General features: G+C 43.0%; 44 protein-coding genes, 7 tRNA genes and 2 pseudogenes (1 of these 53 running past the window's edge). 25 read left to right on the forward strand and 28 right to left on the reverse strand.

The genetic code is table 11. The features are described from left to right. The 13 genes and pseudogenes from APA_RS19900 to APA_RS19960 form a co-directional block, all read right to left on the reverse strand. Window positions 1-716: pseudogene (locus APA_RS19900) on the reverse strand (hypothetical protein); the annotation flags it as partial. Window positions 717-770: 54 nt separating this feature from the next. Next, window positions 771-1,181: a GPW/gp25 family protein gene (locus APA_RS19905; protein WP_201323983.1), complete on the reverse strand. Its 411-nt coding sequence runs from the start codon at window positions 1,179-1,181 to the stop codon at window positions 771-773. Window positions 1,182-1,213: 32 nt separating this feature from the next. Further along, window positions 1,214-2,908 carry a type VI secretion system tip protein VgrG gene (gene vgrG, locus APA_RS19910; protein ID WP_201323984.1) on the reverse strand — a complete coding sequence of 565 codons (1,695 nt, stop codon included), beginning with the start codon at window positions 2,906-2,908 and terminating at the stop codon, window positions 1,214-1,216. A gap of 2 nt (window positions 2,909-2,910) precedes the next feature. Then, window positions 2,911-3,549, reverse strand: coding sequence for a hypothetical protein (locus APA_RS19915; protein WP_236579910.1), 639 nt, complete (start codon window positions 3,547-3,549; stop codon window positions 2,911-2,913). Window positions 3,550-3,582: 33 nt separating this feature from the next. Beyond that, window positions 3,583-3,744 carry a DUF5908 family protein gene (locus tag APA_RS19920; RefSeq protein ID WP_201323986.1) on the reverse strand — a complete coding sequence of 54 codons (162 nt, stop codon included), beginning with the start codon at window positions 3,742-3,744 and terminating at the stop codon, window positions 3,583-3,585. Between the two features lie 64 nt (window positions 3,745-3,808). Beyond that, a complete protein-coding gene (locus APA_RS19925) occupies window positions 3,809-4,255 on the reverse strand; it encodes a phage tail protein (RefSeq protein ID WP_201323987.1) in 447 nt (148 codons plus the stop codon). After that, entirely contained in the window at window positions 4,255-4,695 is a 441-nt protein-coding gene (locus APA_RS19930; RefSeq protein ID WP_201323988.1) for a phage tail protein, read from the reverse strand. Before APA_RS19930 ends, APA_RS19925 begins: the two co-directional genes overlap by 1 nt. A 54-nt stretch (window positions 4,696-4,749) precedes the next feature. Beyond that, window positions 4,750-6,648, reverse strand: a complete 1,899-nt coding sequence (locus APA_RS25310) for a phage tail sheath C-terminal domain-containing protein (protein ID WP_236579911.1) — start codon at window positions 6,646-6,648, stop codon at window positions 4,750-4,752. A gap of 12 nt (window positions 6,649-6,660) precedes the next feature. Further along, on the reverse strand, window positions 6,661-7,707 hold the full coding sequence (locus tag APA_RS19940; protein ID WP_201323989.1) for a hypothetical protein: 1,047 nt from the start codon (window positions 7,705-7,707) through the stop codon (window positions 6,661-6,663). 84 nt (window positions 7,708-7,791) lie between these two features. Continuing rightward, the gene (locus APA_RS19945; protein ID WP_201323990.1) at window positions 7,792-8,370 is read right to left on the reverse strand and encodes a DUF4255 domain-containing protein; all 579 of its coding nucleotides are present in this window, start codon (window positions 8,368-8,370) and stop codon (window positions 7,792-7,794) included. A 63-nt stretch (window positions 8,371-8,433) separates the two neighbouring features. Continuing rightward, the gene (locus APA_RS19950) at window positions 8,434-9,357 is read right to left on the reverse strand and encodes an energy-coupling factor transporter transmembrane protein EcfT (protein WP_201323991.1); all 924 of its coding nucleotides are present in this window, start codon (window positions 9,355-9,357) and stop codon (window positions 8,434-8,436) included. Between the two features lie 102 nt (window positions 9,358-9,459). Continuing rightward, a complete protein-coding gene (locus APA_RS19955) occupies window positions 9,460-11,742 on the reverse strand; it encodes an FdhF/YdeP family oxidoreductase (RefSeq protein WP_201323992.1) in 2,283 nt (760 codons plus the stop codon). 191 nt (window positions 11,743-11,933) lie between these two features. Then, a complete protein-coding gene (locus APA_RS19960) occupies window positions 11,934-13,061 on the reverse strand; it encodes a cell wall metabolism sensor histidine kinase WalK (protein WP_201323993.1) in 1,128 nt (375 codons plus the stop codon). A 100-nt stretch (window positions 13,062-13,161) separates the two neighbouring features. Here APA_RS19960 and APA_RS19965 point away from each other — a divergent pair, with 100 nt between their 5' ends. Then, complete coding sequence (locus APA_RS19965) at window positions 13,162-13,509, forward strand: hypothetical protein (RefSeq protein WP_201323994.1); 348 nt, start codon at window positions 13,162-13,164, stop codon at window positions 13,507-13,509. Window positions 13,510-13,668: 159 nt separating this feature from the next. Then, on the forward strand, window positions 13,669-15,588 hold the full coding sequence (dxs, locus tag APA_RS19970) for a 1-deoxy-D-xylulose-5-phosphate synthase (RefSeq protein ID WP_201323995.1): 1,920 nt from the start codon (window positions 13,669-13,671) through the stop codon (window positions 15,586-15,588). Between the two features lie 187 nt (window positions 15,589-15,775). Here the strand turns inward: dxs and APA_RS19975 are convergent, their stop codons facing one another. Together APA_RS19975 and APA_RS19980 are read right to left on the reverse strand one after the other, a co-directional pair. Continuing rightward, entirely contained in the window at window positions 15,776-16,633 is an 858-nt protein-coding gene (locus APA_RS19975) for a class I SAM-dependent methyltransferase (protein ID WP_201323996.1), read from the reverse strand. Between the two features lie 159 nt (window positions 16,634-16,792). After that, on the reverse strand, window positions 16,793-18,004 hold the full coding sequence (locus APA_RS19980) for an FIST N-terminal domain-containing protein (RefSeq protein ID WP_201323997.1): 1,212 nt from the start codon (window positions 18,002-18,004) through the stop codon (window positions 16,793-16,795). A gap of 891 nt (window positions 18,005-18,895) precedes the next feature. Here APA_RS19980 and apcB point away from each other — a divergent pair. The 5 genes from apcB (at window position 18,896) to APA_RS20005 (ending at window position 22,885) form a co-directional block, all read left to right on the forward strand. Beyond that, on the forward strand, window positions 18,896-19,393 hold the full coding sequence (apcB, locus tag APA_RS19985; RefSeq protein ID WP_201323998.1) for an allophycocyanin subunit beta: 498 nt from the start codon (window positions 18,896-18,898) through the stop codon (window positions 19,391-19,393). A gap of 108 nt (window positions 19,394-19,501) precedes the next feature. Beyond that, window positions 19,502-20,581 carry a class II fructose-bisphosphate aldolase gene (gene fba, locus APA_RS19990; RefSeq protein WP_201323999.1) on the forward strand — a complete coding sequence of 360 codons (1,080 nt, stop codon included), beginning with the start codon at window positions 19,502-19,504 and terminating at the stop codon, window positions 20,579-20,581. A 124-nt stretch (window positions 20,582-20,705) separates the two neighbouring features. Next, window positions 20,706-21,617 carry a response regulator gene (locus APA_RS19995; protein WP_201324000.1) on the forward strand — a complete coding sequence of 304 codons (912 nt, stop codon included), beginning with the start codon at window positions 20,706-20,708 and terminating at the stop codon, window positions 21,615-21,617. Further along, complete coding sequence (locus APA_RS20000) at window positions 21,604-22,032, forward strand: HD domain-containing protein (RefSeq protein ID WP_201324001.1); 429 nt, start codon at window positions 21,604-21,606, stop codon at window positions 22,030-22,032. The genes APA_RS19995 and APA_RS20000 overlap by 14 nt, the downstream gene beginning before the upstream one ends. A 469-nt stretch (window positions 22,033-22,501) precedes the next feature. Next, window positions 22,502-22,885, forward strand: coding sequence for a hypothetical protein (locus APA_RS20005; RefSeq protein ID WP_236579913.1), 384 nt, complete (start codon window positions 22,502-22,504; stop codon window positions 22,883-22,885). 90 nt (window positions 22,886-22,975) lie between these two features. On the opposite strand, the gene APA_RS20010 is transcribed toward APA_RS20005, so the two are convergent. Beyond that, a complete protein-coding gene (locus APA_RS20010; protein ID WP_201324002.1) occupies window positions 22,976-23,311 on the reverse strand; it encodes a hypothetical protein in 336 nt (111 codons plus the stop codon). Between the two features lie 92 nt (window positions 23,312-23,403). On the opposite strand from APA_RS20010, the gene APA_RS20015 reads away from it, so the two are divergent. From APA_RS20015 to APA_RS20070, 12 genes are all read left to right on the forward strand, one after another. Further along, window positions 23,404-23,706: a hypothetical protein gene (locus tag APA_RS20015; RefSeq protein WP_201324003.1), complete on the forward strand. Its 303-nt coding sequence runs from the start codon at window positions 23,404-23,406 to the stop codon at window positions 23,704-23,706. Window positions 23,707-23,788: 82 nt separating this feature from the next. Further along, window positions 23,789-24,322, forward strand: coding sequence for an HNH endonuclease (locus APA_RS20020; RefSeq protein ID WP_201324004.1), 534 nt, complete (start codon window positions 23,789-23,791; stop codon window positions 24,320-24,322). Between the two features lie 88 nt (window positions 24,323-24,410). After that, entirely contained in the window at window positions 24,411-24,797 is a 387-nt protein-coding gene (locus tag APA_RS20025) for an alr0857 family protein (protein ID WP_201324005.1), read from the forward strand. Between the two features lie 286 nt (window positions 24,798-25,083). Next, window positions 25,084-25,157 (forward strand) — tRNA-Phe (locus APA_RS20030). 81 nt (window positions 25,158-25,238) lie between these two features. Then, a tRNA-Asn gene (locus APA_RS20035) sits at window positions 25,239-25,311 on the forward strand. Window positions 25,312-25,324: 13 nt separating this feature from the next. Continuing rightward, a tRNA-Leu gene (locus APA_RS20040) sits at window positions 25,325-25,397 on the forward strand. Window positions 25,398-25,438: 41 nt separating this feature from the next. Continuing rightward, a tRNA-Pro gene (locus APA_RS20045) sits at window positions 25,439-25,510 on the forward strand. A 72-nt stretch (window positions 25,511-25,582) separates the two neighbouring features. After that, window positions 25,583-25,654 (forward strand) — tRNA-Met (locus APA_RS20050). Window positions 25,655-25,771: 117 nt separating this feature from the next. Continuing rightward, window positions 25,772-25,844, forward strand: a tRNA-Lys gene (locus tag APA_RS20055). A gap of 148 nt (window positions 25,845-25,992) precedes the next feature. Beyond that, on the forward strand, window positions 25,993-26,463 hold the full coding sequence (locus APA_RS20060) for a hypothetical protein (protein ID WP_201324006.1): 471 nt from the start codon (window positions 25,993-25,995) through the stop codon (window positions 26,461-26,463). Window positions 26,464-26,502: 39 nt separating this feature from the next. After that, window positions 26,503-26,574 (forward strand) — tRNA-Arg (locus APA_RS20065). Window positions 26,575-26,734: 160 nt separating this feature from the next. Next, the gene (locus APA_RS20070) at window positions 26,735-27,955 is read left to right on the forward strand and encodes a DUF4336 domain-containing protein (protein ID WP_201324007.1); all 1,221 of its coding nucleotides are present in this window, start codon (window positions 26,735-26,737) and stop codon (window positions 27,953-27,955) included. A 99-nt stretch (window positions 27,956-28,054) separates the two neighbouring features. Here the strand turns inward: APA_RS20070 and APA_RS20075 are convergent, their stop codons facing one another. From APA_RS20075 to APA_RS25875, 9 genes and pseudogenes are all read right to left on the reverse strand, one after another. Continuing rightward, on the reverse strand, window positions 28,055-30,571 hold the full coding sequence (locus APA_RS20075; RefSeq protein WP_201324008.1) for a CHAT domain-containing protein: 2,517 nt from the start codon (window positions 30,569-30,571) through the stop codon (window positions 28,055-28,057). A 155-nt stretch (window positions 30,572-30,726) separates the two neighbouring features. Next, on the reverse strand, window positions 30,727-35,949 hold the full coding sequence (locus APA_RS20080; protein ID WP_201324009.1) for a filamentous hemagglutinin N-terminal domain-containing protein: 5,223 nt from the start codon (window positions 35,947-35,949) through the stop codon (window positions 30,727-30,729). A 93-nt stretch (window positions 35,950-36,042) separates the two neighbouring features. Continuing rightward, window positions 36,043-40,521, reverse strand: coding sequence for a filamentous hemagglutinin N-terminal domain-containing protein (locus APA_RS20085; RefSeq protein ID WP_201324010.1), 4,479 nt, complete (start codon window positions 40,519-40,521; stop codon window positions 36,043-36,045). Window positions 40,522-40,698: 177 nt separating this feature from the next. After that, entirely contained in the window at window positions 40,699-41,307 is a 609-nt protein-coding gene (locus APA_RS20090; protein ID WP_201324011.1) for a Uma2 family endonuclease, read from the reverse strand. Window positions 41,308-41,350: 43 nt separating this feature from the next. Further along, a complete protein-coding gene (locus tag APA_RS20095) occupies window positions 41,351-43,096 on the reverse strand; it encodes a ShlB/FhaC/HecB family hemolysin secretion/activation protein (RefSeq protein ID WP_201324012.1) in 1,746 nt (581 codons plus the stop codon). Between the two features lie 137 nt (window positions 43,097-43,233). Further along, complete coding sequence (locus APA_RS20100) at window positions 43,234-43,755, reverse strand: hypothetical protein (RefSeq protein WP_201324013.1); 522 nt, start codon at window positions 43,753-43,755, stop codon at window positions 43,234-43,236. A gap of 147 nt (window positions 43,756-43,902) precedes the next feature. Continuing rightward, window positions 43,903-44,478 carry a LexA family transcriptional regulator gene (locus APA_RS20105; protein ID WP_201324014.1) on the reverse strand — a complete coding sequence of 192 codons (576 nt, stop codon included), beginning with the start codon at window positions 44,476-44,478 and terminating at the stop codon, window positions 43,903-43,905. Between the two features lie 205 nt (window positions 44,479-44,683). Then, a complete protein-coding gene (locus APA_RS20110; RefSeq protein WP_201324015.1) occupies window positions 44,684-47,254 on the reverse strand; it encodes a TIGR03960 family B12-binding radical SAM protein in 2,571 nt (856 codons plus the stop codon). Window positions 47,255-47,320: 66 nt separating this feature from the next. Continuing rightward, window positions 47,321-48,029 (reverse strand): annotated as a pseudogene (locus APA_RS25875) (Uma2 family endonuclease). Between the two features lie 121 nt (window positions 48,030-48,150). On the opposite strand from APA_RS25875, the gene coaBC reads away from it, so the two are divergent. Next, the gene (gene coaBC, locus APA_RS20120) at window positions 48,151-49,350 is read left to right on the forward strand and encodes a bifunctional phosphopantothenoylcysteine decarboxylase/phosphopantothenate--cysteine ligase CoaBC (RefSeq protein ID WP_201324016.1); all 1,200 of its coding nucleotides are present in this window, start codon (window positions 48,151-48,153) and stop codon (window positions 49,348-49,350) included. Between the two features lie 200 nt (window positions 49,351-49,550). Here the strand turns inward: coaBC and APA_RS20125 are convergent, their stop codons facing one another. Further along, entirely contained in the window at window positions 49,551-51,131 is a 1,581-nt protein-coding gene (locus tag APA_RS20125; protein WP_201324017.1) for a hypothetical protein, read from the reverse strand. Between the two features lie 137 nt (window positions 51,132-51,268). Here APA_RS20125 and corA point away from each other — a divergent pair, with 137 nt between their 5' ends. From corA to APA_RS20150, 5 genes are all read left to right on the forward strand, one after another. Beyond that, window positions 51,269-52,417, forward strand: a complete 1,149-nt coding sequence (gene corA, locus APA_RS20130; protein ID WP_201324018.1) for a magnesium/cobalt transporter CorA — start codon at window positions 51,269-51,271, stop codon at window positions 52,415-52,417. A 165-nt stretch (window positions 52,418-52,582) separates the two neighbouring features. After that, window positions 52,583-53,347: a 16S rRNA (uracil(1498)-N(3))-methyltransferase gene (locus tag APA_RS20135; RefSeq protein ID WP_201324019.1), complete on the forward strand. Its 765-nt coding sequence runs from the start codon at window positions 52,583-52,585 to the stop codon at window positions 53,345-53,347. A gap of 41 nt (window positions 53,348-53,388) precedes the next feature. Further along, window positions 53,389-53,802 (forward strand): secondary thiamine-phosphate synthase enzyme YjbQ, encoded by a 414-nt coding sequence (locus tag APA_RS20140; protein WP_201324073.1) that lies wholly within the window; start codon window positions 53,389-53,391, stop codon window positions 53,800-53,802. Then, window positions 53,803-55,146 carry a gluconeogenesis factor YvcK family protein gene (gene yvcK / locus APA_RS20145; protein WP_201324020.1) on the forward strand — a complete coding sequence of 448 codons (1,344 nt, stop codon included), beginning with the start codon at window positions 53,803-53,805 and terminating at the stop codon, window positions 55,144-55,146. It abuts the gene before it with no gap. Between the two features lie 66 nt (window positions 55,147-55,212). Continuing rightward, a complete protein-coding gene (locus APA_RS20150) occupies window positions 55,213-55,668 on the forward strand; it encodes an ATP-binding protein (protein ID WP_201324021.1) in 456 nt (151 codons plus the stop codon). A gap of 57 nt (window positions 55,669-55,725) precedes the next feature. Here the strand turns inward: APA_RS20150 and APA_RS20155 are convergent, their stop codons facing one another. Both APA_RS20155 and APA_RS20160 read right to left on the reverse strand, forming a co-directional pair. Continuing rightward, the gene (locus APA_RS20155) at window positions 55,726-55,920 is read right to left on the reverse strand and encodes a hypothetical protein (RefSeq protein ID WP_201324022.1); all 195 of its coding nucleotides are present in this window, start codon (window positions 55,918-55,920) and stop codon (window positions 55,726-55,728) included. A gap of 92 nt (window positions 55,921-56,012) precedes the next feature. Continuing rightward, window positions 56,013-57,671: the 3' portion of a transglycosylase domain-containing protein gene (locus tag APA_RS20160; RefSeq protein WP_201324023.1), read on the reverse strand. It continues 273 nt past the right edge of the window; the window shows 1,659 of its 1,932 coding nt (coding positions 274-1,932); its start codon lies beyond the right edge, outside the window; its stop codon occupies window positions 56,013-56,015.

Raw genomic sequence — 57,671 nt, forward strand, 5'->3', positions numbered from 1 at the left:
GCGATCGCAAATCCCGCTTTAGCTGGAGATAATTGCGGATTGCCAAACCCAAACCACTGTGGCGCATTTTCAGCGAGTTTACCGCCTAAGCCATCTGAAGAATTTGCGATCGCAGCCGAGAGAATCGTTTTTTTGTTGCGATCGTAAAATAGCGATCGCAAAGATTCCACTTTGGCGGCATTAATTACGGTTTTCCTTGTTGGTGCATAGATTAGTTCAATATTGGTCGCATCTTTTCCTGCGGAGAATAAATTTTCGGGCTGAATTTCAATCGGAGCCACATTTTTTTTGAGTTCGAGCAGCAGATGTACTTTGTCCGCGATCGCATCTTTTTTAGTGAGACGCAATACATCCCGATAATAAAAATCTAAATGCCGCGCCGTAATTTTATTGATAACACTCTGCGGCTGTTTGTAAAGCTCTAGAAAAGCTAAAAATAGCGCTAAATGCGGAGGAGTATCGCCACTCTCGCTTTTTAGCAATTTCTCAATTGTGGATTGGGCAGGAAAAAAATTGCTCCAATTTCCAGATGGTGTTGAAGAATTATTGTTATAAAAATTAACGAATTCGGCAAATGCTTTAGTGAACTCCAATAGATCGGCAGTTGTCCGCTCATCCACATCGACAAACGGAAATTGTAACTCTTGTGGCAAGCGATCGCCTTGGCTCTGCCCGAGTTGATAGATGAGATTCTGGATGATATCTTGTTCAGCCATGTTACATTGCCAAATTTTGGGAAAAGGTAAAGATTTGCGACGCTTTGCCAATCTTTATGGGTTGTTATTGATGTTAAACGGATAAACGAGGTTGTAGCGCGAGTTGGTCGCCCGCACTCTATACTCCATCACGATGCTGATTTTGCCTTCATTTTCAGCCGTTGTATCCAATTCTAGTGACAACAGTTCGATTCTAGGCTCGTAGATCAAAATCGCAATTTTCACGCGATCGGTCAAATCTGTTTTGAGCGTGGTACTCAAAGGCTCAAACAGTATTTCTTGCATATTTAGCCCATATTTGGGATTGAAAATCCGTTCGCCGATCGCAGTCCCGAACAAGATTTTCAGACTAGATTGAATATCTTCCTCATCTGCGGTCATGACCACCTCACCCGTCGTCGGCAAAAATTCGGGCGGAAAGCTCCAGCCAGTTCCTAAAAAAGACGTATAAGCCAGTGTTGACATGACGGTTGATACTCCCTGTATATAAGATTTATCTAGTTGATTTGGACTACACTGCTTTCTAGTTTCATGCTGGCTCCACCTTTGGCACTTAGCGATGTACCCGATTCGAGTGTTAACTCAGTCGCCGCTTTTATAGCGATCGCTTTACTACTTTCGATTTTGATTCCATCTGAGTTCATCGTGATTTTGTTACCATTTTGGTCTTCAAGTTTGATTGCTTTATCCTCCTCACTTAACGTAAACTTATTGCCTGCTGGGGTTTCCAACTGGATTACTTTCTTCTCATCATCGAAAGAAAGTTTCATTTTCGAGCGGCTTTGATACACTTTTTGATGGTTGTCATCTGAACCTTGTAGTGGCGCAGCATTGGCACTGCTGTGAAGCATTCCTAGAATCACCGCCTGACGAGGATCGTCATTTAAGAATCCCAAAACTACTTCATCGCCAATTTCGGGGCGAAAAAAAAAGCCGCGCTCATCACCTGCATCAACAGCCGCTACCCTTGCCCAAGTTCCATCTTCCGCTGGATCAACTAAGGGCATTTTTACGCGCACCCGATGTTCGCTATCTGGGTCTTCATTACTAACCACCACGCCGATCTGTAAGCCATTCACGCTAGGTAGCAGCGCCGATGCTGATGGCGCAGAAATATGCTGTTCTTCCGCTAGCCATTTCTCGACATTGCCAAACTGAATGTGGGTTTTCCAACCTTGTACTAGGTCAAAGTCGTGACGAACCCCCGTCACAAATACCTTGCCATTGTAGCGATCGCCCACTCCGCTCAAAGTGACGATATCGCCCAGATTAACCGTGGCAAGACCTTCGCATTTGATCCGACCACTCACCTTGCTCATTTGGGATTTTAGCCATTGGGCATCTGCCCAAGCCTGTGCTTCTTCTTCACTAACAGCAATATGTTGCAGCCGATAGTAGTCCAATCCCACCACCGCTGCCAGATCGTCACTACTCAAGTTGCTAGGTGCAGCGAGATTAGGATTTGTTGCCTCTTTTTCCAGCACACTTTGTTGAGCGGCATCCCAAGTCAAACTTTTAACGGCAGTATATTGCAGACGGGCATCGATTTCTGCATCTAGTTCTAGAATCGTCGCCCCGAACTGGAGCGTACAGACTGGGGTGCTAGTGAATACAGGTGCTTTTACTTTTACGCGATCGCCATTAGTAAACACTAGCTTGCCGTTAGCCTCAGCTCGTGCCAATAGAAAATCCCAATCAGTGCTGTTATATTGCACCTGCTGCTTGTGGTTTACCGAGGTACTATCTACATCCGCACTAACTCCTGCCTTATCCAACAATGCGCTGATGATATCGCTGTCAGTTTGATCAAAGAAATAGGCATTCTTACGACCTACGGTTAGTTTTACGGCTTTATGGCGACACTCCACGATCAACTGAGGAGCAGTGTGATTTCGCACTTTCAACTGTTGACGAATGACAATACCTTTAAACAAGGAGACTGGATCGTTGCCAGTACCAGCTAAGATTTCAACTGCTTTACCAGGAATAAGCAGATCTGTATTACTCAAAGGAAAATCACTTGCCGCCGCAGATCCATCTAAATATATTAGGCGTGCAGCCGCAATCTTATTTACTGTTTTAACAAGATAAACTCCTAACAACTGATGCTCGCGTGACAAAACTGTGCCACCGACCTTAATGGTGAACTCTCGATGTTCGGCTGGAATGGGCAAAGTTCTGGTTTCTGGCATCACTACTTCTCCAAGGGGGGAAAGAAGAGTTTGCTGCCAGTGGTGAGGCAGCGGAAATTGTCAATCTGGTTAACACGGGCAACTTCCAGATAGTAATTGGGATCGCCATAAATGCGATCGCACAAACTAGGTAAAGTATCGCCCGCTTTGACTAGATGTAAGTGAGCGAGATCGGGCGATTGATTTTGGGCGATCGCCTGACTAGTTTTATCATCAGAGTTATCGGTAAAATTTGCCGTAATCACGGCGCGTAATGGAATGCCATCGGGCTTAAATAGCTTATAAGCGATCGAGGCACTTTTCAGGACACAGCGCTTAACTTGCAGTTTGCCCCATGTCACCTTCAGATAATTTGGTCTGTGAATGTTACCGTTGTAACCCGTGATTTTCTGAAACTCCTCTATCTTTTTCTGAACATCAATCAGGTTTCCATTCGCACCAGTGCCGTCAATAAAGAAGATGAGCGACAGATCCCCAGGTTTCAATTTCTTGAAGTTCATCCGACTGTTGGTCGTCCCAGAGCCTTGGGCGCTATCGTACTCCATTTCATAGGATAAAGTAATTTCATTTGGATTGACATAAGCCGAGAACTCGCCGATATGTGGCTCAGCATAATCAGGCTTATCAAAAGCCTTGATCATTAGTTTCTCCAATGTTCCCTTATTGCCCATGGTTTAACGCTCTTCCTTTTGTTTCAAAATGTCGAGTACCCTTTCCACACATTCATTGATAATGGTCTGCTTGTCCTCAGTAGCGTCAGGTGCAGATGCTGCACCACCTGACGCTTGGTTGGTGACTTCTACAGAAATGACAACTTCATCGACAACTATTGGCATGGTTTTATGCTTTGGTAGTACTGAACTGAATGAGTAGGCGATGCTTTTTGCGCCGTCAACTTTTTTACTTAACTAGAGTGAAATATTGGTAAAACAACTGTAAGCTTTCGATCACCACTGCATTATTGGAAGCATTGAGATCACTAATCGCCCATTTGGTGGGATAAGCTTTGACCACGTTCCATGTCAGCAAGGGTTGATGATTTTCATTTAAGAGCTTGATGAAGATGTCCTTGGGCTTGATCTCGTAATCTTCCAGACATTTGCGAATCCAATCGAGAATCTCGGAATTCACTAGCAATCCGCGTTTCAAAACTAACTCTGGGTATTTAGTGCGCGTGGGGTATTTCTGGATAAATCGATTTTCGCCACCTTCAGCGATTTCTTCAGTACCCATTTCTACCGATAGCCCGCTAACTTCAGTAAAGCAAACGTCATCAGCATTGACTTTTAGATCTTGCACCTCAACTTTAAAATGAAAGCCGACTGGTGGATAGTAGTTTTTCGCCATCAGAGATTCTCTACTACTAATCCTTCATGGGCAATTTCAATCGATTCGATCGCGACTTCGTTACCCATCGCTTTCAACTGTGGCCCTTCCAATTTTACGGGAAAAGCCCTGCTAACTTTCCAACTCATGACAGGTTCATGCTTTTCGTTCAACAAGCTGATCGTGAGATCTTTTCTGTCTACTAGGCTCAGCTTCATGCTGCTATTCAGCCATACAAAGAATTTGTTATCACTTTTCATGATGCCGCGCTTGAGGGTGATGTTGTTAAACTTCCGCAAACCTGGCATCTTGATCGAAGAATACTCAGGAAAATCACCTGACCGATATTCGATCATCTGATTCTCTTGGGTCAGTCCCGCCACTTCGGTGAAGCCAAGCTTTTCTCCACCGAAGTCAACACTAAAATGAAAAACTGGTAAAGGATATAGTTTATCTGCCATGATGCTTATCTCTTTTGAATTTGAGTTAGTTATGGATTAGTTGACAGGCGATCGTCAAGATGTCTGTAATTTGTGAGAGAACTTCAAGATGATGAACTCGGCAGGACGCACCACTGCCATACCAATTTCCACATTCATTCTCCCTTCGAGAATATCGATCGCAGTCATTGTAATCCCAAGTCCGCATTTGACAAAAAATGCTTCTTTGGGAGTTGCACCTGCTAGCGCACCTTCGCGCCATTTTTGGGTGAGATAGTTCTCGATCATGCCGCGCACTTTGACCCAAGTGTTGGCATCATTTGGCTCAAACACCGCCCAGTAAGTTGATTTCTTCACGGATTCTTCGACCACGCTAAAGAACCGCCGCACAGGAACATAGCGCCATTCATTATCGTTACCCGCCAATGTCCGCGCTCCCCATACCAGCGTTCCCTTACCCATAAAGGCACGAATCGCATTGATCGATTTACCCGTTGTCGCATCGACATTAAGACCATCCTGTTTGTCGTTGTCGAGTTTGATCACTGGCTCAATCACATTGGCAAGACTGACGTTGGCAGGAGCTTTCCACACGCCACGATTGCTGTCAGTTGCGGCATAAATTCCTGCTACAGCACCACTTGGAGGCAAGATCACGAAGTGTTCCTTTAAGATGCTTTTAACAAAATTGTAAAGTGCAGTATTCGATGTTCTAAAACTAGCAAGATTGGCAGCAGCAGGAGTAGCGGGAATGAAAGAGACAGATGGAGGAGAGGTATAGCCTGAACCGCCTGCGGTAATATTGATCGCATTAACTACACCACTAGCTAAAGTTACTGTCGCCGTCGCTTGCACTCCACCAGCAGGAGGAGCGGCAATATTCACAGATGGACTAGATGTATAGCCTGAGCCACTTGCGGTAATATTGATCGCATTAACTACACCACTAGCTAAAGTTACTGTCGCCGTCGCTTGCACTCCACCAGCAGGAGGAGCGGCAATATTCACAGATGGACTAGATGTATAGCCTGAGCCACCTGCGGTAATATTGATCGCATTAACTACACCACTAGCTAAAGTTGCTGTCGCTGTCGCTTGCACTCCACCAGCAGGAGGAGCGGCAATATTCACAGATGGACTAGATGTATAGCCTGAGCCACCTGCGGTAATATTGATCGCATTAACTACACCACTAGCTAAAGTTGCTGTCGCCGTAGAACCTGAACCTAGTGGCGGTGGAGTAACCATCACAGTAGTTTCATCATCATTTACATAAAAATTGAGAGTGGTTTTGAGAAACGGATAGTAAACTGCTCCGTACTTTAGGTAATTGCTACCAAAATAATCTCGGTTGCTCACAAGATAATTACTACTAGCGCCAGCAGTAGTTTCATCTAGATTTTTGTCGCCATTATAGAGATCAAAGATGGCAAAGCGATCGCGCAGATCATTGCATTGCTTCAGTACTGCCTGCACCAAAGTTGTGTACTCGGCTGTAGAGAGTTTCACCGCTTCGGGAATGATGATTAGGGTTGGTTCATCTTCCAGTCTCAACTCATTTAAACCTTTTGTTAACTCAGAGCTTTGAGGTTTGGTGGTGCTGTCTGACGGATAGTTTCCTACTGAAATGATGTAGCATTGACCTCCTCCATTATCGAAGAACATTTTAAGGCTGTAATACATTAAATAGTTCAGAGTTGGATCTGTAAATGGTGGATCAACTTTTAATCCACTTGAACCATCGTTGACAACCGTAATCGTCAGCGGATCTTCTTTTGGGTAGCCATAATAGGTCTCATACTCTTTCAAAGAATAGATCTTTGTGGGTTTGAGATTGAGATCGTTAGGCGCATTCCTGATTGCTTTTTGGGTATAGCCAATAAAAGCGGGGATCGCTGTTTCTACTTCTGCTACTGAAGGGGGAAAGACCGAAATTTCTTCGATGTAAACGTCTGGAGTTTTGTATGTTGGCATCGATTTGAACCTCTATGGTTTGGGTTTAGAAAGTTGAACGATCAGATTGGCGGTTGGGCGATCGGGACGAGGTTGTGGTAAATGGGAAATTAATGTAGTCCCATTTTTGCGTAACTCAATTTTCTGTCGAGCCTTTTCTTGGCGTTTTACAGCGTCAATCGGCGAACTAAATAGGACAATATTTGCATCACTATCACCTAGCTGACTGGATGGGATATCGTTTGCAGTAAAGGCATTGGGCAGAAATTTGGTAAAGCTAATCGGCGATTCTCCTTTATCGACAATAGATAATTGCGCGATGTCTCCATCGGAGTAATTTTGACCGATTACATAGTATTTCAGCGTCTCTTGCTTGGCGGTAAAGGCGATCGCAAATTCAGGAGGCTTAAATTCAGGAGGTCGAACAGCAGATGGAATTACAGGAGGAGGAGGGGGATAAAAACTATCTGCGATCGCAATTTCGATCACACCAAAAAGGTTTTGCTGCTGCAATTCGGGATCGAAGTAACAATCAGTCGTTTCTACATTGCCAGAACCAGACTCTTCAATGCGATAGAGACCTACAGCTTGATTTGTCCGTTTAAAGTCATAAGAAGCAGTCGTGCGATCGTTATCAACAGTATCCGTTTGCAGAACCTGACCATTGCGATCCTTGAGTGTAACGGTTACAGGTCGCGTGGCTTTCTTCAGTTCGTAGCTGAATAGATTCCCTACAAAAGTAATTGCTTGAGCCGCATCTAGTGTGTCAGGATTAGCAATATTTTTGTAGAGCGCGTGAGGCAACTTGAAATTGCTCAAGTCGGTAAAATTGCTGAAGAAAGGATTTAGCAGTTTTAGACCAAATCGAAGCGTCTTTCCAGCGAGAGAAACAACATTCTGACCAGTTTCATCTTGTTGAAACAAAACATACAATTTATCTTCGTATATTTTGGCTATCAGTTTACCGTTCTTGAGTAATTGGTTACTGTCAGCAGGAATAACAAAACTGAAATCTTTACAGATCTGACCTGTATAGTATTCATGAACTATATTGATCGTGAACAATGGATGGAACTGCATGGTCGTTTAGAGTCTTATAGACTCGACGATATTAACCAGACAATCGACTGAACTTATTATGAATCATAATACTCAATCATTGGGTTATTGGCTGTGAAGATTTGTGTATATTTCCATGATAGGAGGCTGAATAACTGCGGGAACCATACTCTGAAGAGATACCATGCGTACTTTATAGATAACGCATGGCAGTTGTTTTGCACCGATAAAAGCCCATACTTGGTTCAATTGCTCGTAACTGAGCGATTGTAGCTCCATTGTCAGCTTTTCAATACTTGGATCGAGGGCGGGATATTCTGCCGAGGTGAAAGCAGGATGGGATTGAAAAAACATCAGCACGTGAGAAATACGTTTTAGAGCCTCACCATACATCTCATTACTGTCATTGGCTGCGAAGATCACATGTATGTTGAGTTTGAGTTCAGGCTCCAGTACAACATGTTGTCCATTTTTATAAGTGTGATCGGGAGTTTGAGCCTTGAAAATGCGATCCTCTTCTATATTGATGATAGAAGAGGCGATTTTATTTATAAGAATATATTTACCATCGTCACCGACTAATTTACTCATCTTCACAAATTCTCCATCATCAGGTGGAGTCATCTGAGTAGATAAGTAAGTATTCAATTCAGAGGTGAGAAACTTCAGCGCAATATCCAACATATGGGTATGCCGATTTTAGCTTTACATCAAGATAATATCATAAGTAATTTATCTTCAAAATTTTTAGAATTCATTCCCATACCAAATCCTTAATCCCCACACGGCAACTAAGAGAACTAATAAAATAATATCGCGCGGTAAAAATTTGAGCGGATTCCAAACGACAATGTGAGTATTGGGAGTGGTAAAACCACGTACTTGCATGGCACTTGCAGTTTGTTCGGCGCGGATAAACAGATTATCGATTAATCTCTCTGCAAGGATTAGCCAAATTTGGGTGGTGCGTTTAAAACCCAGTCTTTTCCAATTAATCGAACGTGTTCGCATCGCCCTGCCGAGATTCTGTACTTCTTCTAAGACCAAAGGCACAAAACGGAGCGCAAGGGTTAGAGTGAGGACAATTTCGACAACAGGAACTTTGAGTAATTTTAATGGAGACAAAATGGATGCGAGTGCAGCGGTAATTTCTTCAGGAGCGGTAACTAACAAAAATAGAGTTGGCGCATATAAATAAGTGAAAATCAATGTGCAGACCCGTACGCCTAAGTCTAGAGATCTGCGAGTAATTGTGATACTGCCAGCTTTCCAAACCACATAACTATAGGGGGTTGGTTGAGGCAGTTTGAGCGTTAGCGGTGAGGCGCTCAGAGCTTTTTCGGGTGTGACATTTACTTCAGGGATCGGGCGACGAGGCTGGATATTTGCATTAAACCCATCTGGGGAAAAAGTGGCGATCGCTAAAGTCATAAAGGCAAGCAGTAGCAAAATCCCCATTTGCTGTTTCCAAACCCGCATCGGAATTTGTGAAGCTAGGGTCAGAATGATTAGTAAAACCGCGATCGCAATCCGCCAAGGCTCATTAGCTTGAATCGGCGACAATAAAAAGGTGAGTAGTCCAAACAGTTTGATGCGTGGATCGAGTCGATGGAGCCATGTAATCGGCTGTTCGAGGTAAAGTCCGATAGGAAGCGATCGCAGTATATCCACTATGTTCTGATATTTTTCGGGAATTTCATTCTAGCAATTTACAATATAGCAAAGATTAAACCCAGAAAAGAGAGGCGGCGCTTCGCGCCGCCTCTCTTTTCTTTAGATCGGAGCGCTGTCAGCAGAATAAACAGCAACGGGAACGCGCTTAAATGCGGGTGTGCCACAACGCTCATCAATGGGAGCACTGAAAATAGCGTTGACTTCAGGATAAAACATCAGTGCTGAGCCTTCACGAATTTGTCCATAGATGATTTCCACCTCTTCCATTTTGCCAGCATTTCCTTTTACCGTAACAGTTTGATGCTCTCGAAAACCTGCGCGATCGCCATCGGTACGATTCATCAAAATGCAATTGCGGTGTGGCATCCCACGATAATAATCACCATCCTTATAAACGACAGTGTTATGTTGGGAATAGCTGCGACCAGTGCCAAGGACAAGTACGATCGCCTTGGTATGCTCAGGTATATCAAAACTGGAGAGCGTTGGTAAATCTAGTTTTGGCAAGGGTGTGACAAACATATGTGCTTTACCCGATGTGGTCGGAAATTTGGGCGTATGGAAGATGCGGTTGGCGATCGTAAATTCTTGATTGCTATGATCAATTTCGCCAATTTTCTCGTAACTGGGGATGGTCTTGGCGATTAGTTGACGGATATATTTTGTGTCTTGGAGCGATCGCCAATTGACGACATCATCACCATGCAAGCGATCGGCAAGTTCTGTTAGAAATTCAACTTCTGAGATTAATTCTGTGCCTTCCCGTTGACTGAGATGGGATGTCCCCTCATCATTTAGGCGAACAAAATTATTGCCAGATTCAGTTGTGGTTTTGTGCGGATTTTCAAAACGGGTAAAGACAGGCAGAATTAAGGTGTTCTCTTTAGCCAGTCCATGAAAATGTCCGAGATTAGGCTTTGTAGAAATATAAATAACGGTTTCGATATTACCTAGAGCGCGTTTAGATTGAGTTGAATCAGGATTTGCGGCGTAGATATTGCCCCCAAGACAAAGTAGCGTATCAATCTGATGGCGATCGCTTGCTTCGATCAGGGCGCGAGTATCATAGCCTTGAACTCGACTGAGAGGTCGTTGCAATAGTTTCTCTAAAGCTTGCATAATCTCTTCTTTGAGAATAATTGTCACCCCCATCGAGCCGAATCCTTGCACATTAGAATGGCCACGAATCGGCATTGTCCCTGCACCTTCTTTACCCGCATTACCCGTCAAGAGTGCAGTATTGGCAATACTAAACACATTATCCACAGCATTTGAATGCTGCGTAATGCCCATCGCCCAAGCGAAGATCACCCGTTGCGAAGTCCCAATCATCTTTGCCGCAATTTCGATTTCCTCGCGTGAGACTCCACAAGTATTCAGAATCTCTAACCAATCTAGCGATCGCACCTGTTCGATTACTGCTTCCCAATCTTCCGTATATTGCTTAAGAAAGTCATAATTAACGAGATTATTCTCAATTAGTGCCTTTTGAATCCCTAAAAAGACTGCCGTATCACTACCTGAAATGGGCTGAATATAATGAGAGGAAATATCTGAGCCTTTGAGAAAAGATTTAATCGGATAAGCAGGAGAAGCGAATTTAACTAAGCCAACTTCGATCAGAGGATTGATAATAATCACTTTACCGCCGCGATCGCGCAGTTTAATCAATTCATTCATCAATCGCGGGTGGTTTGCAGGCGTATTGGAGCCAATCATTACGATACAATCGCTTTGCTTTAGATCGGCTAGGCTGACCATCGATGTCCCCGATCCAAACATTTGCTTTAAACCAACTGTTGAAGGTGCATGACAAAGATCGGAGCAGTCAGCAAGATTATTCGAGCCAAGCGATCGCATCAGCAATTGCAACAGATAAGCGGCTTCATTTGATGATCGTCCCGAGCTATAGGATGCGAGGCATTCTGGCGATTTCTGAAAAGCTTTAGTGACAATTTCATATACTTCTGTCCATGTGATCCGTTCGTAGCGATCGCTATTAGCCCGTTTAATGACTGGGAAACTCAAACGCCCTAAGCGATCGGCTTCCAATGAGCTTAATTTTTGCAATTCCAAAATTGGGTAACGCTCAAAAAAATGATTAGGAATCGGTTCCATTAACTCCGATGCGATCGCTTCCACGCTTTTAGCACAGCGCTGCAAATTCTCTTCATCTTCATTCTGAAATCCGCCTTTTTGTCCACCCGTTCCCCATGCACAGGACAGACAAGCACTTTTATGCAATAGTGTTTTCCAAAGTAATCCACCCTTCAGATCCAGTGTCTTTTCTGCCCAATAACCAATTACGGGAAAGCCTCCGCCCATCTGTGGTTGATTACCTGAAGATGCGCTCGTTGTTTCTAAAGGTGTTAATTCAGCCATGTTTTTGTGAAAAAGCTGTAGCTCAGACAAATATCTTGACAAAAATCTTACACGATATCTTAAGGGTTCATAGGTATTAGGAGATTTAGAGCATCTTTATTCTATATTCGCGAATTGAGAATATGGCAACTCTAGCACAAACCACATCTCCAGATAAGTATCAGTCCCTTGCGTGTTCTCAGAAACACAGCTTATCCTGATCGCTTGAGCGTCACGGCAAAAGTGCTACCCTTGCCGACTTGACTAATTACGTGAATGCTACCTTCCATCTTCTGGACTAATTCATTGGCGATCGCCAGCCCTAGTCCCGTCCCAGAAATATCGCCATCCGCTTGCCTACCGCGAAAACTGCGTTCAAATAGCCTTGGTAAATCGGCATCAGGAATTCCTACACCTGTATCTTGAACATAGATATAAACTGTGTCAGGCTTCACATCCGCACCTAGTAACACATAGCCACGTTCAGGGGTGTACTTAAGTGCATTCTCAACCAAATTACCGATCGCTTCTCTTAGTCCTGATTCATTACCTAATACTTTAGGTAAATGAGATGGAATATTGGATAGAAATTGAATATTGCGATCTTGAGCGATCGCACTGGCAAAATTAGCGATCGCATCCAAAATTCCGTTTAAATTTACAGGGGCAAGATCTATAGTTGCCGCAGGTAATAGGGCTTTTTCATGTTCAGCTTGCGGTAGTAGCAATGGTTCAGGGCGATCTGCTTCATTAAGCAGATCTTGAATATGCTGAGTCTCGCGCAAAATCCCCGTTACAAATTTTTGATTAGGATCTGACTCAACGATACGCCGTGATAAAAGTTGAGCAAAAGTGCGAATTGCTGTTAGGGGATTGCGAAGTTGATGTAATAAAGAAGCAAAAAAATTGCTTTGCTCTTCATAATGGCGCTGTTGGTTAGCGACTAACCATTGATTGCGACGATCTAAAGCACAGGCGATCGCTAAAGTATTAGCAATTTGTTGAATTTGCAATTGTTCATATTCCTGCCAGTCGCGATCGTCTCGTCCCGTCATCAAAAAGCCTAAAATCGCTTCTTCATACATCAATGGCAATATAAAGCGGCGTTGTCTTACTAGACCACTACTTCCCATAGCCAACGGTAAAGTCTCAGAAAAAGCTTCTGGCAAAGCCATCACCCCATCTTCAGGAAACACGGCAACCTCAATTAGATTTGGCGGCATCCCATCAGCAATATTTTCGGTGATATAGATAGCACTAGCGACTGCACCCAAACTTTGGGTCAGTAATATAATTTGCGATCGGGCTAGGGCTACTAAGTCAGGGCTGGCGGCAAGCATGAAAGGAAATTGATGATTTTTAAGGAGTAAATCTTAGTATATAGCGATCTCTAACTTTGAAAAGCGAAGGCAAGCTTTACATGACTTTGCTTTTCTAGAAATGCTAATATCTTCAGCAATTAATGGATATGATCCGACATTCTCGGTACTTATGAAAAAATCATCATTAGCCCTTCTCAGTAGCCCTGCATTATTGGCATCTTTTTTGCTGTCAGTCTATCCTGCACAAGCCAATACCAACCAAAGCCTTGACATCAAAGATAGCGATCTTTATATGTCATCGGTTGTAATTACAAAGCCAGCCCCAACTCCCGATTCAAACAGCCAATCTCAAGACGATCGCACCAATATCCTAACCAGCGATCGTATTGGCGATCTCGCCATTAGCCAGAGAGGCTGTGATTGTATGGGATGTCGTCGATCAGTCGTAGATGTTTTCTTGCAATAACAAAAGGTCTGCTTTGCGTCACTTTAGCTTAACAAAAAGCAGAAATGTCATGAAATGTCATTTCTGCTTTTTGGGTTTTAAGAACTGCGATCGCAATGAACCTTTGTGGGGTGCGCTCAGTTAAGATAAAAGAAGTCATCTTAATGGAAATAAGCCAATATGCGCTTGAGTGAAGTTACGCATCCTAACCAATTGCATGGTCTAACGATCGCCCAATTGGAGTCTATAGCTCGTGAAATTCGGCAAAAACATCTAGAAACCATTGCCGCCACAGGAGGACATCTTGGTCCTGGGTTGGGCGTAGTTGAACTGACACTAGGTTTATATCAAACCCTAGATTTAGATCGCGATAAAGTTGTTTGGGACGTAGGGCATCAAGCATATCCACATAAGCTGATCACAGGACGTTACAACCGCTTTCATACATTGCGTCAAAAGGACGGTATTGCAGGTTATCTCAATCGTCGCGAAAGTGAATTTGACCATTTTGGCGCAGGGCACGCATCAACGAGTATTTCGGCGGCTCTTGGTATGGCGATCGCCCGTGATTTACAAGGCGACAATTTTAAGACTGTGGCGATCATCGGTGATGGCGCATTAACAGGCGGTATGGCTCTAGAAGCAATTAACCACGCTGGACATCTTCCCAAAACTAATTTATTAGTTGTCCTCAATGACAATGAAATGTCGATTTCGGCAAACGTTGGCGCAATTCCTCGTTATCTAAATAAGATGCGTCTCAGCCCACCGATGAAATTTCTCACCAATAACCTTGAGGAGCAGATTCGCAATATTCCTTTTGTTGGTGAACAAATCAGCCCTGAAATCGAGCGCATCAAGGACAATGTCAAGATTTTGACGATGGTGCAAAATAAGCTGGGAGCCGTATTTGAAGAACTTGGCTTCACTTATATTGGACCCGTCGATGGTCACAATCTGCGCGAATTGATCGATACCTTTAAAATGGCGCATACCCTAACTGGTCCCGTTATGGTTCACGTTGCGACTACTAAAGGTAAAGGCTATAGCTATGCTGAAGCCGATCGCGTTGGCTATCATGCTCAAAACTCATTTGATCTGACTACGGGTAAAGCTAAAACTTCAGCTTCGACCAAACCCAAGCCTCCTAGCTATTCCAAAGTATTTACCGATACGCTGATCAAACTTGCTGAGCATGATAAGCGTATCGTAGCAATTACGGCCGCAATGTCTACTGGTACTGGGTTGGACAAGTTCCAAGCTCAACTGCCCAATCAATTTGTCGATGTCGGTATTGCTGAGCAACATGCTCTTACAGTTGCAGCAGGTTTAGCCTGTGAGGGAATGCGCCCCGTCGCCGCGATTTATTCCACTTTCTTGCAACGAGCCTTTGACCAGATCATCCATGATGTCTGTATTCAAAACTTACCTGTATTCCTCTGTTTAGATCGTGCAGGTATCGTCGGTGCAGACGGTCCAACACACCAAGGCATGTATGACATTGCCTACCTGCGTTGCATTCCCAACATTGTGCTGATGGCTCCTAAAGATGAAGCTGAAATGCAAAACATGATCGTCACTGGCGTTACACATAAAGGTGCGATCGCTATGCGCTATCCTCGCGGCAATGGGATGGGCGTGCCATTGCAAGATGAAGATATCGAGCCATTACCAATCGGTAAAGCGGAGGTATTACGTGAAGGTAAAGATGTCTTACTACTTGCCTATGGCTCGATGGTCTATCCTTCGATGCAAGTTGCAGAACTGCTGAATGAGCATGGGATTAGTGCCACAGTCGTAAATGCTCGATTTGCTAAACCTTTGGATACAGAACTAATCGTACCGCTTGCAAAAAAAATCGGTAAAGTGGTTACCGTTGAAGAAGGTTGTCTGATGGGCGGATTTGGTAGCGCTGTTCTCGAAGCCTTGAACGATGAAAATATCCTCGTTCCTGTCTATCGGATTGGTGTTCCCGATCTTCTGGTCGAACATGCTTCACCAGAGCAGTCATTTAATTCCCTTGGTCTATCCAGTGGTCAAATCTGCGATCGCATTCTCAACCAATTTGCTTTTAATAAGCAACCTGCAATTAGTAGTTAACTGATGTTACGTAGAACAAAGATCGTCATAATGTTTCCATGTCATCTTAAGAGAGGATTTGGAGACCAAATCCCTACATATTTGTAAAGGTAGGGGCTTGGTCTCCAAGCCCCAATCTCAGTGTTCCACGTAACATCAGTAGTTAAATAAAAAAGGCGGCGCAATGCGCCGCCTTTTTATGTTGTGGTTAGCGAGTTGCTAAAAAGTATATCGAAGAGCGCTCTACAGGATTAAGACTGTAGTCTAGAAAAACTACGTCACTAAAACCAATGCGTGTTAGCAAAATTTTGATTTCTTCGGGTGTGTAATAGCGTATCCGCATCATGGTTAGCTCAGAATAAGGACGCTCCGACTGAATTTTCCAAGTCCCTTCCATCCATGCATCAAGTTCTTGTGAACGAGTCAAGTCCGGGAATTGAATCAGTGCCCTGCCATTTGGTTTGAGAATACGATAAAACTCATGAAAGAAAGTCACAGCATGAACCTTCTCAATATGTTGAATACATTCGATTGAATAAATGAAAGTTAATGACTGATCAGGAATAATCTTCAGATCTAATCCAGAACTTCTGACATAAGAAACATTCTTGACCTCACGATTGAGTTCCTCAGCAACTCTAACGATCGCTTGACTAACATCCACGCCGATCGCACGTTTACAAAAATGACCGACGGCTCCAACAATCAGCCCATGACCACAACCAAACTCTAGAACCTCGTCATCTGGTTTGATCACTTTAGCCAAAACATCGTTAGCGATCGCGGCACGAGAAATACGAAGTTGGGAAAGTAATTCTTCATATTCTCCAGGCAGAAAATAGAACTTGTTTTTAGGATAAAGATAGTGAGGCGAACTGCTGAGAAATTTTTTAGTTAAAAATGCACGGGTTGAACTCCCTCCCATTTTCCACATTAAGTCAATCAATCCATTCCATCTTAGATAATCATAATCTCCTTTTTCTGATTTTAATGGTTTGAACAGAAGATTATAGATATCAGTAATAAACTTAATTGAGCGTAATTTTTTGATATTGATTAGCTGCATACTTCTGATCCTTTATCCTAAAAACTATGAAGTAGTAGTGAGAATTTTAGTGTGATTGTACCAGAGTCAATCTCAATTTTGGTTTTAAGTACTTGTGCAAAATAAACAAAATTCCCAAAAAGTAAATGGGACACAAAGTGTCATATTTACTTTTTGGTTTTATGGATTTTTAGGTCTTACGATACCAAACACTGAAGTGTAACCATGTAGAAATGTCGTGCCACCGACAGGTCCAATTTCGCCAGAGCAGAAAAAGCCCCCAAACGGAATTAAGCCAAGATGTTTTTGCAAGATCTCAGAGTCAAAATTTGGCTTTCCATATAGCCTCTCGCCTCGTCCCATACAGGAAAACATTAAAGCTGCCGTTGCTGAGACATTGGGAGCCTCTAAGTTCAATTGATTGGAGTAATTGATCAGAGATTCTTCTAAGTCCTCCGCCGAGGCTTTGCCATCACGTAAATGTAGTTGAATTCTCTGCCCAGGTCGCATCCGATCGCCAACAGCGATCGCCCCCGATCTAGGATCAACGCCAATAATATTACGAATCAAGAAATCGCCCTGTGATGGATTTGCCTTAAACTCATTCATCACTACGCCTATAAATAGCGAGTGCTGAGCGAGTTCGCGATCGCTTGGGTTTAAATCGCCCACAGTATCTTGTAATAGACTCAGAGGCGGCTTTCCCTCCAGTCCCAAAATTAAATTACGTTCACATTCAGAAACCTGCAAAATTTTGCCAATGGGACGACAACCTTGAGAAACCACAGGATCAATGGTCACATCTCCCCATAGAGCCACACCTAAAAGCCCTGTGCGATACAGCTTATATTTGCCTTCTTCATGAAAACAAAACAGTGCATTTGCCCCCATGCCGCCACTACTAGCCAAGCCACCAACTTTTACTGCATTTGGGTAAGCAAAATCTAACCCTTGAATTAAGTCATTAATCGGAAATGAGAATGGATCGCCAACCAATACAAAACTAGGCGAAACTGCGGGGTCCACATCCGTTAGTTTTTCCCAGAGATCAGGAGGGCTATCGAGATCTGGTAACTGATTATCATCGAGGTGAAATACTTTTGCTTCCGCATTGGGTAAATGACCTACAAGTAATGCGATCGCAGGTTTATCTTCAAACTCCTGTCCATTACCAACAATCCCCCCACCAGAGCAACCAATTAATTTTTGGATCGGCAATTTCTCCGCTAGCAATGGTAATAAGCGCGGATAGTCGCTAGCAAATGCTGTAGAAACAAACAAAAAGCCTAAATCAAGCGATCGATCGCCCATCAAAGCAAATATTTGCTGTGACAGATCTTGCACCGCAGCTTCCAAAGATATTTTTGTCGAAAGACTAGTAACCCACTTCATAGACCTAGCCGTACACCAACTTTACTTCCAGACATTTCTTTATAAATTGCTCTAAAGGCTTTTAGGTAAGTACCTCGGCACAACTAAAAAATCAGAGTCAAAATACTTACCGCCCGCGCAGTGGGCGGCAAGTATTTTGGGATTTTATATTCAATTGTGCCTACCCACTTAAAACCCAAATATTTAATCTTTGTATCTAAGCTTTTTTGTGCTTAATATCTAAGCATAGTATCTTAGCTTACCTTGCAGCGACCTAATTCCGATATTTTCTACATCTGTGTAGGTAGCAATTCTCCTTATGAAGCTAATTTAGGGATTCGCTCGCGTCACACAAGTTAAAACATAAAACCCCACCAAATGTTTAGATGTAGTGCTTCTCGCCATATCTAACTAGTTAAGACATAAAACCCAAAAGAGAGTTGCTGCACAAAGCACAGCAACTCTCTTTTGGGTTTTATGATTACAGCAATATTTTTGGGCTTTCAACGCCTACGACGCTAGCAGCCTGTCGGGGACCCAAAAAGATTTCTTATAGGGTTCAGCACAGCGTAACGCACTCTCGAACTTTGACATTGCGTTACGCTATGGCTAACGCTCCCTACAGTAAAGCTTGATTTGGCATAGCTCTTGATTCTCCGACAGGCTGCTAGAAAGCCCAAAAATAGGTTTTAATGAAAGTCCGCCGTGGGCGGACTTTCATTAAAACCTATTTTTACAATGAGAATTGCTGTTTATCTAGCACAAGACTTGGTAAGGCGCTGAAATCACAGTAAAATAATTTCGGTCACTGTCCAAAAGACAAGTTGACAAGTTTAAGTTATATATAGTTTACAAACTTTACAAATACGTTACCGATACATTTATAAAAGACAAATTAACGGAGAAAACAACATGCAGGATGCAATTACCAGCCTGATCGGTGCTTATGATGCAACTGGTAAATATTTTGATCGCGATGCCATGGATACCCTCAAATCCTTTTTTGCAACTGGCAACGCCCGCTTAGCCGCTTCTTCGGCAATCACCGCTAATGCAGCATCGATTGTGCGCAAGGCTGGTTCACAATTATTTGAAGAAGTTCCCGATTTGATCCGCCCAGGTGGTAACGCATACACAACGCGTCGTTTTGCAGCTTGCCTGCGTGACATGGACTACTATTTGCGCTATGCCTCCTATGCTCTAGTTGCAGGTAACAATGATGTCCTCGACGAAAGAGTATTGCAAGGCTTGCGCGATACTTATAGCTCTCTGGGAGTGCCAATTGGTCCAACTGTGCAAGGTATTCAAATCATGAAACAGGTTGTTATGGACTTAGTGGGCGAAAACGCTGACTGGTTAGCAGCGCCTTTTGACTATATGAGTCGCGAACTTAGCGAAAAGAATATCTAATCAAAAACAAAGGAGCGCTTCGCGCTCCTTTGTTTTTGGTATTCAAAATGATTTAAGATTGTTACTAAATCGAACAAGCTCGATCTAGATCTAGGAGAGAATTTAAATATGGCTTTAGTACCAATGCGCCTGCTGCTCGATCATGCAGCTGAAAACGGATACGGCATCCCTGCATTTAACGTAAACAACATGGAGCAGATCCAGTCGATCATGCAGGCTGCTAATGAGACCAACAGCCCTGTGATCTTACAAGCTTCTCGTGGCGCACGCAATTATGCGGGCGAAAATTTTCTACGTCACTTGATTTTGGCTGCTGCCGAAACCTATCCTCATCTCCCCATCGTGATGCACCAAGATCACGGTAATGCGCCTGCAACTTGCTTCTCGGCAATTCAAAATGGCTTTACCAGTGTGATGATGGATGGCTCATTGGAAGCTGATGCTAAGACACCTGCTAGCTATGAGTACAACGTGGAAGTTACTTCTAAAGTTGTCGAAGTTGCCCATGCTTTCGGCGCAAGCGTTGAAGGTGAACTAGGTTGCTTAGGCTCTCTCGAAACTGGTAAGGGTGAAGCTGAAGACGGGCATGGTTTTGAAGGTGCTTTAGACCATTCCCAACTTTTGACCGATCCTGATGAAGCTGCTGACTTTGTTGAGCGTACTCAGGTTGATGCTCTCGCAGTAGCGATCGGTACTAGCCACGGTGCTTATAAGTTTACTCGCAAGCCTACTGGCGAAATCCTTGCCATCAGCCGTATTGAAGAAATTCATAATCGCTTGCCTAATACTCACCTTGTTATGCATGGTTCTTCTTCAGTTCCTGAAGATTTACTTGCCTTGATCAATGAGTTTGGTGGCGCTATTCCTGAAACCTACGGTGTACCTGTTGAAGAAATTCAAAAGGGCATCAAGTGTGGTGTGCGTAAGGTCAACATCGACACCGATTGCCGTCTTGCTATCACTGCTGCGGTACGTGAAGCTTTGTTCAAGAATCCTAAAGAGTTCGATCCTCGCCACTTCCTCAAGCCATCGATCAAGTACATGCAAAAAGTATGTGCCGATCGCTATATCCAGTTTGAAGCTGCTGGACAAGCTGGCAAGATCAAACAAGTTAGTATTTATGACTTTGTTCCTAAGTATGCCAAGGGCGAATTGAAGCAAGTTAGCCGCGAAGTTGTTAAGGCTTAGACTTTAAAAAGCCTCGCTAGCGAAGCTTTTTTACACAAAACACAAAAATAAGGGGCGCAATGCGCCTCTTATTTTTTTGATAGCATTGCTATAGTTGCAGTAAGTATCCAAACAAACCTTGCTCATGACTTCTTCTTCGTTTTCTGTTGCTGAGCCAAATAAAGTAAATCCATCCAAAAAGCCAAAACTTTTGGTAGTTGATGATGAGCAAGATAACCTTGATTTGCTATATCGTACCTTTCGCAAAGAATTTACGGTGTTTCGAGCTGATGGTGGGATTAAAGCACTAGAGATTTTGGAAAAAGAAGGGGAAATGGCGGCGATTATTTCCGATCAGCGAATGCCTGAGATGAATGGAACTGAGTTTCTCAGTCGTACTGTTTCGGATTTTCCTGATACGATGCGAATTGTCTTGACGGGATATACAGATATTACGGATCTGATCGATGCGATCAATTCAGGTCAGGTTCATAAATATATTACGAAGCCTTGGGAGCCTGACCAGCTTAAGTTGGTTGTGAAAGAGGCGACCCATAGCTATGATCTGCTTAAGCAACGTTCTGAGGAGTTAGTCCGATCACAAGCTCATAATGCTCTGTTGTCAGTAATTGTGGCGATCGCTCAGAAATCCAACCAGATCTCTGGATGTGTGCTGCCTTTAGCTGATGCATTTTGGCAAAATTTTGGTGCAGATGGAGCGATCTTGCAGTTGGTTGAGCATGGTACTTTGATCGATACTCAAGCTATATGTGGTGATTATCTTTGGAATTTGGCTACCGATCCTTTAGTGCAAACGGCGATCGCCTCGAAAAAGTCACAAATTTCTCTGTCTCCAAATCAACAAGATGATCCAGATCAACCATGCAAAACTAATTTGGCGATCGCAATTACTTTTCGCGAAGAGATTTTAGGCATATTGTCGATGCGTTGGCGCAAGGCAAATGCTCTGAGCCACGATGATGTTGTAGTAATTCAGCAATGTGCTGATGAAGTAGCACTTGCCCTAACCTGTATTCGTTATTATGAAAGACTTTGAAACTCTTCTGGCTTTAGCGATCTCGATCGCCAACCAAGCCCATGCAGGACAACTGGACAAAGCAGGAAAGCCTTACATTTTGCATCCGTTAACGGTGATGGCGCAGATGGATACGCGCGAAAGTAAGATTGTGGCGGTTTTGCATGATGCGATCGAGGATTCCGATCTAAAAATCGAGGATTTGGTCAAGCAAGGTTTTCCTGAATTTATTACTGAGGCGATCGCTGCGATTACCAAAGTTGAGGGTGAGCAATATGAAGATTATATTTTGCGGGTGAAATCGAATGCGATCGCCCGTAAAGTCAAGATTGCCGATGTGACTCACAACATGAATATCAGTCGGATTTCCAATCCTACAGAAAAAGATTTTCAGCGTTTAGAAAAATATAAAATAGTGCTCCAAAAATTGTTGTAAGTAAGTAAGCGAAATCAAATAGCGCAAATTCAAGATAGTTTAAAACTGGCTTTGAGAGAGGGTTTGCTACGCAAACCCTCTCTCAAAGCCAAAAAGGCAAAAGCCTTGCTTAGCAGGGCTTTTGCCTTTTTTGTTTATAAATTTTGTAAGTTTAACCCGAACTGACTTTAATACCAAATCACAAAATGGCTACGCCATTTTGTGATTTTAAATCCAGTAATGGATTTATTTTTTAATTCGCAAAAGTGTCGTCACATTTTTGTGGATTCGTATAACTAGAGTGAATACAGCTATAAATCCCTTACTGGATTTGGGTTTTAATTTCCGAAAATACCACTAAGTTTTCGCTTATTGGCGTCAATAAGAATCTGTGACGAAAATCACATGGTTACTTGACGAAGATCGCAAAAAGTTTCTTAAAATACATAGAAAATCAATATTGTTAATTTCAGTTAGCGCTTAGGAAATTATGAATATATCTATTAAGTCCGCGATCTCTACAATTGCGATCGCCACATTTCTATCGATGGCTTCCAGCGCGATCGCTGCTCCAGAAGCTTTTAAAACGAGCAAAGGTCACGTCATAGTGACAGGTTTAAAACCTACACAAAGATATCAAATCAGAACTCTGAGTGCTCAGGATAAACCAGGCACACGCCAAGACAAATCAGCCAATAGTTGTGGAGAAGTTGTAGTTGAGAAGGCTGCTAATTACAAAACTTTGGTTGTGGGTACGTTAACTATCGATCCTGCGACTTTACCCACTAAAACTTACGATAAATGTAAGCCCAAAAGTGGTAGCTCAACAATGCAGCCTACTGGTGTTGTGCGAGCAAATACGCCAGAGCCTTAGTAACCTCAGTTCAGTTTGAGGTTACTAAATTTACAAGGTAAAAAGCAAAAGCCTCGCACAGCAAGGCTTTTGCTTTTTACCTCAGCTTTTTTAAAAACTGCCCACACTGAGAGGAACCCAATCGCCATTGGTTGTTAAGCCCAAAAACATTGACTCTTGCGATCGGATCGATTTGCCTGTAAGGGCGCAAAACTCATTTCTCTGAGCTGTAGCTGTGACACTTGCCCGAATTTGTTCTGGTGAGATCAGCTTCTGCGTCGGTGATATTTGCCTCTGATCAATGTAATCCCACAAGACACCTCGGATTAGAGCCTGATAGCCTTGCCCTCCAGCCAATTCCTTGAGCTTTTCCTTTAACTCGCGCTCTAGGCGAATGCTGGTAACTTCCATCTCAGTAGTCGCAGGGCTTTGGTGTAGTGTCTGCATAAATATTTCTCCTAGTTAGTTTACAAACTTAGATATCTATGTTTATACTACAAGTGTAGTATGAGTATCTCAAAAATTCCAAGTACATTCCCATGAAATTCTATTTGTCCATCGGTCAGCATCAGATTAGATATCCCCAAGTTTGGCGGCGAGCCAATTCCTTGGCAATATCTGGCTTTGCGATGACCATTTTTGGCAGAGATGCGATTGGGATTTGTGGCGATATTTATGGTGATATTTCTGGCGATCTCGGAAATTTAGCATCTTCTGAACATTCAGCAAAACAAAGCTTGCAGATAGATAATCTCAGCAGTATTAGCAGCTTTAATGCATTTATTAATCCAGAAACATACCCACTAAGCGGAGGGTACAGGCGCATTGCTGTACCCATGTAACGAATAGACAATTCAGTCTTTCGCCCCCGCTTTCATAATCAAGAAAGCGGGGGTATTTTTTTTGAAACGTGAGGAGAGTCCAGTGCAATCTATAAACCAATATGAACCAGAAGTATTGAGGCAATCGGTAGTCGTGTTTTCGCAAAACTACCTGCCAGTGAGCCGTATCAATATCAAACGGGCGATCGCTTTGCTAGTCACAGGTCGCGCCGAACCCTTGGAACTAATGAGCCAACAAACTTGGCAAGTTGTTTCCCCCAGACTCGTCCTGCAAGTGCCAGAACATATCCGTCTGACGCTGACCAAATCAGAACGATTTTGGCGAGTTCCACCCGTCGCCCGTAGAGAAATTTTGCGTCGTGACAATCACACTTGCCAATATTGCAGCAGTACCAAAAAGCTGACGATCGATCACGTTATTCCACGCGCTAAGGGTGGATTGAACACTTGGGAAAACGTCGTCATTGCTTGTGAACCTTGCAATAACCGTAAGGGAAATCGCACACCTCACGAAGCCAATATGACTTTGCTGACTAAGCCTAAAGCCCCGATGCATCCTACCGTTGCCTTTGCAGAACAATTCTGGAGATCGCAACAAGAAATAAACAGTGGATAGCGATCCATATAGCGATTTTCAAGTTGCCTAAGGCAAGTTGAAAATCGCCCTCATATATAGAGTGGTATATTCTGGAGAATCAATCCCAATGTTGAAACTCACTTACACTGAAGCTGGATTGTACTTAGAGAGATTAGATATCTCCTTAGAGGAGTTTGTCATAAATCGGATGTTGCTCAGCTTGCGTTCTGGCTTGTCCATCCATATCGAATCCAGTCGAGCAGCATTTCTATTAACTGCGGATGTTGTGGATTTATTGCTACTAAAGTCCGTCATGTCCGATCGCCTCTCTAATAAGCTTAGTGTGGATAGAGTTGACGATCGCTATGTTGAGGTTTGCTTTAGCGGTACTTGGATTTCTAGCGATCTCTGTGCTGAGGAAGGAACTCTAGTGACTGCTTTAGGCGATCGCGTTGAGTTCTATTTGCACAAGCTCTGGAAGATCAGCGAGTCCACTTTGACATTCGCAAATTGACATAAGGAAAGATACTGAATTCCTTGCTCTTATAGCGCTTTGCGCTCAAACCCAAACCAAGAAAATTTTTAAAAGCGTTGCGAAGCAACGCTTTTAAAAATTTTCTTGTGGTTCGTTCGATCAAGAATTGCTGCAAGAACTTTTCAAAGAGAGTCAGAATTATTTTAAAAAACTACTTGACAACCGTGTAGCATACATACTACAAATATACTACGAGGCGATTGCAAAAGCCTCCGAACCTTGACAACTAAATAATCATCACAAGCTCAAAACTGTAAAAACATCACTCTTAGTAGCTCAGTTGGTAGTAGCGCCTGTTTGAAGAGCAGGAGGTCGTCAGTTCAATTCTGACCTAAGGGGCTTATTCCAAATCATGTGAAGTGTAACTACACTTCACATGATTAAAATCATTACCCAGTAGGGTTTTGAAACTGGGATTATTGCCTTGTAGCTCAGTGGTAGTAGCGATCGCCTGTTCAGCGAGAGGTCGTAGGTTCAATCCCTACCAAGGCAGTTGGTATTTTTTTGCTCCTGTAGCCCAATGGAAGAGGCGTTCGGCTTAGAACCGAAGCGTTGGAGGTTCAAATCCTCTCAGGAGTATTGAATAAATGCAGAGCAAAACACTGCATTTATTCTCTTTTCCAGGTGTGGCGCAGAGGTAGCGCGGCTGCTTTGGGAGCAGAAGGTCATAGGTTCAATCCCTATCACTTGGATACAGCGCTATGCGCTGAAATCAATGCAAGAAAAACTTGCTTCGCAAATTTTTCTTGCATTGGGAAAGCTATGCAGGGATGGAGCAAGGGAGGCTCTTGAGACTCATAACCTCAAAATCGGCAGGTTCAACTCCTGCCTCTGCAACTAATTTCTCAGCAATTACTGATCAAACGATCCACTAGAAATTTTTTGAAAGTGTTGCTTCGCAACACTTTCAAAAAATTTCTAGGTTTGAGCGCAAAGCGCTGTAAATCAATTTTGCTGATGTAGCTCAATTGGCAGAGCGTCTGTCTTTTAAACAGGGGGTTACGGGTTCAATTCCCGTCATCAGCATCAGATCTTTGATGGGTGTACTTGTTGACATATCCATTACCAATTAATTCAGGAGAACGATCATGTTGCATTTTTACTCGCCAGATTTCTTGAAAATTTTTTACTTCATTATCAACTTTCAAAATTCCGTTATTAGATATTTGAGATTATGAGCGAACATCGGCTAGAAGAAATTGTGATCGAACGCCCGCGTGGTGGTATGAGACAAAGCTCTCGCAGATTAAAAGGTGTGCAAAAGAAACTCGATCGCTTAACCCTTGAAGCTAGCGAGGATGGTTTACTCAGTCCCTACTTAATCAAAGTGAGACAGAAAACCAAATATTTCTCCGATCATCTGGCTCCATTACGGCGATTTTTGCGATCGCATGTTGGTCAACCTTGGGATTTGGTGTATAGCGAACTATGCGATCGCCTAGACCAAAGAACTGTGACTGGACAGCATGTGGTTACACATCTCTGGCAGTATGTGGAACGCTATGTCGAAATCGTCGATGGCAAGCCTTACCGTAAGCCATATCAACCTCGCTACCTTGATGACAGCTGTTTTGACAGAAGGTATGACAAATTTTATGTTCATCCTGAAACATGGCTGCTATGTGAAGCAAAGCTATCCAAGTAAACAGAGTGAGTGCTTTGCACTCACTCTGTTTACTATTTTGGGAATGTCGCCTAATGGAGGGGCATCGATCTTCTAAATCGATCTGTGTAGGTTCGAGTCCTACCATTCCTGTTTTTGCGATTTAATAAAGAACTGATTTTTTTAGCGTGGCAAAGCCACGCTAAAAAAATCAGTTCTTTATACATGATTATTTGATGAAAGTTTGATTGGTGATAGCGATCGCATTATGATATTCAAACTGCGATAAGTATGCATACCGAGATTGAGTTTGATGACTGCCCAAGAAATATATAGCAAGTCCGAGCATGAACCAAGCAACCCCAAAGACTGGGCTTGGAAATTTTGGCAAGTCGTACCGCTTTATCCGTATGGGCAAAGGCGAACAATTCGTAAGGAAGTCGTCAAAGACTCGATCTGGACATTTGATCAGATTCAGGGGATTTTTTATGTAGTTGTACCGATTAGGATGACGGTTGTAAAACTAGAAACAGGGGGACTACTCGTATATGCACCCGTCGCGCCGACTCTAGAATGTATTCGCCTTGTGAACGAGCTTGTAACAGAACATGGTGAAGTCAAGTACATTATCTTGCCGACAGTTTCAGGGATTGAGCATAAAGTTTTTGTGGGGCCATTTGCGCGATATTTCCACAATGCTCATGTTTATGTCTCACCGCACCAGTGGAGTTTCCCATTTAATTTACCTCTCAGTTGGTTAGGTATGCCTTGGGGACGCACATCGATTTTGCCAGAAGATATTTCGCAAACTCCCTTTGCTGCACAGTTTGACTATGCCGTTCTGGGTTCAATTGAATTGGGACTAGGCAAATTTGCAGAAGTTGCGCTATTTGATAAGCGATCGCAGACTTTGCTTGTTACCGATACGATTGTCTCAATTCCTGAAAAGCCGCCTGAGATATTACAACTCGATCCCTATCCATTACTATTTCATGCCAGAGATAGTGCTGCTGAAGCGATTACTGACACAGAAGCCAATCGCATTCGAGGATGGCAAAGAACGGCTCTATTTTTGTTCTATTTCCGTCCTCAAGTTTTGGCAACGGTTTCCTTTATGCAAGCCTTGCTTGATATTGCGAAAGCCCCAGAGCGATCGCGCAAGGCTTTTTTTGGGATATTCCCTTTTAGATGGAGAGAAGATTGGTATAAATCTTTTGAGATCCTGCGCGGTAATGGTCGCATTTTTGTTGCCCCAATTTTGCAAACTTTGATTCTCAATCGAGATCCTCAAGTTGTGATTGCATGGGCTAACAAGGTTGCTAATTGGGATTTTGTGCGAATTATTTCTTGTCATTTTGACAATGCGATTGCGGTCACACCTAGCGAGTTTCGTCAAGCCTTTAACTTTTTAGAAAAGAATCCGCAACCTTCAGCAACTGCGAACCTCTCTAAAGAAGATTTTGAAGTTCTCAATCAAATTAATAATATTTTGCAAGGATATCGCATTATTAGAGAAGCAAGGGACAAAATCTAATATCGTCAGTTACAGCGCTTTGCACTCAAACCCGAACCAATAAACTGTTTGGAAATGTTGCGAAGCAACATTTCCAAACAGTTTATTGGTTCGTTAGTCTTATAGCCAGTTACCTAGCAACACAAAAGGAGCCCAAAAATAAGGATGATTATGTTTTGGATCTTTAAGTAAAGCCTGTTGTGCAGTTCTTAAAGATGCTGCTCTGGTGACATTAGCTGAAGATAAACTTTGATAGAGCGCAATCATAAACTTTGAAGTAGCTTCGTCATCGACTGACCAGAGCGAAGCGATCGTACTTCTTGCGCCTGCTCGTACTGCCATTCCCGCCAAACCTAGGGCTGCCCGTTTGTCGCCTACAGCTGTTTGACAAGCACTCAAAATCAATAACTCTACAGGCTCCCGATTACTACGATCATTAGAGCGCAATAATTGATAGAGATTCTCAATCGTCAATTTGCCATCGTAAGTAAGTAGATAAGTATTTTCAGCTTCAGAACTGAAGTTACCATGTGTAGCAAGATGAATGATCGGGAAAGGGAGTGATATAAGTGTTTTTGCTAGATTTTGCTTAGTAAAGTTAGCATTAATAAAAATAGAACTTAAGGGAACTTGTTTGTTGATTTCTTGTAACTCGCCTTTTACATTGGGTAGAGCCGAAAACCCTTGTCTTGCCTCAGTCAAGCCTCCGATTAAAGCTGAAACTTTTTGCTTGGCGATCGGTTTTGGATCGATTAGCTGTAGGCTCGGAGTTAGAGCGATGTCGTAATTCTCTATTAAGAACTGCTTTCCATCATGTAAAACTGACATGGGAATATTTCTTAAAGAGCCATCTGAGACAAAGATGATAGTTTTGATCTGGCTTTGAGCGATCGCACTAGCCGCAGGACGAATTAACCAATCATAAATACGTTGAGCGCTGGAGAGATAATCTTCAGACAAAGGATCTCTAAGATTTAGGCGTAAATCGATTACCATGTCGTCCATCTCTGCTGATGTAACTTTACTAGCATAGTGACGAAGCGGTTGATTGGGCAGACTGAGAATCACTTCTAAACGGTCTTCGAGAATGATCGGATAAATGACAGCAGCAGTTTTGTCTACTTGGCCAATATCAACTTGAGCTGCATTAAGACAGTCTGAACGGAAAAAATTAACTAGTTCCGCAATTTGCAACGATTCGATCGCTTCTTGAGCTTTGACTAAGTTTTTTTGTTTATCACCTGATTCGCCTTGCAGTAATAAGCTCACAAGTTGCCGATAGACAGGCTCGACAGTTTCTCGAAATGAGAACTGCACATTGGGGTTTACAAATACCAGATCGCTGCGTAATTGCCGCAAACCATTGACAGCTTCTGTATAGGCAAGAATTGCGTTTTTAGTATCTCCTTTTGCGTTGAGCAATCTACCTAGTTGCCATTGCCAACGATAAGCAATATCGGTTGCGTTAATACTTTGGGCGATCGCTAAAGCTTGTTGGGTTAGATTTTGAGCTGATTCAATTTGTTTACTTTGTTCGTAAGCATTTCCTAGAGCGCCGAGCGCATGGGAGAGAGTGCGATTATCGTTAATGAATTTAGCTTGTTGTGCAGAAATAGCTAATATTTTTGCGGCTTCGGCTAATAGAGCATCAGTTATATTTTGGCGGGTAAACTTAGTTAGTCTCAGTAAGCTTTCGCCATAATTGATTCGTGCAAAGATTTCCTCTCGGCTGTTTTCCAGCTTTGACAATTCTGCCGCAATTTGCGATCGCATTTCTAAAGCCTCTGAGAAGTTCTCAGATTCAATTAACAAACTAAATAAGTTCAGTTGGGCTTGTATATTTGTCAGCGATCGCCCTGTTGCCTGTCCAGATTTTTTATAAAATTCTGCCGCAGTTTCCGTTTTACCTTCGAGACGGGCTAGATTACCCAGTCTTAACAGCGCAATACTTTTTTGTTCGTTATTAGTCCGATCTCTATTAGAAAGGTGATTGAGAATTTCCAAGCTCTTGTCTAAAGGTTGATGCGCCAGTTTGAGATCCCCAACAGTAGTCAACATATCGCCATAGTTATAGAGTGCGATCGCAATTAGGTTATCATCAGATATTTTTGGTAATAATGATTGAACTGATTCTAAAGTTTGTAGCGATCGCCGATAAAAGCCTTGAGTCTTGAGAGCTTGAGCTTGATTGAGAACATTGCGAATTTGCTGATCAAGATCGCCAAGTTTAGAGTGCAAAATGGCGGCTTCTTGCCAGACAGTAATCGCCTCCTCGATTTTGCCTAAACCTATATCCAAATTCCCTTGGGTATCTAGAGCCTGTGCGATCGCTCTTTGACTCGCGGTATTAACTTCTAGAGATCGCGAAATTTGTAAACTTTGGGTGATCGTGCGATCGGCTTCTTGCCATTGTCCTAATTTTTGATGAGCTAAGGATAGATTGCTTAAAGTTATGGCTAAATCTAAGGAATTATTTTGCTGTTGATAGATTTTTATAGCTTGCTCCCATACTTTAATTGCTTCTTGCCATTGTCCTAATTGATAAAAAGACTTACCGCGATTAAATAATGTATTTGGCTGCTCTGAATTTGCTTGGACTGCTTGAGAACTCAGTTGCGAAGTAATGGTAGATGCCAATATTGGTTGAACGAGTGTAGTCAGAAAAAACAACAGAAAAACCAAACCTAGATTTTTGATAAAAGCGACGCGACGCTTTGTTTTTATCAAAAATCTAGTGATTCGGGCTTTCGCAAAACTTTGTAATAATCGCTTCATAGATTTATTTCTACTAGTTAACGGCATTGTAATTGTTTCGCCCAAGTTGATGCAGGTATAGCTTTGGCAACTTCTGCGACAAGAGAAACTTCGCCATAGGGATTAACAGTCCATCCTTGCGCCTCAACAATGCGATCGGGTAATGCATCAGTAGTTTGATTCGATTGTAGCTGCTTAGCCCAAGATGGAGTTGGCACAATTTGTGAAGATCCAGTTACAAGTGCAACTTCACCATAGGGATTTATTGTCCTTCTGCGCGCCTCAGCTATACGCTCTGGATTAGTCGGCATACCCAGATTTTCCTGCAAGCTATTACCACTAATCACATCAGCAGGACTAGCAGGAATACCGCCTCGACCTGTGATCACAAATGCGCTACCTTGGCGATCGGCTAAACATTTCTGAGTGACAAGTTTGCTGGCATCACCAATATCTACAGGCAAATTAGTCAGTCCTTTACTGGGATCGACTCCTGGAGTATTGATATTTACAGTTCCATTTACACCAAATTGAGAACTAGCGGTAATGTCGCTTAAAGGAGTGAGGACAGGGCGGAATTCTAGTCCAAAGATACCGTTGGTTGTGAGATTGATATTACCGCCGTTACCTGTAAAAGCATTTGCGAAGATATCGCTATTTTCATTGGGTAGAGCAACAATGAAACCAGCAGTAATATTGATATTCCCCCCGTTACCACCTGCAAGGGAAGTGCCTGCGGTGGTGCTGATCTGACTACCATAGCGCAATAGCAAGATAGAGGGAATGTTAAGAGTAATATTACCTCCATTAGCACTAGCTGTTTCGGCAGTGATAGAAGAGCCATTTAGCAGAGTGAGGAAGTTAGATATGAGGGTGATATTGCCACCAATGCCAGCACCGAGACTGCCAACGGCGATTTGCGCCCCATCCCGAAGGGTGACAGATTCAGGGTCGATAAAGATATCACCACCTCGACCTGTAGAGTTTGCTAAGGTATTCGCAAATAAGCCTGTTTTTGATCCTAAAAGATTGAATTGATTCACAACCCTCACGTCGATTGTGCCTGAGTCACCAATACTAGATGTCGCGGTTTGGATCTGTGCACCGTTGGAGATTGTAAAGTCATCAGCGCTCACAAAGATATCGCCAGCTCTGCCTCTTCCAGATGTGGAAGCAGATACTAAAACTCCATCGGTGAGAGTGAGCTGTTTGGTGGTGAAAGTGATATTTCCTGCTTTTCCTGCATTATCCATCAGCCCTGTTGTTTCGACAGCGAGTTTCCCTTGTCCTGCGATCGCAATTGATAGTGGGGCTGTGATAAACAAATCACCACCATTGCCAATGCTAGAAGTGGAAGCTGAGATTTGGGAATTTGGGGCTAAGGCAATGTTGATATAGCCGAGATTGCTGTAAGGATTGAGTCTTAGAGTTCCTGCTGGGGATATCCCTTGGGTTTCAGCAAATACACCGACTGTGCCGAAAAGATTCATTTGAGATGCGTTGAGAGTAATGCTACCACCGCCGTCGGGATTAGTTGCGGTGGCGCTAGCAGTCGCAGTAATCCTTCCTTTATCGGTGAGGGTGAGGATCGGCGTGTTAATGACGATACTTCCTGCTTTACCTGCATTATTGGTTTGGACAGATAGAACTGGGAATGCATCGAGTACGCGCGTTAAGTCAACAGATGTAGGAGCGTTAATTGTAATATTGCCGCCTGTTCCTGAGCCATTGGTTTCAGCCAATACTTTGGAATCGTCGTTAATCTTGACTATGGGTGCATTAATAGTTATGTCTCCCGCCTTACCTTGGGCGTTGGTTGTTGCCGTGACTTTACTGTTGTTTTGGAAGGTTATGATCGTGGGGCTAGTGATCGAGATATTGCCCGCAGGGTCTTTACTTTGAGTAGCTGTGTTGATCGTAGTTGTATCAAAGGTGAGGCTTCCTATTGTATTAGAGATCGCCACATCTCCCGATATGCCACTTTTCCCAACTTCAAAGGTAATTGGGCTACCAAAGGGGAGTTCAACAATTAAATCTTGACTAGTACTAATTTGCACATTTGTAATAGCTAGATCTCCCAATCCATCAATTTTTACTGCCCCTGCTTGCCCCTTAGAAGATTGAGTAAAGATCTCAAAATTACTGATTTGGTCTTTAGCAACTATTTTAATGTCACCACCAGCACCACTTTCTCCCAGTTTTGATATTGCGGTAGCAAGCAAGTAGCGCCTAGGATCGAAACCATTTGTGATGATGCTGCCGTTGGATGCAGACAAGGAAATCTCTCCAGCATTTCCTACATTGCCATTAGTCGAATTGGTGTATGAAGATGATGCCGATCTATTGAAAGAGATATTGCCGTTAGAGGTAAAGAAAGAAATTGCTCCTCCATTTCCCGCATTGCCAGTATCTGAGCTTGAATAGGCAAATGATGCCGATCTTGTGAGTAAGATATTACCGATAGAGGTATTAAAAGAAATCTTTCCCCCGTTTCCAGCATTACCAAAAGATGATTGTGAGTATGCAGAAGAGGAGGAGTTAGTGAGCGAAATGTTACCGCTAGAGGTAGCGAATGAGATTACCCCAGCATTGCCTGCATTACCAGAGTTAGAGCTTGAATATGATGACGGGCTTGAGCTTTCTAGTGAAATATTACCATTGGTGTTAGAGAAAGAAATCGCACCACCATTTCCTGCATTGCCAGAGTCAGATTGTGAGTATGAGGATATGAATATTGAGCCATTGATCGAGATATTACCATTGGTATTAGAGAATGATATCGTACCACCACTTCCTGTATTACTAGAATTAGATCGCGAAGTTGCGGACAAGTTAGAGTTGTCTAGCAAGATATTACCATTGATATTAGCGAAAGAGATTGCTCCTCCATTTCCAGAAGTAGAAGAGGACGAGTCAGTAGTTGCCCCAGCAAGAGAAATATTACCGTTTGTATTAGAGAAAGAAATTGCTCCTCCATTCCCCACACCGACAGAAGAGTTTGAGACAGAGATTAAAGCTAATCCAGAGAGTAAGATGTTACCGTTAGTGTTAGAGAAAGAAATTGCTCCTCCGTTTCTTCCGTAAGCGATCGCACCAGCTCCAGTGAGCGAGATATTCCCGTTGGAGTTAAAAAATGAAATTGCGCCTCCGTTTTCTATATTACCTAAATTTGACTGTGAGATCGCCACCGATATTGAATTATTAAGGGTAATATTGCCGTTCAAGGCAGAAAAATCGATTGCACCAGCATTACCTGCATTGCCAGAGCCAAACTCAACACGTGATTGAGTTTGAGTAGATGAGCCAATGAGCGAAATATTACCATTGAAGGTAGAGAAGGAGACAGCTCCTCCATTCCCAGCATTGCCTACTGTTGATGTCGAATATGAAGAAGGGTTGGAATTGTTAAGCGATATATTGCCGTTATTAGCTGATAAGGAGATCGCGCCTCCGTTGCCAGCATTGTCAAAGATTGATTGTGAGTAAGAGTTTAAATTAGAGTTAGTAAGGGAGATATTACCGTTAGATGTGGATAAGGCGATCGCTCCTCCATCTTTAGGACTGATGCCAAAAACAGAGGACGAGTATGAGGACAGGTATGAGTCAGTTAGCGAAATGTTACCATTTAAAACAGAAAAGTAAATCGCCCCTCCATTTCCCGTATTAGAGTAGACAGATGAGTATGAATCTAAGGACGAGTTAGTGAACGAGATATTGCCATTAGCAGTAGAAAAGGAAATTGCGCCACCATTTCCAGCATTATCAAAAACCGAAGCGGACGATCGCAAAGAAGCATTCGCGATCGCAATATCCCCTCGTCCATCCGCACGAATATCACCACCATTTGCCCCAGCCAAATTAGTACTAGTATCAATACCTATGGCTGAGATTACCCCTGTCAAAGTGTTAGGGAGAAACTGATTAGTCAACAACACCAATCCATTGGGCTGTGACACCTGAATATTGCCATTGATCGTAATATTGGCATTACTAGGGTTCGCCGCATAGATTGGGTCTGTATTTGGAGCCAAAAAAGTTCCGAGAACCTGATCAGTTGACAAACCTCCCAACTGTGACCAATCTACACCTGCCCTTACATCCAAAGTCGCTTGCTGACTGCCATCAATTGTTATGGAAGGCGCACCTAATGCACTCGTATAAATCGCGAGATCGGCATAGGTCTTCGTGGCATTAAAGGGCGTTGTATTGCTCAGGTTGATTGTAGTCGCAACATCGCCAGTACTATCAATCGTTACATTACCGAGCGTAACACTTCCTCCTGCCAAAATATGTAGTGATGCTCCAGTATAGTCTCCTAAATCAACATCACCATTTGCCAAAATCACTGGATCGTTAGGACTAATTAAATTGCCTAAACTTCTATTTAGCTTCTCAATCTTTAAATTCTTACCTGCATAAAAATGTGCATCGCCAATAACTGGATTAAGCGATCGCAACACCATATTCCCACCCGACCAAAAACCACTATTGCGATGGTTTAAAGCAAAGATGTCAACGGATTGATTGCCCTGAATTAGTAAATCACGACCAGCTACAGCAAAAAATGGACTAGTAGAAGTATCGCGAATCTTCACCAAATCCTGAGCTTGCAGCGTCAAGTCTCGCCCCGATCGGAAAGTCCCCTGCAAATCCAACTTGTCCGCATTTAAAACTAAATCCTGACCTGCCGAGAGATTACCCCGATTACTAATCGTTGCTCCTGTATTGCTATTACCATACTGCAAACCTAGCGGCACATTTACATTTAACAAGGGTGGTACTTGAGGATTAGTCGCACTAAATTCGCTACCGTCAGAAAATTTGATGCTATTGGCAGTACTGGCACTAAACGAACCAGCAATATCTAACTTGGCATTTGCACCAAACACAATTCCATTTGGATTCACTAAATATAAATTCGTCGTGCCATTAGTTCTTAATATCCCGTCAATATTCGAGACATTTGAGCCAGTCACCCGCCCGATCGCATTAATCGTAGTTGGCGCAGTATCAAAGTGAGCAGTGTTACTGGTTGGCACTGAAAAATCTTGAAAACTATGAAACTGGTTTGTGCCAACCTGAGTACCACCTGTGATCGTATAGGTTTTATTTGCACTGTTAAAATTAACTGAAGTATTGACTGGAAGAGTGTTGTCAGGCGCGATCGCAGTTTGAGCAAAACTTGCATGGGAGAAAAAACTAATGCTAATTACAGAAAATGCTGAAGCGATCGTCATGACTTTAAGCTTGTTTTTGCTCATGCTTTCTTTCCTGCAATACGATTGTTTTAGCCTTTGTTTTTGGAGTATAACATTGGAGAATAATTAAAAAAGCCGCAAAATCACTAATATTGATTAACGGCATTGTAATTGTCTAGCCCAAACTGGGGCAGGTATAACTTTAGCAACTTCAGCCACTAGCGAAACTTCTCCATAGGGATTGATTGTCCATCCTTGTGCCTCGACTATGCGATCGGGTAATGACTCAGTAGATTGGTGTGATTGTATTTGCTTAGCCCAAGATGGATTTGGCACAGTATGAGAAGAGTCCCTTACAATTGCAACTTCACCAGAAGGATTAACTACCCTCGTAATCGACTCAGCAATCCGCCCTGAATCATTCGTTACACCCAAATTCTCTTGGAACTTATTGCCACTAATAACATCAGCAGGACTGACAGGAATACCGCCTCGACCAGTGATAATAAAGGCGCTGTCTTGGCGATCGGCTAAGCATTTCTGAGTAACAAGTTTACTCGCATCACCAATATCTACAGGCAAATTGGTTAATCCTTTGCTGGGGTCAACCCCAGGAGTATTAATATTAACTGTTCCATTAACACCAAAATCTGAGCTAGCAGTAATATCGCTCAAAGGAGTTAAACGTGGTCGAAACTCTAAGCCAAAAATTCCTTGGGTAGTTATTTGAATATTCCCACCTCTACCTTTAAAGGCATTGGCAGTTATATCGCTATTTTCTTTAGCAAATGCCACGATAAACTGTGCATTCAGGTCAATGTTTCCACCATTGCCATTATTTCCAGCTGTAGCACTAATGATGCTGCCATTTCTCAGCAGAAGTAAATCTCGCACTTGCAGAACAATATTACCTCCTTCGCCATTCGCAGTTTCAGCAATAATCTGCGATCCACCATTAAGGGATAGTAAACCTGCGATTAGTTGAATATTTCCGCCATTGCCAGTTCCTAAACTGCTCACGGAAATCTTTGCGCCGTTAGTCAAAGCGACTAGCTCTGGGTCGATAAAAATTGTGCCGCTTCTGCCTGTGGAAGTAGCGGTAGTTCCCGCAAAAATACCACTATCAGTTCCATCTATCTTTAATAGATCGGTAAGGAATAGTGAGATATTTCCTGCTGCGCCACTGCTAGAGGTAGTGGTACGTAACTGCGAACCACTGGCAATTTCCAAGTTATTTGCAGTAACTGCAATATTTCCACCCCTATTTGCACTTGCCGTAGAAGCGCTTAAAGTCGATTGATTTTCAAGGTGCAAAGTATTTGCAAAAATCTCCAAATTACCACCATCACCTTGACCATTTGCTCTAACATTACTGCGAATTGACCCATTATTCAAAGAGATTGCATCACTAGCTCGAATTGCAATTTTTCCTGCGTTGCCTATTCCTTCTGTCGTTGCGCCAATAGTCGCACCATTTAATATCTCAAGGTTACGAGTCCTAATATCTAAACTACCAGCATTACCAATCGCATTGCTGTCTACTGATGTAAAAATACCACTAGGAACTTCATCTTGCTGAAAGACGACACCTCTTCCTTCTAGTTTAATTGTGTCAGAACTGATGATAATTTGCCCCCCATCACCTTTGCCGAATACTCCTGCTGCAATTTGAGCGCCATTGAGGATTTGTAAAGCGTTCGTTATAATTGAAAGGCTTCCACCATTGCCCTTGCCATTAGGATTTACACCCACTGATACTAAACTTCCATCTAATATAATCGTATTGCTAATAGGAATAGTAGATATACTAGGTGCAATGGCGATATTACCAGCATTGCCAACACCATCAGTCAATGCTTCTAGGGCGGAACTGTTACTCAGAGATAGTGACTGAGTAAATAGGTTGAGATTACCTGCATTCCCTATTCCCAAAGTCTTTACACTAATTTTAGAACCATTGCTAAGAGAAATTGATGGTGAATTGATGCTTAGATTACCTCCATTACCTTGTCCAGTGTCGGTGATGAAGTTATTAATATTGCTATTATTAATAAAAACTGCTTCTGTAGCTAGAATATCAATATTACCAGTATTTCCCCTGCCATTATTTGCAGCAGAAATAAATGCGCCATCTCCTAATGTAAGAAGTCGAGTTTTTAGATCGATGTCACCCGCATTGCCGATCAAGTTACTTGCATTTACTGCTGTAGCGATCGCACTACTTAAAGCCTGTCCAAAAAGCACACCTGAACCACTAAGTGCAATGCTAACTGTATTAACTGTTATCTTGCCGCCATCTCCTTGCCCAAAGACAGCCGCATTAATTTGAGAGCCGTTAAGCAGTTGCAGCGATCGCCCAGAGATAAATAAGTCTCCCCCCTTACCGACTCCACTGAAGCTAATTGCCGAAGATGCAGAACTACGGTCAAATATTACGTTTCCAGTAGCGATAATAGTCAATTCGCCAGCATTACCCAACCCTGAGGTAAATGAACTCAATTGCCCTTCATTGGTTACTGTTAGCGAGCCAGTATTGAGTGTTAGTTTGCCACCATTAGCATTTGCTGTTGGTGTAACTTGGTTGTTGATGGCGCTACCAACACCATCAATATTGACTGTATTGGCAGAAATATCAATATCTCCCGATTTCCCGAAACCATCAGTAACAGAGTTAATTTGAGCACCATTCTGGAGCTTTAGCTCTCCTGCACTAACTGTGACAATTCCACCATTACCTGTCGCACCTTGAAAAACTCTACTTATTACTTGAGTTGGGGAATTATTAACTACACCGTCAAACGTTGCATTTCCACTAATATTCAGTGTAATGTTGCCAGCGTTAGCAGTGCCTGAAGTGGCAGTGACTATTTGAGAAGGATTTACGGAAGAACTTGTCAAGGATAGAGATGCGGCGGTGATGTTTATATCACCACTATTACCAGCGATCGTAGATGCAAAACTTCTGCTAAGAATGCTTATTCCTTGCCCTGATATTACTCCATTAGCTTTGAGATCGATTTGTCCACCCAGAAAAGGAGCATTAGCATTAATTACAGCATTATCTCCAAATCGGATATCATTATTGGCAAGTAAAGTTACACTGCCACCATTACGAGTAAGAGCGATTGATAACGTCCCAATATTTGTGTCAGAGTTGATACTTCCTCTGGAGTCAATAAATACTGATCCGCCATTGCCAACATCACTAGTCGTGTCAATCCCTGCGATAACTCCAAAAGCAGGATTTTGACTAAAGAATCCAGTTCCAGTAATTGTGATATCTTCGGCTGCAAGAGTTGTATTCGGCTTATAACTGTTTGTCAGTAAAACTAATCCGTTAGGACTCTGAATCCTAATATCGCCAATTGTAATGCCAGTACCTGTAGATGGCTGATTTGTATTTGGGGGAGGCACAAAAAAACTTCCAGAGGGATCAATAAAGAGTCCACTTCCTCTTATACCCGAAATACCAATATCAGATCCATTCATGCCAGATCGAATATCAAGAGTTGGTTGCGTGCTGCCATTAATAGTTAGCGTTCTACTGTTAGAGAGAGTCACGTTTGCTAAATTGGGAGTACTGGTAGGATTAATCGTATTATTCGTTGTATCTGTTCCAGTAATTAGAACAGTATCGATATTGACTCTACCGCCAGCAAGGATATGGAGAGAGCTACCAATATAGAATCCAAAATCTACATCACCAGCAGAACGAATAATTGGGTCGTTAGGACTTTCTAGATTGCCTAAAGTGCCATCTAATTGTTCGATTTTGAAATTGCTTCCTGCGTAATAATGTGCATCGCCAATCACAGGATTAAGTGATCGCAACACCATATTCCCACCAGAAAACAGACCACTCTGCTTATTATTCAGCGCAAAAATATCAACTGATTGATTTCCTTGAACTAGTAAGTCTCTACCCGCCGCCGCCACAAATGGACTGATAGAAGTATCACGAATCTGAATCCGATCTTGTGCTTTCAGTGTTAGATCTCTACCCGATTGCAGTTGTCCTTGTAAATCTAATTTGTCAGCATTTAGAACTAAATCTTGTCCTGTTACCAAGTTTGCTTGATTGGTAATAATGGCTCCTGTGTTGCTCACACCGTACTGTAAACCTAGTGGCACGTTTACAGTTAGTACGGCTGGTGCTTGTGGATTGGTAGCACTAAACTCACTACCATCGGGAAATTTCAAACTGGTTGCGGTGCTAGCACTAAATGATCCACCAATTTCTAACTTGGCATTCTTGCCAAACACAATGCCATTGGGGTTAATCAAATATAGATTCGCCGCACCATTTGCTCTCAATATGCCGTCAATACTAGAAATATTAGAACCCGTCACCCGCCCAATTATGCTTGTCGTCTGAGCCAAGTTATTGAAATGGGCAGTATTGCTAGTGGGTACTGAAAAATTTTGAAAACTGTGAAACTGATTCGAGCCAGACAGAGTACCACCCGTAATCGTATAGGTGTTGTTGGTGCTATCAAAGTTAACCAACGTATTGATTGGCAGAGTTGCATCGGGCGCGATCGCATTCTGAGCAAAACTTGCATGGGAGAAAAGACTAAAACTAATTATTGAAATTACTGAGGCTATAGCCGTCTTCTTAAAGTTATGTTCTCCCATATACTTTATATCCTGAGATTTACGCTCATTCTATAGATATGCTTAGCATACAACGCTTTACTTTACTGGATTAACCCAAAAGCTTATATTAGCGTTAAGTTCTGTAACATATAATTGGATTGAGATTATATACTAGAGATAGATACGCATTTTGGCTGAAAAGTACAATTGGAATCTCTAATCTTTTAGGGAATCGCGGAAAGTGTTTGCGGCTTCTAATCTTGAGGTTTTCGCTATTAAAACACAGCGAGTTAATAAGTCTATATCTAAACCTGCAAGCTCTGGAATTTCACTACGGGAAATAGCTGCATATTTGCGATCGCGTAAACGATAGAGACTAAATACGCCATCTTGCCAAAACCACACTTCGGGAATCTCCAATGCTTGATAACGTTGTAATTTTTTAGGACTGCCACTAGTAAATATTACTTCGATTACTAAGTCAGGAGTAGGCTTTGATGTGCCAAAACAATACGACTCATCTGGTTCAACAGAAACTTCGCCTTCACGCTGTTGAGTCATAGAGCCTGTAGGCTCAAATTCGATACTATATTCTAGACAAAAGAGACCAATTAAAAACCCAATAAATCGGCTGACTGTTTCGTGGGCGCGTCCTGGCATAAGAATTTCAATAGTTTCTTTGTAATAAAAAAGTCGTATACCTGTGGAATTAGCAAAACCCGTTTGGATTAGCTTAAATTGCTCCCAAGTAATACCTGAATAGACGAGATGTTGATCTTGCTCTTGTTTGCTAGATGCGGCTGTGCGAATTGGGGTTTGGGTCATGGTGACACCTCTATAACTATCGCTAACATGAAGTTACTATATCTTAAAACCCTGTGAAATTGAGGTTGAAATAAAGCCCATTTTCTTGTGCGGTATTCCGACTATTTGGCACAGAAATCAAAGGAATCCCATAGTCGAGCCGAACATCTAAAGTATTGCCAACTCGCCAACGCAAGCCCAAGCCAGTACCTAATAAAGTATTGGAACTAGAGTTTGCTTCTCCTGAACTTGTCCATACGGCAGCAGCATCAACGAATGGTACTATTTGCAATATACCTTCCCATTCAGGCACTCGCAAGATCGGCACTCGCAACTCTGCGGATAGATTTAGCCCGTTATCGCCTAGCAATACATCCTGACGATAACCGCGTAGGGTATCTTGTCCACCAAACCCAATTTGCTCCGATGGCAAAAGTGCGCGATCGCCAAATTGCAAATCACCACGCAGCAATAAAAAAGTATCAGGCGCAAGTAAGCTCACATACTGCGACTGTCCTCGCCATGAAACAAAGCGACTATCAGGAAAACTAGCATTCACATTGGAGCCGAATACGCCGCCTAATCCTAGACTAAACTGCGATCGCAAGGAGATTACTGACTGACTAGAGCGTTGCGTAAATTCTTGAAAAGCGCGTAAAACCGAAATCTTAGTCACGCCATTATCATCGGCTCCTGCGGACAATGGGAAAGGAATTTGCAATAAACTAGTTAGACTTTCGCGATAGGAAGCCGTGAAACCTAGCGCCAATTCTTGACTAGGAGTTTGCTCAATTGGCTGACGAAAAGTAAAGTCATAGGATGTGGAATTCGCATAGATATCCAATATATTAAAGGGTTTCTCTAGTACGTTGCTATTACCATTATTAAACGCAAATGCGATCGTGCCATTGTAGGGATTGATCGGCAATGCATAACTTAGATCGTAGGAATTACTTCCATCGGTGTTGCTGTATCCCACATTTAGGGTATCGCCCAATCCCGTTAAATTTGCTTCGCTAACTTGGACTTTGCGGCGCAATGAACCAACACTAGGAGCGCGGTTATTATCTAAAGATAGTTGCACATTTAAAGACTTTGCTTCTTTAACCCGCACTTCGAGGATGTTTTGCCCAGCTCGCGTTCCTGCTGATAGCTCTGCGGATACGCTAGCAATTAAGGGATTGATTTGGAGAACTTGTAAGGCTTGAATCAAGCGATCGCGGTTGAGTGGTGCGCCTGTAGCAATATTCATCCGCGATCGCACATAGTCTGGACTCAGACGCTCGACTCCAGTAATTTTTATTTCTTCCAGCCCACCTTCAATTACTTGAATTCGCACTATGCCATTCTGCAAATCTTGGGTAGGAATAAATGCGCCAGATGTAATATATCCTCTATTAACATACAAATCTGTGATCAGCGATCGGGCTTTTAACAGTTCCGAGAAAGTGATTGGACGTTTAGTAAAGGGAAGTAGAACTTGATCAAGCTCTAACTGAGAAAATGCTGTACTGCCTAAAACTTCAAATCGATTAACCGTGATAGTTCCAGTTACAGGTATATCTTTTTGAGGAGCGCTAGGCTCGCGTGATGGATTTAATAAGTCGTCAGGCGAAGGGAGAGGTTTTGGTGTTTGGACTGGAGGTTGTATCGAAGGCGATCGCAGCGACGGCGTAATAATTTGTGGTGTTAGGGTATTAGCTCTTGTCTGCGCCAATATTGGCAAGGTAAACCCAACATAGCTAATCAAGCCAAAGCCTAAATTGACAATTAGCCTTGTGATTTTTAACCGTCCATAACTCTCCGACATAACTACAAGTCCCTACATAGCTGCAATATTGATTTGCTGGACTGTAATTTACTCGGATTATGTCATTTGAGCAAGTTTTTGTATATGAAAGACGAAAGGCGGTGCAAAGCACCGCCTCTCGTCTTTTGGATTTACGTTTAGCGAATCATCAAGTTAGTAAGACTAGCTAAAGCTTTGAAACCGCGTTTCATTTTTTGCTTACGTTGAATCCTACGAAGAATACTGACCACAGCCTCTAAGTCATGTGTATCGTCTGGAGGTTTCTTGGTACGAAGATGTTTGAAGGGGAGAATGATCCCAAAATGGACAGCCGCATTGCAAAAAGCATTGAGCATAGCTCGCTCAGGTGCATGAACGCCAATCGTCGAAGATCCTACTTGAATTAAACAGCCTTTATCACTGCCTGTTGCCTCACGGGTAATGTCACCAATGGTTAGGAAACAGCGCATGGTGATGTAATCCGATACTGCCAAAGGTGAAGAAAAGCTAACCTGCCAATTTCCTTTGAACGCATCTAGGCGCGAACAGAGCATTTGCCAAACCGCAAAAAACTCAGAAGAGGAGTTGTTGCCAACAATATTTTCTGATATACCAAATGAACGAGCCTTAGAGGCAGATAAGGATAGGATCGGTGCAGAAGCGTCAGGAAGGCGATTCATAGACAAGACCAAAAACTCTTTGATTAATGTACGATAATCAAAGCTAAATGTCATCCCCCATTTATAGGCAAAATATTGGTTTAAACTACTTAAACAATATTTTTACTAGTTTTTACTAGCTCTACATCTCTATAGCTTGTATTTTCGTTAGAGGGCATGAATTACGTTTGTGACTACTCCCCAAATATGTAGCTCGACATTTTCGTCAATTTCTATGGGCTGAAAATTTGGATTTTCAGGCATTAACCATAATTTGTTGCGATGTTTACGCAGACGTTTCACGGTTAATTCTCCATCGACCACAGCGATGACTACCTTGCCACTAATGGCTTCAAGGGAGCGATCAACTACAAGTAAGTCACGAGGATGTATACCCGCATCTTGCATGGACTCTCCGACTACGCGAACTAAAAAAGTTGAGTCAGGATGTTTCACAAGATGGCGATTGAGGTCAATCTTGCCTTCTATATAATCCTCGGTTGGGGCAGGAAGTCCTGCGGCAACGGGATTGAGATAGAGCGGCACTCGACATTTTGTAAAGTTGTCTGTTTTAAAAATAGATGAGACAATAGTTGCTGGTTCTACCTGTTGCGGATCTCTAGCGAGTGCTTCTAAAATTTCATCAGCGAGGCTAATTGGTAACCGCACAGCCTTTGTTGTTTCGTTATATTTACCAGTACCCACAGGACGACCTGCTCCCTGACGTTTCCCACCACGCGGCATAGTATTCTCCAAAAGTTATTTACATGTGTACTGAGATCGCTACAGTTACACGAATATTGTACGCTAATCATATGATTTAATCGCCTATATGTCATATGTAAATTAAAGGGACATCAGTTTGCGGAGGGGAGTAAGTTATGGCAAGACACAGGATACCTTCGATGAATTCGCTGCTGCCCTGAAAAGCAGAGCAAAGGAAGGAGTCTTAACGCATCGACTCACGATGAACTTTGACTAACCTTACTTCATCCTCTTCGGCAAGATACTTATTCATGATGTAAACTACATACTCAGGTTTGAGATTACTGTCTGGTTTGCAGCTACCCATGAAATGAATTTTCGGAAATTCAGGATCGGGATTCAGAACATTAATTGCGAAAATGCGATCGCGCAGTTCCAACATTTGATTACGACCCGATTTTGAGACTTTTGGCATTTGAATGGAAGTTGCCGCGAGTACACAATAACCCGCACCTTCGAGCAGATCCATGATGTCAGCAGCGTTGCGCTCTTTGAGCGTAATAAAGGCAAGCGTCAGCGTATATTCCGCGACTTCGAGAATAGAATCTAAAGATGGTGAATGTACTTCTACTTCTTCGATCGCATAAATCGGTAAGTCATCATCAAGTTCCGCACTAAAACGTTGTTTAAACTCAGCAATGGGAATATGCGCGGTTAGTTCAAAATCAACAAATTCGGCATTACTGGTTTGACCTAATGGCAAAGCTTTAGCAATGGAAATACGTGGTAATGGATTAAAACCCTCAGTATGAGCGACAGGTATCGCCGCACGCCTAGCCGCACGTTGGAAGAAACGATGTAAATCGAGATGAGATATCAAACTCATATCGCCGAGCTTGCCAAACTTGAGACGGACGCGCTGGACTCTGGGCGGAACGATCGGCTTCTCTAGGGAAATGGGAGGGATTTCTGGTGGTGGAATCACGATGTTATGTCCAAAGGCAGGACCACAGACTCCACATTCAGAGCAACCACCAAAGGAACAGTCAGGAATAGTTTGTGCAGCGATCGCCCGTGTCCAGTCTTCAATCAACCATTGTTTATCGATACCCGTATCAACGTGATCCCAAGGCAAATCATCTTGCATTTTTAGCGATGGCGCATCCCATACCAGATCTGCCTCCGCGATCGCCTGAGTCCACGCCCCAAAAGCTTTTTCCGTATTCTCAAACCATGAGTCCATCCCCGCGCCCAGTTGCCATGCGCGATACACGACTTTGCCCAGTCTGCGATCGCCCCGTCCGACAAAATCTTCCATCGCACTGATGCGAACATCAGTGTAGTTAACTTTGACGTTAGATAAACGGCGAAATTCTTGGCGCAATAGTTTCTGCTTCTGCACAAAGTCACCACTAGAAACAGTGTGCCATTGGAATGGTGTATGCGGTTTGGGAGTGAAATTAGAAATAGTTATATTAACTGATAGTTTCTTGCGCCCTTTTTCAGAACATTCATTCTGCAACCAAGCCACAGTATCGACAATCCCAATTACATCTTCATCGGTTTCCGTCGGCAAACCAATCATGAAGTAGAGCTTCACTTTGTCCCAACCTTCTATATAGGCAGTTTTTATGCCTTGCAATAACTCTTCATCGGTCAAGCCCTTATTAATCACATCGCGCAAACGCTGTGTCCCCGCTTCGGGCGCAAAGGTCAGCCCCTGCTGTTGACGACCATCGCCACTGCGTAACATATGGGCGATATTCTCATCAAAGCGATCGACTCTTTGGCTAGGCAATGAGAGAGTTATATGTTCATCTTTGAAACGATTTTTAATCTGTACGCCCACCGATGGCAGCGCCAGATAATCGGAACAAGAGAGAGATAATAAAGAGAACTCGTTATAGCCCGTTTCGCGCAGAGCTTTCTCAATCGTATCCACAACCTTCTCAGGATCGACATCACGGGCGGGACGAGTGAGCATCCCTGGTTGACAAAAACGACAGCCGCGAGTGCAGCCGCGCCGAATTTCGATAGTTAAGCGATCGTGAACGGTTTCCACTAACGGAACTAAACCAATACTATGCTCTGGCATCGGTGTGGCAACCCGACGCAGGGCGCGAGGCGAGACATCATTGCGATTAGGGGCGATCGCGCCAGTTTTGATATCCATGTCATAAAATTCAGGCACATATACGCCATCGACTTCATTGGCAAGGGCTAACAGGGTTTCGCGGCGGGTTTTACCTGCTAATTTAGAATCTTTGAGAACTTCGCCAATTTCAGGTAATAATTCTTCCCCATCACCGAGAGCAAAGAAATCAAAGAAGTCAGCATAAGGCTCTGGGTTGGAAGTAGCAGTCTGTCCACCCGCAAAGATTAAAGGACAATCTTCAATACTCAATTCACTCCTTTCTCTCCATGTCATCGGAATATTGGCAAGATCCAACATTTCTAAAACATTGGTTGCGCCAAGCTCATAGCTGAGGCTAAAGCCCAAAATGTCAAATTCCCGTAGCGATCTCTTTGACTCAACCGCAAATAAATCAGTTTTGGTTTCGCGTAATTTTGCCGACAGGTCGGGTGCGGGTAAATAGGCGCGATCGCATAGTTGTCCATCCTTAGAATTAATAATGCTGTAAAGGATGATATGCCCCAAGTTTGACGCGCCGACCTCATAAATTTCAGGATAAGTGAGCGACCAACGTACGATCGCATTGTCCCAAGGCTTACGAACTGCGCCAAACTCGTTACCCAAATAACGGGCTGGTTTAAGGATTTCGGAGTTAAGTAACTGTTCTACGGGTACGGGCATGGTTTCACGGCGATATGAGCTATCCCTATTTTACATTTAGCGCGATCGCGTTTTCATAGTCACGTTTTACTCCTCAGAAATACCAAGCGATCGCAACTTTGCTAATAACAGATCAATTTGTTCTTGTGCAGTATTTGCTCGTTGGCGCTCTATATCAGCCTGTTCATCAGTAGTGAGATAACGCTGTCCTCGTTCATCAAACCAGCTTAAAACTTCGCGTCTAAAGCGATCGTTTGGCAATACACAGCGACCAATCCCTAAACCGATCTCTGGCATCCATAAGGGTTCCCCAATCTGTAACTGAATAATCGCCATCCACTAGTTTGTATACCTCAAAGGGTAAATGTCCATCACGCCGCCAGAATTTTGGATTGTAAATTACATAGTATTTGACACCTAATTTGCGATAAATTTCTAATTTTTTCTCGTATTCATCGCCATAGCTTTGAGATACAACCTCTAGAGTCAAAATTGGCGCTGTATAGTCTTCTTCCCACATCACATAGCTGCTACGCGAGCCGCCATTTTTACGCCGCTCCACATCCAAGCTCAAAAAGCCATCAGGAATTACTGGCACTCTTGGGCTTGCGCCAGTGGTGTGATAAATACCCATATCGACACCAAAGTATCAATCATCGTGACTTTTCCAAATATATTCCAGCAAGAATAATAGTAAATTTGGTACAAAATTCTGGTCTTCGTTATCCACAGGTGTATCGTCAGAATCTGGTAATTCGTCGCTGGTGGGTAGATATTGGCGATCTATTTGTAGCATCAGCTAACCCCAAAAAAATCCTAGCTATTTAGTTCGTATTATAGATCACTACCTATACTCGAACAATTAGTGATGCGCGGCTTTGCCGCGCATCACTAATTGTTCACTTTATAACACAAGTATGAATCATGTATTAATTGGAATATCTGGAGGCATTGCCGCCTACAAAGTTTGTGAAGTTGTTTCAAGCTTGGCAAAACGCGGTATTGAAGTGCGCGTGATCTTAACGAAATCAGCAGCAGAATTTGTCACGCCACTTACTTTTGCTACACTTTCGCGCCAACCTGCCTATACCGATGCTGACTTTTGGCAGCCGAGCAATGGTAGACCATTACATATTGAGTTAGCAGAATGGGCTGACATATTTTTGCTAGCACCAGTAACCGCCAACACCTTGGCGAAACTCTCTTATGGAATGGCAGACAACCTGCTCACAAATACAGTCCTAGCTTCTACTTGTCCGATTCTATTTGCTCCTGCGATGAATACGAACATGTGGCTCCAACCCTCTGTGCAAGAGAATTGGCGTAAATTATTGCAAGATAATCGATATACAGCGATCGCACCGACGGATGGGATTCTCGCCTGTGATGCGGTTGGCACTGGAAGAATGGCAGAACCAGAAATAATTTTGGAATATTTAGAATCTTTTCTATTTACAAAGGGAAAACAGGATTTAAAAGGAAAGAAGATTTTAGTGAATGCAGGGGGGACAAGAGAATTTATCGATCCTGTACGCTTTATCGGCAATCCATCCACAGGTAAGCAGGGAATTGCGATCGCTAAAGCAGCAATGCACCGTGGCGCAAAAGTTACTCTCATAACTGCCTCTAGTTCCCCTCTCCCCATCGGAGAGGGACTAGGGGTGAGGGTAGTTCGCACTGCCGCAGAAATGCACCAAGTCATGCTTGAAGAATTTCCATTAGCCGATATCACGATCGCAGCCGCAGCCATCGGTGATGTGCGATCGCAATTTCAGAGCGATCGCAAATTACCTAAATCAGAACTTCCTTTAAAACTAGAGCTAGAATATATTCCCGATATTGTTGCCGATCTTGCCAGTCGTAAACGTCCTGATCAATTGCTAGTGGGATTTGCGGCTCAAACTGGGAATGAGTCAGAGGTTTTGTCGGCAGCAAAAGAGAAGTTAGCGCGAAAAGGGCTAGATGCGATCGCGGCTAATGCGGTTAAAGGTTCTCAAACTGGGTTTGGAACTGATACCAACCAAGCCACATTTATCCATAAGAATGGCAACACCCAATCCACTCCTCTCTGCTCAAAATTAGAACTTGCCCATCGTTTATTCAATTTCCTAATCTAACTTTAAGAATTGTCAGCCTACATTCAACAAGTGTTTTTTGAGAATTAGCATTTATTGGAGAAAACCGTATAAATAGAGTATTGCTGAATGTAGGTCGGAATGATGTTGGGACGGTATTGTAGGGGCGGGTTTAGTTGACAATTCTTTGATAAAAGCAGGATACATTTGCAAAACCCGCCCCTACAGCTTTTAGATGGTTTTTAGTTTGGTGTTGTTGCTGGCTCTAGACCTGTGGCTTTGCCAAATTTGCGAAGGCGATCGCTTTCGGGTTCCATCCAAGCATAGACAAAATGGCTAATGCAATTAATCTTTGGTTGTGTAGCCAATATTGCCCTCGTTTGGATTTCAAAGCTAGGATGCCCATCAAATCCCTGTCCCCAAGTTCCAGCCAAAACTGGACAAACTAAAGTCTCAGGTGCTGATTGACGTACGACTTCGGCGACTTGATCGGCAACGCAGCTACCATCAGCACAAAGCGCATAGGTCATCGGATGACGTTCCATATGATTGGGGAAACGATCCCAAGGCTGCATTCTCGCCTCAAATTTGCCTGACTCAGCGCGATTGCCATTGGGGAAGAAAACAGTGCCAATGGGTATATTATTTTGCTGAAGAGGAGCCGTGATTGTGTTTACAAAATTAATCACACCTTTATAGGCATGGTTTGTCGCGATATTCCAGAGTAACCCTTGTGCGATCGCAGCGGTTTCTCTAGGATTTTTAATATTGGTCGGTTTCACCTTAATGTTATCTGTCAGCTTCTTCTCAGTCTGAACCACATCATCAGCCGTCAGATCGCCATTTTGGAGATAGATCGCCATGAGTTCTCGAACATTTTTATTGTCAATACTATTCAGTAAAGCTGTTCGCGAAGCTTGTCCGTGAATCCATAGGTGCTTGACGTTATCAATCAACTCGCCAGTGGAATTGGTGGGATAGCGTACATAATCAAATACCATCCCGTCGGGATTACGTTGCATTAGCGCTTTGACGACAGATGTCAGATCAGCTTTAGCGATCGCATTGTACGGATCGACGAATAGATGATCAACCTCATAGGCATCTTCATAAAAAGCTCGTCCATTACTAACTAAGCTCCGATCAAAGTTGGTATTGGCAATACTATTTTCCCCTTTGCCATTAAGTGCTACAGCTCCCGAACGCCCCTTAATTTCGCTATAGCCATAGCCGAAATTCATCGCAAATGACCATCCATAAACTTTGATGCCCCGTTCTCTACCGATCTCGATCGCTTGTTTCCACAGATCATAGTCCGCAGGTACTTCCCCCGCCTTGACCGACTCTTCCATCACCGATCGCCAAGGTGTAGGATTGTCGGCAACAGGCAGTAACACCCGCCCATCATAAAAAACTTCGATAAAAACTTGGTTATAGCCGCGATTAGCCATTTTATCGAAAACATCTTCCAATACACCTGCTTTGACATCATTAGGATATAGCCGCAGCCAAGTGGCTTGAGTTTGGAGTGTATTGCGATCGCGACAGGCTTGTAATTCTGATTTGTGTTTTTGAATAATCGCCTGATATTGAGCTTGCGTCTTTGGATCACGAGGACTTATGACTAAAGCTGATTTTCGCAGTTCATGTTTTCGCAAAATTTCCGCAGTACTCACGTCACAGGTGGGCTTGCCCCATAAAATTTTGTCAGGTAATGCACCCGCGATCGCATTTCCAGCAAAGGCTGCACTTAAACAGGTAAAAGAAGCTAGCGATCGCAAACTAAATGTATTAATGTTTTTCAGGTTTATTTTTGATTTCATAGACTTAAATTTGTTATGTTGAGGATAGGCGTGAGGAAATCGCGTAGAAACAAATCCTATCCCATCTAAGTTTTTATAGACGAACTAGGTTTAACAATGTGGCACACTGAACAAGTGTATTTCAGCCCCTCTTCATCATGCTCCATAACCCAGCCAGATTTAAACCTAGTCCTATTGAAGATGATTCTGAAGAAAATGATGATTTAGAGTTTTATGACTTTAATGAACCCGAACCAGGTAGTCCACCTGGGACGTTGATCATTGATGAAGATGCTAGTATCCCTAATATTTTCTTGATTGATTACAACGCAGACGAAGCTCTGGGGGTTCAGCTTGCGACTCCCGAAGACTGTATTCCTTATCTAGATAGTCACTCAGTCTCATGGGTTGATGTCCAAGGCTTGGGTTCTGAAGATGTATTAAAGCGTTTAGGTAAGGTGTTTAGCCTCCATGAGCTTGTACTAGAAGATATCGTTAATATTCCTCAGCGCCCCAAAATTGAGAGTTTTGAGGATCAGGAATTAATCATTTTACACATGGTGACTAGTCGTGAAGATGGTAGAGGGTTTTATGATGAACAGGTAAGTTTAATCTTGGGAAAAAACTATGTGCTGACCGTGCAAGAGGAACCCGAAACTGATGTATTCGAGCCAATTCGTCAGCGTATTCATCGTAATCGTGGCGTAATCCGATCTCAAAAAGCTGATTACCTTGCCTATGCTCTAATTGATGCGATCGTTGATGGATTTTTCCCTGTGTTAGAGGACTACGGCGAGCGTCTCGAAGATTTGCAGGATGAGGTGGTTGAAAAGCCCACTCGCCAAACTCTCGATAAAATCCATAAAATCAAGCGTGAGCTATTGTTATTACGACGTGCGATTTGGCCACAGCGTGACGCGATTAATTCTCTAATTCGAGAAGAAAGCCCGATGATTGATCGAGAGGTACGGGTGTACTTGCGTGACTGCTATGACCACACCGTTCAAGTGATGGATATGGTTGAAACCTATCGCGAACTTGCCGCCAACTTAATGGATATTTATCTATCATCGTTGAGCAATAGTACCAACGAAATCATGCGCTTTTTGACGGTGATTTCCACTGTGTTTATTCCGCTCACCTTTGTGGCTGGTGTCTATGGAATGAATTTTGATACTGAACTAGGCAATATGCCTGAATTAAAATGGTCGTTTGGTTACGCGCTCTGTTGGTTATTGATGTTGTCGATGTCTGGGGGATTGTTATTTTTCTTTTGGAAAAAAGGCTGGCTATTTAGTCCAAAATAAAAGTCAGAATCACGGATTATATGGATTAAGGGATGACACAGATTTTTAATGCAGCGCTTTGCGCTGCGGATAGATTAAAATTCGAGAAATCCAACAATCCGCATAATCCGCGATTCTGACTTTATTGTGTTACTTCCTCAACCCCTCAAACGCAGACTTCAAAGGGTGACTTTACAAGCGCACCAAGTCTCACCAGTTTTGCAAATTAATAGCGCGATCGCCCTCACCTCAGAGCAAAGACATTACCTATGCAATGTATTGCGTTTAGAATCTGAAGCCGAATTTATCGCCCTCGATCGCCAAGGTGGATGGTGGTTAGCTCAATTATCAGAAGCTCTAGATGTTGCCAAGATAATTGCCAAACTGGAAAATAATTCAGAATTATCTGCCCAGATTACCCTTGGCATCGCTATGCCCAAAGGTAGCAATATTGAGTCGGTAATTCGGCAAACTACGGAGTTAGGGGTGCGTCAAATTGTGCCGCTATTTAGCGATCGCACAATTATCAAGTCAGGTACAGAAATTGGTAATCAAAAACGCGATCGCTGGCAACGCATTGCCGAAGAAGCTGCGGAGCTTTCGATGCGTACCTATGTGCCTGAAATAAATAGGCCAACAACATTAACTTCTTGGCTTGAGCATCTTGCTAACGCACCATCACCAATTTTGAAATATATTTGCGTGATTAGTCCCCTTGTGACGCATTTACTTACAAGCTTACAAAGCTCAAGTTTTTCATCAGACTTCGCTGAAAACAATGGGCAAATAATTATAGCTACGGGCTGCGAAGGCGGCTGGACTCCTAGAGAAGAAGAAATGGCGATCGCTTCAGGATTTATTCCTGTATCTCTAGGCGATCGGGTGTTATCCGCAGTCACAGCTCCAGTGCTAGCATTGTCAATAGTCGGCGCATTTTTAGATACTCAATGAACCCAAATCAACCCCAAACAACTCAGCAATCAGTGCAAACAATGGTGCAGCAGACTATAGCACTTCGCACCAATGGGAAAAAGCTGCACAACATCACCCGCCAAGTGGAAGCAGTCTTAGCCCAATCAGGTATACAGATGGGTTTGTGTAATGTATTTTTGCGTCATACATCAGCAAGTCTAATTATTCAAGAAAATGCTGATCCAGATGTATTGGCAGATCTAGAAACATTTTTTGCAAAACTGATCCCTGAGGATGCGAGTCAATATCGCCATATCTCTGAAGGTGTTGATGATATGCCATCGCATATTCGCAATACGCTAACCAAAACATCAGAAACGATCCCGATCGCTAATGGTAAACTTGCCCTCGGCACTTGGCAAGGAATCTTTGTCTGGGAACATCGCAATTTGGGTCATACCCGCGAAGTGCTGGTACATATTACAGGATGCTAAATGAAGCCCTCAAGAAAGCCACCAGCAAATCGATATCGTCCAGCCGTTAAGAGAAAAAAGTGGCTGAGAGGGTTTCAGTGGTTTTTACCAGGATTATTTGTCAAGCGATGGCTACTAGTTAGCATCGTCGGTATTGTGCTAATCGTTCTAGGGATTGCCATCTCCGCGAGACTAACCCCGATCTTATTTCTATCACGTCTGATTGGTAATGCGATCGACACCTTGGTTGCCATCTTGCCACGCAATATGAGTGGACCACTCGCCTTTGCAATTGGAATTGGACTATTGTGGCTGGGACAGAAACGCGCACTTGGCTCGATCACCCAAGTTTTAATGCCCAATCAAGACAAAGAGCTATTAGAATTGCTAGTCTCCCATCGCAAACTCAATCGTGGCCCCAAAATTGTTACTGTAGGAGGGGGGACTGGCTTGTCAAATTTATTACGTGGACTCAAGCAATATAGTGCCAACATTACTGCGATCGTCACCGTGGCTGATGATGGCGGCTCCTCCGGACGTTTACGCCGTGAGCATGGTGTATTGCCACCAGGGGATATTCGTAATTGCCTCGCCGCCCTTGCTGACGAAGAAAAGTTAGTCACTGAACTATTTCAATATCGTTTTAAAACGGGGGAAGGTCTATCTGGGCATAGTTTTGGCAATTTATTTCTTACGGCGATGAGTGAAGTCACAGGCGATCTGGAGAAGGCGATCGCCGCTAGTTCACAGGTATTAGCTGTGCGCGGGCGTGTCCTGCCTGCAACTCTTGACCATATGGTGCTATGGGCTGAATTTGAAGACGGACGCTATGTGGAGGGTGAGTCGAATATTCCTAAAGCTAAAGGCAAGATTAAACATATTGGTTGTAAGCCAGATAATCCTAAAGGATTGCCTCAAGCTGTTGAAGATATTAATGAAGCAGATCTGATCGTAATTGGGCCTGGCAGTTTATACACCAGTATTATTCCTAACCTACTTGTCCCTGAAATACTTCAAGCATTGATCGATCGCAATGTGCCATCGATCTATCTTTGTAATATCATGAGTCAGGTAGGTGAAACTGACGGCTATACTGTATCTGACTATGTACGAGTTTTAGATGAGCTAGCAGGTGTGAGACTGTTTGATGTGGTTTTAGTTCAGAAGCATCCACCTTCTGAGCGATCGCTACAACACTATGCCTCCTCTGGGTCACATTTTACGACTCTAGATCGTGATAGTCTCGCTCTTATAGGCTGTCCCGTTTTGATGGCGAATATCATGCAAGAGAAACCAAATGGAACCGTATGTCATGACTCAGAAAAACTTGCAGGTGTCTTAATGCGCTGGTATAACCGTCAGTAGTCGAATTTCAACCTGAAAATGTCACAATGTCAGATTATTTAAAAAGTCAGTCAGATTAAGTTATCAGTGTTAGAGCATTACCGTATTCAAGTTAACAGTGATATTTATGCTCTTGCTAAATTGCAAGAGTGGTTTCATCAATTTCAAAATTTATTGCCAAAACCAACTTGGATGCAGTGTAATCTCGTGTTGGTTGAGGTGTTTACCAATGTAGTATCTTATGCTCATGAGGGACTGTCTGAAGAAACGCCCATTGATATTGAGATTGCGATCAATGAGAGTGAATACTTTTTGGAAATGAGGATTTGGGACTTTGGCGAGCCATTTGATCTGCAAGCAGAAATTGATCGGGTCGCTTTAGCGGCACTAAAAAACCAAGATTTTAAAAGTATCGATGATATTCCCACAGGTGGGCGAGGCTTGATGATCGCTAAGACAATTGCTGACGATATCAGATACGAGACCTTACCTGACGGTCGTAATTGCTTTGTAATGATCAAAAGTTTTTCAAAGCTTGTCTAACCAAAACATAAAAGAGGCGGCGCAAAGCGCCGTCTCTTTTATGTTTTGGTTTGAAAATTAGCGCTTAAGCCATAGTACAAAGGCAAATAAACTAACGGGTAAAGTAATAACAGATATAGCGATCGCATTCATTACATCGACTGTTAAATTATTTACCAATAACTCCCAAGTGGGTGCAGCATATTTAATTACTGCCGATGCGATCGTTGAATAAACAAATAATCGCAAAATAAATAAAATTTGTTGCCACATAATCTCTTACCAGTTAATAAGCAATGGTGCACGGCTTCGCCGTTCACCATTGCTAAACAAGAAGAGCTGCGCTTTGCGCAGCTCTTCTTGTTTTAGTTTTTCTTTTTAGTGCCTTCTTTTTCTTGGATTTCGCTTGGTACTGGGAACTGCTCAATAGGTTGCCCAGCTAGCGCCCTTTCCATAAACTTGCGCCAAATCGGAACCACATACACACCGCCCGTCACTCCATTTGCCATTGGCGAATAATCATCATTTCCAATCCAAATCGCAACTGATAACTGCGGTACATAGCCAACAAACCAAGCATCTCGAAAATCTGAAGTCGTACCTGTCTTGCCCGCTACAGGTCGCCCATCGCTCATTTGCGCTTCGGTTGCCGTGCCGTTGGTAACGACTCCACGCAAGGCATCAGTTAAGTAAGAAACCGCGATCGGATCGAGGATTAGTTCGGGCTTGGGGGTATTATCCAGTACCAGATTGCCATTGCGATCTGTGACACGGGCAATTAATGTCGTTTTAGATTTATAGCCACCGCTAGCAAATACTGCATAGGCTCCCGCCACCTCCATTGGAGTTACATCGGCAGCACCAAGCGGTAGAGAAACAACAGGAAGAATCGGACTATTGATCCCCAACTTTCGACAAAGTGCTACGACATTTTCATTACCAAATTCTATCCCTAGCCTGAGTGCAGGAATATTTCGCGAAACTGCGATCGCCTGACGAATGCTCATACCACCTGCGAACTTATTGTCATAGTTGCGAGGTATGTAAGGCTCATCTCCATCAGGAATCGTCATTGGGCTATCATCAATCGTCGAGTCAGGAGTGTAGTTACCTGATGCAAAAGCAAGATAGTACACAAAAGGTTTAAACGAAGAACCTAACTGTCGTCTTGCCAAAACCGCACGGTTAAATTGATTTTTGTCAAAGTCGCCAACACCCCCTACCAAAGCTTTTACAAATCCTGTACGCGGATCGACAGCCACCAAAGATAATTGGTCAGCATAAGCACCGCGATCTACTAAATCTTTGTGACCTTCGGCAGCAACTTCTTCAGCAATACGCTGCATCTTTAAGTCAATCGTCGTCTGGACACGCAATCCACCTTGAAGAACGACATCTCGACCAAATTTTTCTTCTAGCTCAGCTGTGACAGCTTGCGACACATAAGGAACACGACTCGCTTCGTAAGAGATCCCCTGCTTGCGAATAGTTATTTTCTGAGCTTTAGCGGCTTTGACTTCGGCTTGGGTTGCCCATCCAAGCTCTAGAAGTCGATCAAGCACTAAACCCTGACGCTTCTTTGATTCACTAAAGTTGTCTACTGGATTGAATACTGAAGGCGCTTGAATCGTACCTGCTAACATAGCAGCCTCTCCAAGGGTCAAATCAGCAGCAGATTTACCAAAATAATTCTGTGAAGCAGTTTCAGCACCATTCGTGTTTTTTCCCCAAAATACTTGATTGAGGTACATCTCAAGGATTTGCTCCTTAGTGAATACCTGCTCAACCCGCATTGCTAAAACTGCTTCGGCAACTTTGCGATTAAGACTACGTTCGTTGGATAGAAATAAATTTTTAACTAACTGCTGCGTTAATGTTGAGCCACCTTCAACGGTTCCGCCTGCATTAAAGTTAGCTAAAATTGCGCGTCCGATACCACTTGGATCAATCCCTTTGTGGGTATAGAAGTAGGCATCTTCCATGGCGAGAACCGATCGCTTAAGATGTGGTGAAATGCGATCGAG

Source organism: Pseudanabaena sp. lw0831, assembly GCF_016584665.1.
Lineage (GTDB): Bacteria > Cyanobacteriota > Cyanobacteriia > Pseudanabaenales > Pseudanabaenaceae > Pseudanabaena.

Bases quoted from the DNA above. Each gene is read 5' to 3' on its own strand.
- APA_RS20105 (WP_201324014.1), bottom strand. From the start codon at position 44,478: ATGCCGCGTGGTGGGAAACGTCAGGGAGCAGGTCGTCCTGTGGGTACT.
- APA_RS20010 (WP_201324002.1), bottom strand. From the start codon at position 23,311: ATGCAGACACTACACCAAAGCCCTGCGACTACTGAGATGGAAGTTACC.
- corA (WP_201324018.1), top strand. From the start codon at position 51,269: ATGCTCCATAACCCAGCCAGATTTAAACCTAGTCCTATTGAAGATGAT.
- vgrG (WP_201323984.1), bottom strand. From the start codon at position 2,908: ATGCCAGAAACCAGAACTTTGCCCATTCCAGCCGAACATCGAGAGTTC.
- APA_RS19965 (WP_201323994.1), top strand. From the start codon at position 13,162: ATGCTAATATCTTCAGCAATTAATGGATATGATCCGACATTCTCGGTA.
- APA_RS19955 (WP_201323992.1), bottom strand. From the start codon at position 11,742: ATGGCTGAATTAACACCTTTAGAAACAACGAGCGCATCTTCAGGTAAT.
- APA_RS19920 (WP_201323986.1), bottom strand. From the start codon at position 3,744: ATGCCAATAGTTGTCGATGAAGTTGTCATTTCTGTAGAAGTCACCAAC.
- APA_RS19980 (WP_201323997.1), bottom strand. From the start codon at position 18,004: ATGAAGTGGGTTACTAGTCTTTCGACAAAAATATCTTTGGAAGCTGCG.
- APA_RS20155 (WP_201324022.1), bottom strand. From the start codon at position 55,920: ATGTGGCAACAAATTTTATTTATTTTGCGATTATTTGTTTATTCAACG.
- APA_RS20005 (WP_236579913.1), top strand. From the start codon at position 22,502: ATGAATATATCTATTAAGTCCGCGATCTCTACAATTGCGATCGCCACA.
- APA_RS19925 (WP_201323987.1), bottom strand. From the start codon at position 4,255: ATGGCGAAAAACTACTATCCACCAGTCGGCTTTCATTTTAAAGTTGAG.
- APA_RS20025 (WP_201324005.1), top strand. From the start codon at position 24,411: ATGTTGAAACTCACTTACACTGAAGCTGGATTGTACTTAGAGAGATTA.
- APA_RS20090 (WP_201324011.1), bottom strand. From the start codon at position 41,307: ATGACCCAAACCCCAATTCGCACAGCCGCATCTAGCAAACAAGAGCAA.
- APA_RS20070 (WP_201324007.1), top strand. From the start codon at position 26,735: ATGACTGCCCAAGAAATATATAGCAAGTCCGAGCATGAACCAAGCAAC.
- APA_RS19930 (WP_201323988.1), bottom strand. From the start codon at position 4,695: ATGGCAGATAAACTATATCCTTTACCAGTTTTTCATTTTAGTGTTGAC.
- coaBC (WP_201324016.1), top strand. From the start codon at position 48,151: ATGAATCATGTATTAATTGGAATATCTGGAGGCATTGCCGCCTACAAA.
- dxs (WP_201323995.1), top strand. From the start codon at position 13,669: ATGCGCTTGAGTGAAGTTACGCATCCTAACCAATTGCATGGTCTAACG.
- APA_RS20085 (WP_201324010.1), bottom strand. From the start codon at position 40,521: ATGGGAGAACATAACTTTAAGAAGACGGCTATAGCCTCAGTAATTTCA.
- APA_RS20125 (WP_201324017.1), bottom strand. From the start codon at position 51,131: ATGAAATCAAAAATAAACCTGAAAAACATTAATACATTTAGTTTGCGA.
- APA_RS19905 (WP_201323983.1), bottom strand. From the start codon at position 1,181: ATGTCAACACTGGCTTATACGTCTTTTTTAGGAACTGGCTGGAGCTTT.
- APA_RS19960 (WP_201323993.1), bottom strand. From the start codon at position 13,061: ATGCTTGCCGCCAGCCCTGACTTAGTAGCCCTAGCCCGATCGCAAATT.
- APA_RS19975 (WP_201323996.1), bottom strand. From the start codon at position 16,633: ATGCAGCTAATCAATATCAAAAAATTACGCTCAATTAAGTTTATTACT.
- APA_RS19940 (WP_201323989.1), bottom strand. From the start codon at position 7,707: ATGCAGTTCCATCCATTGTTCACGATCAATATAGTTCATGAATACTAT.
- APA_RS19995 (WP_201324000.1), top strand. From the start codon at position 20,706: ATGACTTCTTCTTCGTTTTCTGTTGCTGAGCCAAATAAAGTAAATCCA.
- APA_RS20110 (WP_201324015.1), bottom strand. From the start codon at position 47,254: ATGCCCGTACCCGTAGAACAGTTACTTAACTCCGAAATCCTTAAACCA.
- APA_RS19915 (WP_236579910.1), bottom strand. From the start codon at position 3,549: ATGATCAAGGCTTTTGATAAGCCTGATTATGCTGAGCCACATATCGGC.
- APA_RS20140 (WP_201324073.1), top strand. From the start codon at position 53,389: ATGGTGCAGCAGACTATAGCACTTCGCACCAATGGGAAAAAGCTGCAC.
- apcB (WP_201323998.1), top strand. From the start codon at position 18,896: ATGCAGGATGCAATTACCAGCCTGATCGGTGCTTATGATGCAACTGGT.
- APA_RS20095 (WP_201324012.1), bottom strand. From the start codon at position 43,096: ATGTCGGAGAGTTATGGACGGTTAAAAATCACAAGGCTAATTGTCAAT.
- yvcK (WP_201324020.1), top strand. From the start codon at position 53,803: ATGAAGCCCTCAAGAAAGCCACCAGCAAATCGATATCGTCCAGCCGTT.
- APA_RS20060 (WP_201324006.1), top strand. From the start codon at position 25,993: ATGAGCGAACATCGGCTAGAAGAAATTGTGATCGAACGCCCGCGTGGT.
- APA_RS20080 (WP_201324009.1), bottom strand. From the start codon at position 35,949: ATGAGCAAAAACAAGCTTAAAGTCATGACGATCGCTTCAGCATTTTCT.
- fba (WP_201323999.1), top strand. From the start codon at position 19,502: ATGGCTTTAGTACCAATGCGCCTGCTGCTCGATCATGCAGCTGAAAAC.
- APA_RS25310 (WP_236579911.1), bottom strand. From the start codon at position 6,648: ATGCCAACATACAAAACTCCAGACGTTTACATCGAAGAAATTTCGGTC.
- APA_RS19945 (WP_201323990.1), bottom strand. From the start codon at position 8,370: ATGTTGGATATTGCGCTGAAGTTTCTCACCTCTGAATTGAATACTTAC.
- APA_RS20100 (WP_201324013.1), bottom strand. From the start codon at position 43,755: ATGAATCGCCTTCCTGACGCTTCTGCACCGATCCTATCCTTATCTGCC.
- APA_RS20015 (WP_201324003.1), top strand. From the start codon at position 23,404: ATGAAATTCTATTTGTCCATCGGTCAGCATCAGATTAGATATCCCCAA.
- APA_RS20000 (WP_201324001.1), top strand. From the start codon at position 21,604: ATGAAAGACTTTGAAACTCTTCTGGCTTTAGCGATCTCGATCGCCAAC.